Source organism: Nocardia cyriacigeorgica GUH-2 (assembly GCF_000284035.1).
In the GTDB taxonomy this organism is placed as follows: domain Bacteria; phylum Actinomycetota; class Actinomycetes; order Mycobacteriales; family Mycobacteriaceae; genus Nocardia; species Nocardia cyriacigeorgica_B.
Map to the genome: position 1 here is coordinate 969798 of NC_016887.1, position 57671 is coordinate 1027468.

General features: G+C 65.8%; 49 protein-coding genes (2 of these 49 cut by a window edge). 29 read left to right on the forward strand and 20 right to left on the reverse strand.

The window, feature by feature from the left end:
* The 3 genes from mycP (NOCYR_RS04330) to NOCYR_RS04340 all read left to right on the forward strand — a co-directional run.
* A protein-coding gene (mycP, locus tag NOCYR_RS04330) for a type VII secretion-associated serine protease mycosin (protein ID WP_081505550.1) crosses the window boundary here: on the forward strand, positions 1 to 721 show its end. It extends 731 nt beyond the left edge of the window; only the last 721 of its 1452 coding nucleotides appear in the window; the start codon falls outside the window, past its left edge; its stop codon occupies positions 719 to 721.
* Positions 722 to 730: 9 nt separating this feature from the next.
* On the forward strand, positions 731 to 4798 hold the full coding sequence (gene eccCa, locus NOCYR_RS04335; protein ID WP_014349140.1) for a type VII secretion protein EccCa: 4068 nt from the start codon (positions 731 to 733) through the stop codon (positions 4796 to 4798).
* A gap of 240 nt (positions 4799 to 5038) precedes the next feature.
* Positions 5039 to 5917 carry a hypothetical protein gene (locus tag NOCYR_RS04340; protein ID WP_048832787.1) on the forward strand — a complete coding sequence of 293 codons (879 nt, stop codon included), beginning with the start codon at positions 5039 to 5041 and terminating at the stop codon, positions 5915 to 5917.
* 29 nt (positions 5918 to 5946) lie between these two features.
* Here the strand turns inward: NOCYR_RS04340 and NOCYR_RS04345 are convergent, their stop codons facing one another.
* Both NOCYR_RS04345 and NOCYR_RS04350 read right to left on the reverse strand, forming a co-directional pair.
* Positions 5947 to 6519 carry a GNAT family N-acetyltransferase gene (locus NOCYR_RS04345; protein ID WP_014349142.1) on the reverse strand — a complete coding sequence of 191 codons (573 nt, stop codon included), beginning with the start codon at positions 6517 to 6519 and terminating at the stop codon, positions 5947 to 5949.
* Positions 6520 to 6521: 2 nt separating this feature from the next.
* Entirely contained in the window at positions 6522 to 7325 is an 804-nt protein-coding gene (locus NOCYR_RS04350; protein ID WP_048832789.1) for a GntR family transcriptional regulator, read from the reverse strand.
* Between the two features lie 171 nt (positions 7326 to 7496).
* Between NOCYR_RS04350 and NOCYR_RS30700 the strand changes: the two genes are divergently transcribed.
* On the forward strand, positions 7497 to 7997 hold the full coding sequence (locus NOCYR_RS30700; RefSeq protein ID WP_048832791.1) for a DUF4254 domain-containing protein: 501 nt from the start codon (positions 7497 to 7499) through the stop codon (positions 7995 to 7997).
* Between the two features lie 56 nt (positions 7998 to 8053).
* Here NOCYR_RS30700 and NOCYR_RS04360 read toward each other — a convergent pair whose 3' ends face one another.
* Positions 8054 to 9607 (reverse strand): AAA family ATPase, encoded by a 1554-nt coding sequence (locus NOCYR_RS04360; RefSeq protein ID WP_370011513.1) that lies wholly within the window; start codon positions 9605 to 9607, stop codon positions 8054 to 8056.
* A 2479-nt stretch (positions 9608 to 12086) separates the two neighbouring features.
* Here NOCYR_RS04360 and infA point away from each other — a divergent pair.
* From infA to NOCYR_RS29055, 13 genes are all read left to right on the forward strand, one after another.
* A complete protein-coding gene (gene infA, locus NOCYR_RS04365; RefSeq protein ID WP_003418601.1) occupies positions 12087 to 12308 on the forward strand; it encodes a translation initiation factor IF-1 in 222 nt (73 codons plus the stop codon).
* A gap of 272 nt (positions 12309 to 12580) precedes the next feature.
* Complete coding sequence (gene rpmJ / locus NOCYR_RS04370; RefSeq protein ID WP_003938068.1) at positions 12581 to 12694, forward strand: 50S ribosomal protein L36; 114 nt, start codon at positions 12581 to 12583, stop codon at positions 12692 to 12694.
* A 215-nt stretch (positions 12695 to 12909) separates the two neighbouring features.
* On the forward strand, positions 12910 to 13281 hold the full coding sequence (rpsM, locus tag NOCYR_RS04375; RefSeq protein ID WP_014349146.1) for a 30S ribosomal protein S13: 372 nt from the start codon (positions 12910 to 12912) through the stop codon (positions 13279 to 13281).
* Between the two features lie 9 nt (positions 13282 to 13290).
* Positions 13291 to 13704 (forward strand): 30S ribosomal protein S11, encoded by a 414-nt coding sequence (rpsK, locus tag NOCYR_RS04380; protein ID WP_014349147.1) that lies wholly within the window; start codon positions 13291 to 13293, stop codon positions 13702 to 13704.
* Between the two features lie 22 nt (positions 13705 to 13726).
* Positions 13727 to 14332: a 30S ribosomal protein S4 gene (rpsD, locus tag NOCYR_RS04385; RefSeq protein WP_014349148.1), complete on the forward strand. Its 606-nt coding sequence runs from the start codon at positions 13727 to 13729 to the stop codon at positions 14330 to 14332.
* A 103-nt stretch (positions 14333 to 14435) separates the two neighbouring features.
* Positions 14436 to 15494, forward strand: a complete 1059-nt coding sequence (locus NOCYR_RS04390; protein ID WP_014349149.1) for a DNA-directed RNA polymerase subunit alpha — start codon at positions 14436 to 14438, stop codon at positions 15492 to 15494.
* A 46-nt stretch (positions 15495 to 15540) separates the two neighbouring features.
* Positions 15541 to 16065: a 50S ribosomal protein L17 gene (gene rplQ, locus NOCYR_RS04395; protein ID WP_014349150.1), complete on the forward strand. Its 525-nt coding sequence runs from the start codon at positions 15541 to 15543 to the stop codon at positions 16063 to 16065.
* A gap of 107 nt (positions 16066 to 16172) precedes the next feature.
* Positions 16173 to 17030, forward strand: a complete 858-nt coding sequence (gene truA, locus NOCYR_RS04400; RefSeq protein ID WP_014349151.1) for a tRNA pseudouridine(38-40) synthase TruA — start codon at positions 16173 to 16175, stop codon at positions 17028 to 17030.
* Between the two features lie 78 nt (positions 17031 to 17108).
* The gene (locus NOCYR_RS04405) at positions 17109 to 17939 is read left to right on the forward strand and encodes an LLM class F420-dependent oxidoreductase (RefSeq protein WP_048832796.1); all 831 of its coding nucleotides are present in this window, start codon (positions 17109 to 17111) and stop codon (positions 17937 to 17939) included.
* 159 nt (positions 17940 to 18098) lie between these two features.
* A complete protein-coding gene (locus tag NOCYR_RS04410) occupies positions 18099 to 18905 on the forward strand; it encodes a hypothetical protein (RefSeq protein ID WP_148280524.1) in 807 nt (268 codons plus the stop codon).
* A gap of 8 nt (positions 18906 to 18913) precedes the next feature.
* Positions 18914 to 20137 carry a hypothetical protein gene (locus tag NOCYR_RS04415; protein WP_048832800.1) on the forward strand — a complete coding sequence of 408 codons (1224 nt, stop codon included), beginning with the start codon at positions 18914 to 18916 and terminating at the stop codon, positions 20135 to 20137.
* Between the two features lie 17 nt (positions 20138 to 20154).
* Positions 20155 to 20619: a hypothetical protein gene (locus tag NOCYR_RS04420; RefSeq protein WP_231856029.1), complete on the forward strand. Its 465-nt coding sequence runs from the start codon at positions 20155 to 20157 to the stop codon at positions 20617 to 20619.
* 80 nt (positions 20620 to 20699) lie between these two features.
* The gene (locus NOCYR_RS29055) at positions 20700 to 20843 is read left to right on the forward strand and encodes a hypothetical protein (protein ID WP_193364731.1); all 144 of its coding nucleotides are present in this window, start codon (positions 20700 to 20702) and stop codon (positions 20841 to 20843) included.
* Positions 20844 to 20870: 27 nt separating this feature from the next.
* Here NOCYR_RS29055 and NOCYR_RS04425 read toward each other — a convergent pair whose 3' ends face one another.
* A complete protein-coding gene (locus tag NOCYR_RS04425) occupies positions 20871 to 21314 on the reverse strand; it encodes an Hsp20/alpha crystallin family protein (protein ID WP_014349155.1) in 444 nt (147 codons plus the stop codon).
* 221 nt (positions 21315 to 21535) lie between these two features.
* Here NOCYR_RS04425 and NOCYR_RS04430 point away from each other — a divergent pair, with 221 nt between their 5' ends.
* The 4 genes from NOCYR_RS04430 to NOCYR_RS04445 all read left to right on the forward strand — a co-directional run bounded on the left by NOCYR_RS04430 (position 21536) and on the right by NOCYR_RS04445 (position 26506).
* A complete protein-coding gene (locus NOCYR_RS04430; RefSeq protein ID WP_048832802.1) occupies positions 21536 to 22900 on the forward strand; it encodes an MFS transporter in 1365 nt (454 codons plus the stop codon).
* Between the two features lie 43 nt (positions 22901 to 22943).
* Positions 22944 to 23603: a response regulator transcription factor gene (locus NOCYR_RS04435; protein ID WP_048833907.1), complete on the forward strand. Its 660-nt coding sequence runs from the start codon at positions 22944 to 22946 to the stop codon at positions 23601 to 23603.
* A 181-nt stretch (positions 23604 to 23784) separates the two neighbouring features.
* Complete coding sequence (locus tag NOCYR_RS04440; protein WP_014349158.1) at positions 23785 to 25401, forward strand: sensor histidine kinase; 1617 nt, start codon at positions 23785 to 23787, stop codon at positions 25399 to 25401.
* Between the two features lie 175 nt (positions 25402 to 25576).
* Complete coding sequence (locus NOCYR_RS04445) at positions 25577 to 26506, forward strand: TAXI family TRAP transporter solute-binding subunit (protein WP_014349159.1); 930 nt, start codon at positions 25577 to 25579, stop codon at positions 26504 to 26506.
* 5 nt (positions 26507 to 26511) lie between these two features.
* On the opposite strand, the gene NOCYR_RS04450 is transcribed toward NOCYR_RS04445, so the two are convergent.
* Positions 26512 to 26844: a metal-sensitive transcriptional regulator gene (locus NOCYR_RS04450; protein ID WP_014349160.1), complete on the reverse strand. Its 333-nt coding sequence runs from the start codon at positions 26842 to 26844 to the stop codon at positions 26512 to 26514.
* Positions 26845 to 26988: 144 nt separating this feature from the next.
* On the opposite strand from NOCYR_RS04450, the gene NOCYR_RS04455 reads away from it, so the two are divergent.
* A complete protein-coding gene (locus tag NOCYR_RS04455) occupies positions 26989 to 27798 on the forward strand; it encodes an S-methyl-5'-thioadenosine phosphorylase (RefSeq protein ID WP_014349161.1) in 810 nt (269 codons plus the stop codon).
* Between the two features lie 24 nt (positions 27799 to 27822).
* Entirely contained in the window at positions 27823 to 28386 is a 564-nt protein-coding gene (locus NOCYR_RS04460) for an NADPH-dependent FMN reductase (protein WP_014349162.1), read from the forward strand.
* Between the two features lie 4 nt (positions 28387 to 28390).
* On the opposite strand, the gene eccE is transcribed toward NOCYR_RS04460, so the two are convergent.
* Positions 28391 to 30034 carry a type VII secretion protein EccE gene (eccE, locus tag NOCYR_RS04465; RefSeq protein WP_014349163.1) on the reverse strand — a complete coding sequence of 548 codons (1644 nt, stop codon included), beginning with the start codon at positions 30032 to 30034 and terminating at the stop codon, positions 28391 to 28393.
* A gap of 112 nt (positions 30035 to 30146) precedes the next feature.
* On the opposite strand from eccE, the gene eccB reads away from it, so the two are divergent.
* Positions 30147 to 31619, forward strand: a complete 1473-nt coding sequence (gene eccB, locus NOCYR_RS04470; protein WP_081505552.1) for a type VII secretion protein EccB — start codon at positions 30147 to 30149, stop codon at positions 31617 to 31619.
* A gap of 313 nt (positions 31620 to 31932) precedes the next feature.
* Here eccB and mycP (NOCYR_RS04475) read toward each other — a convergent pair whose 3' ends face one another.
* Positions 31933 to 33234 (reverse strand): type VII secretion-associated serine protease mycosin, encoded by a 1302-nt coding sequence (mycP, locus tag NOCYR_RS04475; protein WP_014349165.1) that lies wholly within the window; start codon positions 33232 to 33234, stop codon positions 31933 to 31935.
* A 110-nt stretch (positions 33235 to 33344) separates the two neighbouring features.
* Entirely contained in the window at positions 33345 to 34811 is a 1467-nt protein-coding gene (gene eccD / locus NOCYR_RS04480) for a type VII secretion integral membrane protein EccD (protein WP_014349166.1), read from the reverse strand.
* Between the two features lie 173 nt (positions 34812 to 34984).
* Here eccD and eccCa (NOCYR_RS04485) point away from each other — a divergent pair, with 173 nt between their 5' ends.
* From eccCa (NOCYR_RS04485) to NOCYR_RS04500, 4 genes are all read left to right on the forward strand, one after another.
* Complete coding sequence (gene eccCa / locus NOCYR_RS04485; RefSeq protein WP_048832806.1) at positions 34985 to 39022, forward strand: type VII secretion protein EccCa; 4038 nt, start codon at positions 34985 to 34987, stop codon at positions 39020 to 39022.
* Positions 39019 to 40479: a type VII secretion-associated protein gene (locus NOCYR_RS04490; RefSeq protein ID WP_014349168.1), complete on the forward strand. Its 1461-nt coding sequence runs from the start codon at positions 39019 to 39021 to the stop codon at positions 40477 to 40479. The genes eccCa (NOCYR_RS04485) and NOCYR_RS04490 overlap by 4 nt, the downstream gene beginning before the upstream one ends.
* A 124-nt stretch (positions 40480 to 40603) precedes the next feature.
* Positions 40604 to 40948, forward strand: coding sequence for a WXG100 family type VII secretion target (locus tag NOCYR_RS29615; protein WP_014349169.1), 345 nt, complete (start codon positions 40604 to 40606; stop codon positions 40946 to 40948).
* Positions 40949 to 40980: 32 nt separating this feature from the next.
* A complete protein-coding gene (locus tag NOCYR_RS04500) occupies positions 40981 to 41268 on the forward strand; it encodes a WXG100 family type VII secretion target (protein ID WP_014349170.1) in 288 nt (95 codons plus the stop codon).
* Between the two features lie 114 nt (positions 41269 to 41382).
* Here NOCYR_RS04500 and NOCYR_RS29060 read toward each other — a convergent pair whose 3' ends face one another.
* From NOCYR_RS29060 to NOCYR_RS04555, 12 genes are all read right to left on the reverse strand, one after another.
* A complete protein-coding gene (locus tag NOCYR_RS29060; RefSeq protein WP_148280526.1) occupies positions 41383 to 42576 on the reverse strand; it encodes a DUF7373 family lipoprotein in 1194 nt (397 codons plus the stop codon).
* A gap of 31 nt (positions 42577 to 42607) precedes the next feature.
* Positions 42608 to 43729, reverse strand: a complete 1122-nt coding sequence (locus NOCYR_RS04510) for a DUF7373 family lipoprotein (protein ID WP_048832811.1) — start codon at positions 43727 to 43729, stop codon at positions 42608 to 42610.
* 126 nt (positions 43730 to 43855) lie between these two features.
* The gene (locus NOCYR_RS28140; RefSeq protein ID WP_231856087.1) at positions 43856 to 45112 is read right to left on the reverse strand and encodes a DUF7373 family lipoprotein; all 1257 of its coding nucleotides are present in this window, start codon (positions 45110 to 45112) and stop codon (positions 43856 to 43858) included.
* Positions 45113 to 45115: 3 nt separating this feature from the next.
* Positions 45116 to 46663: a serine/threonine-protein kinase gene (locus NOCYR_RS04515; RefSeq protein ID WP_014349174.1), complete on the reverse strand. Its 1548-nt coding sequence runs from the start codon at positions 46661 to 46663 to the stop codon at positions 45116 to 45118.
* Between the two features lie 76 nt (positions 46664 to 46739).
* Entirely contained in the window at positions 46740 to 47948 is a 1209-nt protein-coding gene (locus NOCYR_RS04520) for a DUF7373 family lipoprotein (protein WP_048832813.1), read from the reverse strand.
* Between the two features lie 5 nt (positions 47949 to 47953).
* Positions 47954 to 49204 (reverse strand): DUF7373 family lipoprotein, encoded by a 1251-nt coding sequence (locus NOCYR_RS04525; RefSeq protein WP_148280527.1) that lies wholly within the window; start codon positions 49202 to 49204, stop codon positions 47954 to 47956.
* Positions 49205 to 49212: 8 nt separating this feature from the next.
* Positions 49213 to 50433 carry a DUF7373 family lipoprotein gene (locus NOCYR_RS04530; RefSeq protein ID WP_014349177.1) on the reverse strand — a complete coding sequence of 407 codons (1221 nt, stop codon included), beginning with the start codon at positions 50431 to 50433 and terminating at the stop codon, positions 49213 to 49215.
* 113 nt (positions 50434 to 50546) lie between these two features.
* Positions 50547 to 51809 carry a DUF7373 family lipoprotein gene (locus NOCYR_RS04535; protein ID WP_419538296.1) on the reverse strand — a complete coding sequence of 421 codons (1263 nt, stop codon included), beginning with the start codon at positions 51807 to 51809 and terminating at the stop codon, positions 50547 to 50549.
* Complete coding sequence (locus NOCYR_RS04540; protein ID WP_014349179.1) at positions 51806 to 52897, reverse strand: DUF7373 family lipoprotein; 1092 nt, start codon at positions 52895 to 52897, stop codon at positions 51806 to 51808. Before NOCYR_RS04540 ends, NOCYR_RS04535 begins: the two co-directional genes overlap by 4 nt.
* A 164-nt stretch (positions 52898 to 53061) precedes the next feature.
* Positions 53062 to 54714 carry a serine/threonine-protein kinase gene (locus NOCYR_RS04545; RefSeq protein WP_014349180.1) on the reverse strand — a complete coding sequence of 551 codons (1653 nt, stop codon included), beginning with the start codon at positions 54712 to 54714 and terminating at the stop codon, positions 53062 to 53064.
* 108 nt (positions 54715 to 54822) lie between these two features.
* Entirely contained in the window at positions 54823 to 56019 is a 1197-nt protein-coding gene (locus tag NOCYR_RS04550; RefSeq protein WP_048832817.1) for a DUF7373 family lipoprotein, read from the reverse strand.
* A gap of 29 nt (positions 56020 to 56048) precedes the next feature.
* Complete coding sequence (locus NOCYR_RS04555) at positions 56049 to 57269, reverse strand: DUF7373 family lipoprotein (protein WP_014349182.1); 1221 nt, start codon at positions 57267 to 57269, stop codon at positions 56049 to 56051.
* 197 nt (positions 57270 to 57466) lie between these two features.
* Between NOCYR_RS04555 and NOCYR_RS04560 the strand changes: the two genes are divergently transcribed.
* Positions 57467 to 57671 carry the start of an FHA domain-containing protein gene (locus NOCYR_RS04560; protein ID WP_014349183.1) on the forward strand. 1115 nt of this gene lie beyond the right edge of the window, so the window shows 205 of its 1320 coding nt (coding positions 1–205); the start codon lies at positions 57467 to 57469; the stop codon falls past the right edge of the window.

Here is a 57671-nt window from a genome sequence, read left to right on the forward strand (position 1 = left end):
GAAATACGCCTACGACCGTAATGTGGTGGTGGTCGCCGCGGCCGGCAATCTCCAGACCGACGGCGCCTGCAAGGCCCAGAACACCGGATCGGGCTGGGCGGGTGTGCAGACGGTGGCGAGCCCGGCCTGGTTCGACCCGTACGTGCTCTCGGTCGCCTCCGTCGACCCCAACGGCGTGGTCTCCGAACTGTCGTTGAACGGTCCGTGGATCGGGGTCGCCGCCATCGGCCGCGAGATCGTCTCGCTGGACAGCAAACCCGGCGGCACCGGCCTGGTCGACGGCGTGCAGACCGCCGAGGGCATCAGCCCCATCGAGGGCACCAGCTTCGCCGCACCCTATGTCACAGGCCTGGCCGCGCTGGTGCGTTCCCGTTTCCCGGAACTGACCGCCGCGCAGGTGATCGAGCGCATCGAACGCACCGCCCAGGCGCCCGGCCCCGGCCGCGACGACCGCATCGGCCACGGCCTGATCGACCCGGTGGCCGCGCTGACCGCCGAACTCCCGGACCAGCCGATCAGCGCAGGGGCCGACATCCCGAGCCCGATGGCCGAGCCCTGGCGCCCACCCGGCCCGGACCCGCTGCCGCGCCGTATCGCCGCCATCGGCGCGATCACCTGCCTCGCCGTCCTCGGAATCGGTACCGCACTGTGGATCCCGTTCCGCCGCCGCGGCGACGACGCCGACATCTCCGACCTCGATCCCGAAGCAACAGAGGGGTAGCGGACAGCCATGGTTACCGAAGGTTTCGTGCGACGCCCGCGGATCGCGCCGCCGCGCGCACCCGGCGGCGAAGTCGCGCTGAACGCGCCGCCGGAGATTCCCCGGCCGCTGCCCGCACCGTTGCTGGTGAAGCTGATGCCGGTGGTGATGCTGGTCGCCGTCGTCGGCATGATCGCGATGATGGCGATGATGGGCCGCAACCTGTTCGCCAATCCGATGATGATGATGTTCCCGATGATGATGATCATGTCGATGGTCGGCATGATGATGGGAATGCGCGGCGGTGGCGGACCGAAGTCGGCGGCCGAGCTCAATGAGGAACGCAAGGATTACTTCCGTTACCTCGACCAGATGCGAAAAGACGTGCGCCGCACCGGAAGCAAGCAGCTGGAGGCGCTGACCTGGAGCCATCCCGAGCCGACGGATCTGCGCTCGGTGATCGGCACCCGCCGGATGTGGGAGCGCCGCCCGGCCGACCCGGATTTCGGGCATGTGCGCGTCGGCATCGGCAGCCACCGGCTGGCGACCAAGCTGGCCCGCCCGGAAACCGGCCCGCTCGAAGACCTCGAGCCGGTGTCGACGGTGGCGCTGCGCCGGTTCGTGCGCACCCACTCGGTGGTGCACCGGCTGCCGACGGCGGTCTCATTGCGCGCCTTCCCGGCAATCAATATCGGTGGCGTGCCCGCCGAGGCCCGGACCCTGGTGCGGGCCATGCTGATGGAGCTGGCCGCCTTCCACGGACCCGATCACGTCGCGATCGCCATCGTCTGCGCCGACCCGGACGGACCGAACTGGGAATGGGCGAAATGGCTTCCGCACCTGCAACATCCGACCCAGCGCGACGGCATGGGCTCGGCGCGGATGATGTATGGCTCGCTGGGTGAGCTGGAAACCGCGCTGTCGGCCGAGCTGATCGAACGCGGCCGGTTCATGCGCAACCCGCAACCCACCCAGGGCCGGCTGCACCTGGTAGTCGTGATCGACGACGGCTACGTCAACGGCAGCGAACGCCTGGTCAGCGAAAGCGGCCTGGACTCGGTGACCGTGCTCGACCTCACCGCGCCCGAGGACGGCCTCGCGGTGCGCCGTGGCCTGCAACTGGTGGTCGCCGACGGCGACGTCAGCGCGCGCAGCGCGGCAGGCACCGAGAAGTTCGCCACCGCCGACGACGTCAGCGTGGCCGAAGCCACCGCCTTCGGCCGCGCGCTGGCCCGCTACCGGATCGCCACCGCCGCGCAGATCGTCAGCCTCGGTGATGAGTCCAGGGCCGATCCCGGCCTGATGGCCCTGCTTAAGATTCCCGATGCCGCACAGATCGAGGCGTCGAAGGTGTGGCGGCCGCGCACCGCCCGCGAACGGCTGCGCGTGCCCATCGGCGTCACCCCGGACGGCACACCCGTCGAGATCGACATCAAGGAGTCGGCCGAGAACGGCATGGGTCCGCACGGACTGTGCATCGGCGCCACCGGTTCCGGTAAGTCCGAGTTCCTGCGCACCCTGGTGTTGTCGCTGGTCACCACGCATTCGCCGGACTACCTCAACCTGGTGCTGGTCGACTTCAAGGGTGGTGCGACCTTCCTCGGGCTCGACCCACTGCCGCATGTGGCCGCGGTCATCACCAACCTCGAGGAAGAACTCTCGATGGTGGACCGGATGAAGGACGCGCTGGCCGGTGAGATGAACCGCCGCCAGGAACTGCTGCGCGCGGCGGGCAATTTCGCCAACGTCACCGAGTACGAGAAGGCACGTGCGGCGGGCGCGCAGCTCGATCCGCTGCCCGCGCTGTTCGTCATCGTCGACGAGTTCTCCGAATTGCTCTCGCAGAAGCCGGATTTCGCGGACCTGTTCGTGATGATCGGCCGCCTGGGCCGGTCGCTGCACGTGCACCTGCTGCTGGCCTCGCAGCGGCTCGAGGAGAACAAGCTGCGCGGCCTCGATTCGCACTTGTCGTACCGGATCGGCCTGCGCACCTTCTCCGCCAACGAATCCCGCGCGGTGCTCGGCATCACCGATGCCTACCACCTGCCCGGCATCCCGGGTTCGGGCTACCTCAAGAGCGACGCCGACGACCCGCTGCGCTTCAACGCCACCTACGTGTCCGGCCCCTACGTCTCACCGTCGGGGACCCGCGAGTCCGGCGGCAGCGTCAGCCGGGGACAGTCACCCGCCGTGTTCACCGCGGGTCCGGTGGAGATCCAGGCCAGGATCGAGCCCGATCCGGAACCGGCCGCCCCGCTCGGCCTGCCGGAGCTGCCCCCGCCGCCCGGCGCCGAACTCGACGCCGAGGACAAGGAAGAGGGCCTGCCGGATTCGCTGCTCGAGGTCGTGGTGAAGCGGCTGACCGGGCACGGACGTCCCGCGCACGAGGTGTGGCTACCGCCGCTGGAGGAATCGCCGACGGTCGACATGCTGCTGCCCGACCCGGACTGGCGCTCGCCGGTCAACCGGCACGGCCAGCTGTGGATGCCGATCGGCATCATCGACAAGCCCTACGAGCAGCGCCGCGACGTGCTCACCATCAACCTGGCCGGCGGCCAGGGCAACGTCGCCGTGGTCGGTGGCCCGCAATCGGGTAAGTCGACCACCCTGCGCACCATCATCATGGCCGCGGCCGCCACCCACACCCCCGAACAGGTGCAGTTCTACTGCCTGGACTTCGGTGGCGGCAGCATGACCGGTCTGGTGGGCATCCCGCACGTCGGCTCGGTGGCCGGCCGACTCGACCGCGACCGGGTGCGCCGCACCATCGCCGAGCTGACCTCGCTGCTCACCCAGCGCGAGGAACGCTTCACCGAGCTCGGCATCGAGTCCATGGTGGAGTTCCGGCGCCGCAAATACGCCCAGCTGGAAGCCGCGGCCAACAGCAACCCGCCGGCCCCGGACGACCCGCTGGCCGCCGACCAGTTCGGCGACGTCTTCCTGGTCATCGACGGCTGGGCGGCCATGCGCGAGGAATTCGACACCCTGGAACCGGCTGTCAACGCCATCGCCCAGCAGGGCCTGTCCTACGGCATCCACCTCATCCTCGGCGCCTCCCGCTGGGGCGAGATCCGGCCGGTGATCAAGGACCAGATCGGCACCCGGCTGGAGCTGCGCCTCGGCGATCCGTCGGATTCGGAAATGGCCAGGCGCACCGCGGCATTGGTGCCGGTCGGTCGTCCCGGTCGCGGCCTGACCCCCGACGAACTGCACATGCTGATCGCGCTCCCGCGACTGGATTCCGATTCGGACCCGACCAGCCTCACCGACGGTGTCGCCGCGGCCAGGCAAGAGCTGACGCAGCTGTGGGGCACCCGGCGCGCACCCGAGGTGCGCATGCTGCCGTTGGAGATCTCCCGCGAGCAGGTGCTGGCCATCGCCCGCGCACACGGCGTCCGGCAGAGCGCGACCAAGGTCGTCGTCGGGCTCGGCGAGAACGAATTGGACCCGTTCGTCCTGGATTTCGACGCCGAACCGCACTTCATGGCCTTCGCCGACGTCGAATGCGGCAAGACCACCCTGCTGCGCAATATCGCCATGGGCGTGGTGGAGAACTCCGCACCCGGTGAGGCCAGGATCATCATGATCGACTACCGCCGCAGCCTGCTCGGCGTGGTCCCCGACGAACGCCTGGCCGGCTATTCGACTTCGTCGCAGACCAGCGGTCCGATGATCACCGAACTGGCCCGCTACCTGTCCAAACGGATCCCCGGCTCCGATATCACCCCGCAGCAGTTGCGCGACCGCAGCTGGTGGGAGGGCCCGGAGATCTACGTCCTCGTCGACGACTACGACATGATCACCGCCGGCGCCAATCCGCTGCTCCCGCTGCTGGAATACCTGCCACAGGCCCGCGATATCGGCCTGCACCTGGTGGTTACCCGCCGAATCGGCGGCGTCTCCCGCGCCCTCTACGACCACGTCCTCGGCGGCATGAAGAACCTGTCGGTCGACGCGCTGATCATGAGCGGCCCCCGCGACGAAGGCAAACTCATCGGCGACGTCCGCCCCACCAAACTCCCACCCGGCCGCGGCATGCTCGTCTCCCGCACCCGCGGACAGGAAATGATCCAAATCGCCCACCTGCCACCGCTGTAGAGGTACCCCGTTCGTCTCGATCGCAACCGCGAGCCGACTGGTAGCAAATATTTAGCAAATGATCTAGGTGTGTGCCGTATGTGCTTTCTTCTCTGATTTGCTTGCATCCTTCGGTATGAGTGATCCGATTTGAATTCAGCTGTATCACCAGCATGCCTGGACATTCAGGTGGGTAGTTCACCCTCGGGTATTGTGCAAACCCTCTCGAAAAGCGCCCGCTCGGCTAGTACGCTTCGCGGCGTGACAACCAACGACGCCCGCGCATGGCAAACTTTCGGCAGCCGGAACGCCGGAGAACCGGCAGACCTCAGCTGGCATGACGGTTTTCCGGAGTGGCTGGAGTATCCACTTCGAGATTGGCTGGGCGACAGGCTGATCAGGGATGAGATACGGCAACAGGTCGTTGCCAGGCTTCGATTTACCCCGAGAGAGAAGTACTGGTACAGCGATACGCGTGGAGTGCCGACGGCCGCCCTGCTGGACTGGATCGATGCAACCCTGCACGTCATTGCACACGACAAGCATTCCCACTACATCTACTCGGTTCCGTCCTGGATCCGCGGCATCGACGCGGTCCTTCGAGATGGGCGGTCGATATGGAAGGTCGGCAAGAATGGCGACGCGCTGGTGGCGCGCCATGACCTGACAGTCACGACGGCGACCCACCACGCATACCAGGCCGCTGAGGCTGCCGGCCGTACCGCCGCGGCTACCCACCTGAAAGCTGCTTGGGATGCCGCCCACAGGTTTCACCCGGATCCGTCGACGGCGTACCGAGAAGCGATTCTTGCCGTCGAGGCTGCAGCGATCCCGGTCGTCGTTCCCAATCAGGCGGGTGCCACTCTTGGGCATGTCCTCGGCCAGCTCGACAGGCAAGGAAACCTGTACCGGGTCGCCATAACTGACAAATCAGGGATCTCAGTGCCGGTGACCCCTGTTGTGTCAATGATTCGGATGCTGTGGGAGGGTCACACGGACCGCCACGAGGGAGTAACGCCGGCCGTGCCGATAACGGCCGAGGCCGCGAGGATGGCGTCGATGCTTGCCGTGACACTTGTCCAGTGGTTCGTCTCTGGGTCGGTCAGCCGCAGGGCCCCGGGGCGAGCGCAAACCGCGTAGCAACGCAAGGCCAGGTGTTCCGGCCGCTGTCAACCATGCACCGGCGTGAACACCGGCGCATGAGCGGCGCGCACCGCTGCCCAGGAATCGGTGCGTCGTTCGAACAGCGCTCGCGACGGCCCCTGGGCGGCCGGGCCGGCGATGCGGGCCAAGCGGAAGCCCGCGCGGCGGTAGTAGGCGTGCAGGTCGGTGTTGGTGGTCCAGGCGTCGAGGCGGACCCAGTCGCGGCCGTATTCGCGGGCCAGCTCGCCGGCGTGGGCCAGCAGGCGGCGGCCGACACCGCGGCCCGCGTAGCGCAGGTCGACGATCATGTAGTGCACGATGACGGCGTCGGAGAGTTCCTCGGGTTCCCAGAGTCCTTGATCGGCGCGATCGTTCACGGTGATGGTGCCCGCCGGGCGCCCGCACACCTCGGCGATCCAGGTCTCGCCCGCGTCCAGACAGTGACCCACCGATCGCGCGAAGATCTCGATCGGCAGGCCGCGCCCGGCCACGGTCCACTGATCCGAACCGCGCGCGCTCAACCACGCGGTGCGCTGTACCCGGAGCCGGCAGATGGTTCCGAGGTCGGCGAGGACCGCGGGCCGGATGACCACGGACATGGCTACGCGATGCCGGGCCGATAGGAGCTGCCGAGGGCATGGCGAATCACGGCCGTGCCCTCCTCATCACCTAGTTCGTAGGCGAGCCGATTGCGCGTGGCGATCGAGCGATGCCTGGTGGCGCGGGTGACGCGGTCGTGGTTCGCGCCGATCCGAAGATGATCGAGCAGAACGGTTCCGGTGGCGACTCCGAGCACAGTGGCCTCCTCGGCGGTTGCGGGCCGGGCGACGACGGTATCGCGATGGGCGGTCTCGGCGTGGCCACGGTCGGCCAGACGGCGAGTCGTCCCCTCGGGAATGTCGTGCGGTGAGTCGATGCCGGTGGCCTCGGCGAGATCACGCGGATAAAAGCTGACCTCCCAGGACCACGGTTCGTTATCCAAATACTGGACGACGGTGCGGGCAAGCACCCAGGAATCGGCCGGAACGCCCAGCCATTGCGCCACTTCCGTACCGGCAGGCTCCATTCGGGCGCTGAATTCTTTACTCGGTTCGCGGTCCGCGGCGCGCGCGATCTCCTCGAATATGTCATGTGCCGACCTGGGTCGATTCGGTCGGATATGATCTGTGACCACGGATTCGAGTACTTCCTGGTTTCGAACCAGCGTTCCCCGGGAAGTAGCTGTGTAGACAAGGTTCTCGGTGACCAGGACCTGAATTGCGTTGCGCGCGGTAGTGATCGAAACCTGCATCTGATCGGCCAGCTCGGCATGACTGGGCAGTCGGTCACCCGGCTTCCACCTGCCTGCGCGGATCTCCTCGCGGAGGAGGTCTGCGATCCGGTGATACGTCGGACCGTCCGCCATCTTGCTCCTCGGTTGGTCGTGCAGGTAACGAAGTGTACACTTTTCGGCCCACTACGGCCCGATTACGCTTGACAGGGGTTTTCCGAGGTTTATTGTAATGAACGTACTGATCCGGTGTTGTGCGGCGATGACGGCGAGGCAACCGTGGCAGGTTCGGATACAACAGTCGTAATGGCTCTTCCCGGCACTCAGCGAAGTGCCGATCCGGTGGCGCAGACCCCGATTTCCGGGCCGCTGCCGACATCGGATCTACTTGTCAGAGCGTGCCGAGGGCACCGTGTGGTCGGCGGTCAACTCCTCTGGTATGCCCGTGACCTGGCAATACTGCATGAGAGACGGCTGGTCGGCCGGGGCGGCTCGATCGATACCCGGCCCGCGACCGTCGTCGAAATCGAGCGCCGCCGAGGCGAATTGGTGATGGCGATCGACGACTGGGTGGTCCGCAACGTCCCCCAGCACCGGCTGGGTGCCACCCTGCACACCGAGACCATCGGTGCGGTGATCGACCGGCTGGCCGAGGCGTCGGTGCGAGCCCACCACGCGTTGATGACCCTCGACGCCCACGACGACCTGCTGCACAGCGCCTGGCATCACTTGGCCGAACTGGCCGACGCCTACGACGACCTGGTGCGCGATGTGCTGGCCGGACGGCGCCGACTGCCCGAATGGTGAGCCGAGGCGCCAACGTCTGAATAGGTCGCGGCCGGGTAACGGCCGCGACCTATTCGTCAACCCCGGTAACGACGGTGATCGGTGGCGAAATCGTCGGCCACGGTCGCCGCGAGTTCCACATATGCCCGCTTGGTCTGCTTGTGCAGCCGGTGCAGGTCGATCTCCGCGCCCTCGGACATGTGCTGGTCGAACGGAATGATGTGCACCGCCCGGCAGCGCGACAGGAAGTACTCGCGCAGCTGCTGGATGCCCACGTTCGGCGAACCCGCGCGCGGAGAGTTGATCACCACCACCGCATTTCGCACCAAATGATCGTGACCGTGCAGTGACAACCAGTCCAGCGTGGCCGCGGCACTGCGGGCGCCGTCGATCGCGGGGGAGGAGATCAGGACCAGCGAATGCGCCAGCTCCAGCACACCGGCCATGGCCGAATGCATCAGACCGGTGCCGCAGTCGGTGAGGATGATGTTGTAGAACCGCTGCAAGATCCGCGCCACGGCCCGGTACTCGTCCTCGTTGAACGCCTCCGACGCCGCCGGATCCCGTTCACTGGCAAGCACTTCCAGCCGACTGGTGGCCTGTGAAGTGTGCCTGCGCACATCCGAGTAGCGCTGGATCGAGGAATCCAGCAGCAGATCGCGCACCGTCGACCGGGTCTGCAACGGCACCCGTTGCGACAGCGTGCCGAAGTCGGGGTTGGCGTCCACGGCGATCACCCGGTCGCCCCGGATCGAGGCGAACGTGGAGCCGAGGCCCATGGTGGTCGTGGTCTTACCGACGCCACCCTTGAGCGAGAGCACCGCGATGCGGTAGTCGCCGCGCACCGGCTGCCGGATGCGCGCCACCAACTCCTGCAACCGGCGTTCCTCGGCCGACATGCCCGGATTGATGGCACCACCCGACACGTGGTGCACCGCCTTACGCCACCCGGAACCGGCCGGCTTCTTGGCCGCGCGGCCCCGGATCGGCACATTGTCCAGCGATGGCGACGGCAGTGGCGGTTGACCCTGACCGCCGCCCTGCCACTGCGGCGGCGGGGCCGAATGCTGCGGCGGCACGGGCTGCTGTGCCGGATGCTGCGGCTGAATCGGCGGCTGCACGGGATGCTGTGGCGCCGAGGGGTATTGCGGCGGCACGGAGTGCGACGGCGCGGAGTGCTGATTCGGCGCCATTGGTGCCTGCGCGTAACCCTGCGGACCGGGCATCTGATCCGCAGGCGCCTGCATGGGCGCGGGATGGCGTGGTCCCGGTGTGTCCGGGCCCGGTGCGATCGGAGCCTGTGATTGCGGAGCAGGCCGTCCTTGCTGGTCGAGGGTCGAGGGGCCGCCCTGCCACGAGTGTCCGGCACCGCGAACCTCACCGACCGGTGCCTGCCCCATCGCCGCCGCGCCCGCATTGTGTCGCTGCGCCGGGCCAGGTGCGGGTTCGTCCGCCGGTGCAGAGAACGAACGCGGCGGTTGGGCGGTCGAGGCCGCATGCGGGGCCGCCTCGGCTGCGGATTGCCCTGAGTGCCAGGGCTGTTCCGGCGCCCGCTGTGCACCTTGCTCATTCGGCTGGGACGGCAGCGGGTGCTCGAATCCGGACGAATGGGTAGCCGGCGGGGCGTGCAAACTCTGCGATGCACCCCGACTCGCCTCGGGGCCGTCCGCCGCGACAAACGGTTGGCCCGCCTCGGCCGCGGCTTGGTGCGGCATCTCCGCGGCAGCGCCCGCCACCGCGGACCTCACCTGGTCGGCCGGCGAAGCCGTGCTCTCGGAAGGCAAGCGATGCCGACCGCGCGTGAGCGATGCGTCCGCAGCGACCGAGGGAGCCTCCGAGCCCGGCATCCGGGGCTGATCTCCGAGCTGCTCGCGATTACCCGCCTGTGAGTCGATCGGCGCGGCTTCAGAACCGCGCGCTGCGAATTCGAGCCCGCGCGCCGCAGCCTCGCCAGACGATTCCGGCCCGACCGCGCGATCCGGCGCAGCGGTTCCCGAGCCCGTCGTCACGCCCGGCGCGGCCTGCCGATCGGTGGCGACCGCTGCGGAATCGCTCGCCGTCACGTTCGGAGCGGCGGAATCACCGACTATCGGCGCCGACGTCGGATCGCTCGTCACGAGATTCGGTCCGGCGACGGCGCTGGACGACGCCGGCCCAACCGCGGGGTCCGCTGCAGCGGCTGCGGAATCCGTCGCGACGTCGCCCGAAGAACCCTGGCGATCGGTCGCCGCCGCGGAATCGCTCGCAACCGGTGTCGGCGCCGAGACACTCGCGGCCGAATCCGTTGTGCCTACAGCTGTTTCGCTTCGATTCGGCGGCGGCGGCAGGTCCGGCAGTCGCGGAAGCGGACGCTGTGCGGTGGGCTGGGCCGGCGTGTTCGCCGAATCCGCCGGCTCGAGCCAGGACGGCGGAGCGTCGGCAGGCGCTGCCGAACTCGCGGGTGCGGTCGATCCGGACGAGCTGGACACCGGGCTCGCCGCCACGTCGGTCTGCGCAGGCATTGCGCCACCGGTGATCTGGTTGTCCTCGGCAGCGGGGCCGGTCTCGGCGTCGGGGCCACGGTCGGGCGCCTGTGCGGTCGAACGGGGCCCCTCCAACCACGAGGGCGGCTCCGCCGAGGCCGGCGGGCCAGGCTGTTCCGCGACGGCACGGTGGTCGGCCGCCGAAGCCTGGCCGCCACCGTCGCTGGCCGGCCCTGGGGCGTGCGACTGCGGGTCTGCGACTGGGTACTGCGCGCCGGAAGTGTGTGACTGCGGTGTGGCCGGTGCGATCGGATTCACCGGCGACGACACGTGTGCCTGCGGCTGCGGCGGCGCCACTGGAATCTGTGGAGCCGACATATGAGCCTGTGGCTGAGGCTGGTGCGGTGCGACCGGTTGCTGCTGCGGCGGGACCGGCGCCACCGGGATCTGGGGCGCCGACGTATGAGCCTGTGGCTGGGGATGTTGCGGTGCCGGCGGCTGGTGCGGCGCGGCGGGCGGCTGCTGCGGCGCCACCGGGATCTGCGGCGAGGAGGCGTGTGGCTGCGCGGGTGCGACGGGCGCGGCAGCGTTCAACCGGCTCGCCTGGCTCTGCGGCGGAACCGGAGCGTGGGGCGCGACCGGAGCCTGCGGCGGCACCTGGGCGTGCGGCGGCGGCGCCTGCTGGTCGACGGGCTGCGGCGGACGTGGTCCGAGCGGCTGGAACTCGGCAGGTGGTTCACTCGGAGTACGGGTCGGCAGATGCGTGGCCGGCCGCTCCCCGGTCTGTGCCGGGCCTTGCTGCCACGAGGTGTCCGGTCCGGGCCGGTACTGCTGCGGCGCCGGACCGGATTGATAGGGATCGGCCGGACGGGAATCGGGGGATCGGTCCGACGGCCGACGGTCCGCGGGCCCCGGCCGCTGATCGGGAGGCGGCACACTCTGCCATCCGCTGTCCAGGTCCTGCTGCTGCGCTGGGTTCGACCACTGATCTGCGGGGCGCGGCGCGTGGCCGTCGTCGGCGTGGTCCTCGACCTGGTGGTCGTCGTTCTTGTCGCGGCGCCAGGGCTTGCGGCGCTTTTCCTTGCGCGGTCCGGGGGAATCGGAACGGTCGCCCTCGGGAGTGGGCCGCTTGAACCGGCGCTTGGGTGCGGGGGTGTCCTCGATCAGTTCGTCGTGCGGAAGGTTCTGAACCGGTGGCGCTTCGTACTCGATCTGCTGCCCGACCTGGGTGACCTCACTGTCGGAGAGCCACGGCGGCAGCATGGGGAGGCCGTCATTGCTGCGGCTCACGCATCCCCCTCTGATGTGCTGGACCTCGGACAGCGGTCAGTTTACGCGACAGCCGGGTTCCTTCGCGGGGCAGGCAGTGCCGGATTCGCCTGCCCCGGAGGCTCTGCGTGGTGACGCTCCGCTGCCGCCTCCGAGCCTTGACCGGGGCAGGCAGTGCGCCGATGGGAAGGCTCGCGACCCCGCGTCCGGGCGTGTTTTGCCCGATCGGGCGCCTGCCGGTAAGCTTGAGCGGCGGTGCACCTATGCGCCGACTGTTCGCATGCGACCGGTCCGGGCTTCTCCGGCCCACACCGACCGGTTTCATCCGGGCAGGACCACCAATCAGACCAGGTTGAGCATAACCGGGATCGCGGAGGATATGGCGAAGAAAGACGGGGCCATCGAGGTCGAGGGTCGAGTTGTCGAGCCGTTGCCCAATGCGATGTTCCGGATCGAGCTCGAGAACGGGCACAAGGTTCTCGCGCACATCAGCGGCAAGATGCGGCAGCACTACATCCGCATCCTGCCGGAGGACCGCGTGGTCGTCGAGCTCTCGCCCTACGACCTGTCCCGCGGCCGTATCGTCTACCGCTACAAGTAGATCGAATCGGCGAGGTCTGCTCGCGGAGTGCGCTCGCCGGGAGTCGATCGACTTGGCGTTTTGTGGGGGTGCAACCCCCACAGCCCGCCCGGCGGGCGTCGCCCCCGGACCCCGGCGGCGATGCGCTACCGATCTGTGCTGACAACTGAAGCTTCCCCGGTCTGCAGCCGGGGGATTCCGGTCGAGAGGCCGGGAGCAAGACTTCCCCAGCCGACGGGCTGGGGAAAAACTGTGTTCACAGCACGTGTGAACCACAACAAGATTGGACGGACGTGAAGGTTCAGCCGAGCGTCAAGAAGATCTGCGAGAAGTGCAAGGTGATCCGCCGTAACGGCCGGGTCATGGTGATCTGCGAGAACCTGCGCCACAAGCAGCGTCAGGGCTGACACCAGCCAAGCACCGAACGCGGTTCGGATTGGCACACCAATTGAATGGGCGAGCGCCACTCGCCCGAGAAGAACTCCCAGCTCCAGCCGTGCACTGCGGAATTCGGGTTCACCCCCGAGGTGCATGAGCCAACCCCCGGTACGGAGGCCGGGGCCCCGCCACGACGAGGGGACGGACAGGGAGCAGACCTCCGCAACGATTAAGGAAATGCCACATGGCACGTCTCATGGGCGTCGATCTCCCGCGCGAAAAGCGCATGGAGATCGCACTGACCTACATTTTCGGTATCGGCCGTACCCGCGCCAAGGAAATCCTGGCGGCGACCTCGGTCAGCCCGGATCTGCGGTCGAAGGATCTGACCGACGACGATCTGACCAAGCTGCGCGACTACATCGAAGCCTCGGAGTTCAAGGTCGAAGGTGACCTGCGCCGTGAGGTGCAGGCCGACATTCGTCGCAAGATCGAAATCGGCTGCTACCAGGGCCTGCGTCATCGTCGCCACCTGCCGGTGCGCGGCCAGCGCACCAAGACCAATGCGCGTACGCGCAAGGGTCCGAAGAAGACCGTCGCCGGCAAGAAGAAGTAGGGATAACCGATGCCTCCGAAGTCACGGGCCTCCGGCCCCAAGAAGACCCAGAAGTCGCGTCGCCGGGAAAAGAAGAACGTCCCGCACGGCCACGCGCACATCAAGTCCACGTTCAACAACACGATCGTGTCGATCACCGACCCGTCCGGCAACGTCATCTCCTGGGCGTCCTCCGGCCACGTCGGTTTCAAGGGCTCGCGCAAGTCGACCCCGTTCGCCGCGCAGCTGGCCGCCGAGAACGCTGCCCGCAAGGCGCAGGAGAACGGCGTCAAGAAGGTCGACGTCTTCGTCAAGGGCCCCGGTTCGGGCCGCGAGACCGCGATCCGTTCGCTGCAGGCCGCGGGCCTGGAAGTGGGCACGATCTCCGATGTCACCCCGCAGCCGCACAACGGCTGCCGTCCGCCCAAGCGGCGTCGCGTCTAACGGGAAAGGAAGGTAGACCACAATGGCCCGTTACACCGGACCCGCAACGCGCAAGAGCCGTCGCCTCCGCGTCGACCTGGTCGGCGGCGACCAGGCGTTCGAACGTCGCCCCTACCCGCCCGGCCAGCACGGCCGCGCGCGGATCAAGGAGAGCGAATACCTGCTCCAGCTGCAGGAGAAGCAGAAGGCTCGCTTCTCCTACGGCGTGATGGAGAAGCAGTTCCGCCGGTACTACGAAGAGGCCAACCGCCTCAAGGGCAAGACCGGTGACAACCTGCTTCGCCTGCTCGAGACCCGTCTGGACAACGTCGTGTACCGCGCCGGTCTGGCCCGTACCCGCCGCCAGGCCCGCCAGCTCGTCAGCCACGGCCACTTCCTGGTGAATAACCGGAAGGTCAACGTTCCGTCCTTCCGCGTCACCCAGTACGACATCATCGATGTCAAGGAGAAGTCGCTGGGCACGCTGCCGTTCCAGGTGGCGCGCGAGACCATCGGTGACCGTCCGGTCCCCGGCTGGCTCCAGGTCATCCCTGGCCGCCTGCGCATCCTGGTCCACCAGGAGCCCGAGCGCGCCCAGATCGATGTGCCGCTGCAGGAACAGCTGATCGTCGAGTACTACTCGAAGTAACAGCTGATCCGCTGCTGGTGCGTGATCGTCCGCCCTGGGCGATCACGCACAACCCTTAGACGAGGCGTCAAATAGCGGGCGCCCACAAAGGAGGATGATCCACATGCTGATTTCCCAGCGTCCGACCCTGACCGAAGAGGTCGTGGCGGAGAACCGCTCGAAGTTCACCATCGAACCCCTCGAGCCGGGCTTCGGTTACACCCTCGGCAACTCGCTGCGCCGTACCCTGCTGTCCTCGATTCCGGGGGCCGCGGTGACGAGCATCCGCATCGACGGCGTCCTGCACGAGTTCACCACCGTCCCCGGTGTGAAGGAAGATGTCACCGACATCATCCTGAACCTCAAGGGCCTGGTCGTGTCCTCGGAGGAGGATGAGCCGGTCACCATGTACCTGCGTAAGCAGGGCCCGGGGACCGTCACCGCCGATGACATCGTCCCGCCGTCCGGCGTCGTGGTGCACAACCCGGACATGCACATCGCCACCCTGAACGACAAGGGCAAGCTCGAGATCGAGCTGGTCGTCGAGCGCGGTCGCGGTTACGTCCCGGCGGTGCAGAACAAGGCCTCGGGTGCGGAAATCGGCCGGATCCCGGTGGACTCGATCTACTCCCCGGTGCTCAAGGTGACCTACAAGGTCGAGGCCACCCGTGTCGAGCAGCGCACCGACTTCGACCGGCTCATCCTGGACGTGGAGACCAAGAACTCCATCAGCGCCCGGGACGCGCTCGCCTCGGCGGGCAAGACCCTGGTCGAGCTCTTCGGCCTGGCCCGTGAGCTGAACGTCGAAGCCGAAGGCATCGAGATCGGCCCCTCGCCGGCCGAGGCGGATCACATCGCCTCGTTCGGTCTGCCGATCGAGGATCTGGACCTGACGGTCCGGTCCTACAACTGCCTCAAGCGCGAGGGTGTGCACACCGTCGGCGAGCTGGTCGCACGCACCGAATCGGATCTGCTGGACATCCGTAACTTCGGCCAGAAGTCCATCGACGAGGTCAAGGTCAAGCTGCACGCGCTCGGCCTCTCGCTCAAGGACAGCCCGGCTTCGTTCGACCCCTCCAGCGTGGTGGGTTACGACGCGGCCACCGGCACCTGGTCCGACAGCGGCAACTTCAGCGACAACGACGGCGGCGAGCAGGACTACGCCGAAACCGAACAGCTCTAGGCCGCTGGGGTAGGCGCCCCGGGGTCTTACTCAAGGAGAACCAACAATGCCCAAGCCCAAGAAGGGTGCCCGCTTCGGCGGGTCGGCGTCGCACCAGAAGGCGATCTTCGCCAATCTGGCCACGGCGCTCTTCGAGCACGGTCGGATCACGACCACCGAGGCCAAGGCCAAGGCGCTGCGCCCGTACGCCGAGAAGCTTGTCACCAAGGCGAAGGGCGGCACGCTGGCCGACCGTCGCGAGGTGCTCAAGGTGATCCGCAACAAGGACGTCGTGCACTCGCTCTTCGCCGAGATCGGCCCCTCGTTCGAGGGTCGCGAGGGTGGCTACACCCGCATCATCAAGGCGATGCCCCGCAAGGGTGACAACGCTCCGATGGCGATCATCGAGCTGGTCCGCGGCGAGACCGTGACCCGGGAAGCCGATCGCGCCCGTCGCGTGGCCGCGTCCAAGAAGGCCGAGGCGCCCGCCGCCGAAGCCACCGAGGCGCCCGCCGCCGAGGCTGCCGAGGAGAAGGCCGAGGCTGCCGAGGCCGAGGCGACCGCGGACGAGAAGGCCGACGACAAGGCGTGAGTCGTGGTCCCGGTGCTCCGGGATGCGCGTGACGCGTTGAATTCGCCGAACGAGCCCGTCTACCCGATCCGGGTGGGCGGGCTCGTTCACTTTCCGAGGAGGCCGCGGTGAGCGGGCAGGACGCGAACGAGATCGAGGCGCCGGTGACCACCCGGTACCGGCTCGACATCAGTTACGACGGGACCGATTTCATCGGCTGGGCCCGTCAGCCCGGGCTGCGCACCGTGCAGGGGGTGCTGGAGGAATCGCTGGGCAAGGTACTGCGCGAGACCGTCCAGCTGACGGTGGCCGGGCGCACCGACGCGGGTGTGCACGCCGAAGGTCAAGTCGCGCATCTCGATACCGCCGCCCAGATCGAACCGGCCAAACTCGTGCACCGGATGGCCCGGTTCCTACCGAAGGACGTGCGGCTCAAGGATATTCGGATCGCTCCCGCGGACTTCGATGCTCGCTTCTCGGCCATCCGCCGCCATTACGCCTACCGGCTGACCATGGCCCCCTACGGTGCCGAACCGTTGCAGGCGCGCGGTGTGGTGCCGTGCCGCCCGGAACTCGATGTGCACGCCATGCGGGCGGCGTCGCGAAACCTGCTCGGGCTGCACGATTTCGCCGCTTTCTGCCGCCGTCGTGAAGGTGCGACGACGGTGCGCGAACTCCAGCGCTTCGACTGGGTCCGGGAGGGCGATCTGCTGACCGCATACGTCAGCGCGGACGCGTTCTGCTGGTCGATGGTGCGCAGTCTGGTCGGTGCGGTGCTGGCGGTGGGGGAGGGGCGGCGCACGCCCGAGTGGACGGCCGCGTTGCTCGACGAGCGCAGCCGTTCCAGTGCGGTGACGGTGGCGCCGGCGCACGGGCTGAGCCTGATCGCCGTCGACTATCCGGCCGATGCCGATCTCGCGGCCCGCAATGCGCAGACCAGGGAATTGCGGACGGTTCCCGCCGAGGGCGGCTGCTGCGGTGGTTGACGCCCGGCCCCGCTGCTGAATTTCGCTGGTGATCGCGTCGCGGAAATAATCTCGCCCGCACCGCAGTTCGCTCCGGGTATGACAATCGACGGGCTCGGCAGGTTCGGTGTATGGCGCGGCTACAAGGGAGTCACGCCCGAAGAGGCGAAGGAACTGGAGGGTCTCGGCTACAGCACCCTCTGGCTCGGCGGATCGCCGCCGGCGGACCTTCCCGGGGTCGAGGAGCTGCTCGACGCGACCGAGACGCTGACCGTCGCCACCAGCATCATCAATATCTGGACCGCTCCGGCCGCGGAGGTCGCCGAATCATTCCACCGGCTCGAGGACCGCTTCCCGAACCGTTTCCTGCTCGGCCTCGGCGTGGGTCACCCCGAGTTCAACGACCCCTATCGCAAACCCTTCGACGCGCTGGTCGAATACCTCGACGAGCTGGACAATGCCGGTGTGCCGCGTAGCCGCCGGGCCTTGGCCGCGCTGGGGCCGAAGGTGTTGCAGCTGGCGGCCGAACGCACCGCGGGCGCGCTGCCGTATCTGGTCCCGCCGGCCCACACGGCCTTCGCGCGGGACACCCTCGGGCCCGCCGGGCTCGCGGTCGAGCACAAGTTCGTGCTCGACGAGGACGCAGACCGCGCGCGTGCGACCGCCCGGCCGGTCGTGCAGATGTATCTCGGACTGGGCAATTACGTGCGCAACCTGCGCAAATTCGGATTCACCGAAGCCGACGTCACCGCGCCCGGCAGCGATGAACTCATCGATGCGCTGGCCGTGCACGGCTCGGTGGCCGTGGTGGCCGAGCGGCTGCGCGCCCACCTGGACGCGGGCGCCGACCATCTCGCGGTCCAGCCGCTCGGCCCCGATTACCTGGCCGATCTGCGGGCCCTGGCGCCGGTGCTGATGGCGCCGGCCTGAGATCGGGCAGATGGCCGGATAATCCCCGCGGCATAGTCCGTCCCGCGTCGTGGTCCGGGCCACTCTGATTGACGCTCATATCGGGAAGGGCTTACGGTGGCTCACTATGAGTTTCGATATGCGGGGGGCGAACTCCATTGTGCGCTGGACAGTAGCCCAATGACGGATGGCCAGCTGCGGCAGCGCTATCGCAGGCTCAATCCGCTAGTCCGCATCTCGATTTGGCTCGTCGCGTTCGGTTTGGTGGCGGGGGTTGTGGTCTGGGTCGGTAATCCAAACCTCGGATCGGACGCAGCGGAGGGGCCAGCTAGCGAATGGACGGCACCCTCGGAGAGTGTTCCCACGACCACCGTCGCCCCGCCGCCGCCGGGTTTTCCGAGGATGGAGTTCCCTCCACCGATGCCGGAGGTTCCCGAGGGGGTGCCGCAGCCAGTGCCTACGCGGTTCGGTCTTACCTACACTGTTCCCTCCAGCGAGCACTGGCGGTCCAGTAACACGATGGTCGTGGGATGGACCGATGACGCGGGTGATGTCGCCACCTATGGGGCAGTTAGCGAGTACCGGTATGGCTACTGCACGGAGGATGACGGCTCGGCGATGGCGACAGTTGGAGTGACCGGGCGCAATGCTGTCGACCTCGACACAGCCGCCCGCCAGGAGGTATCGAAAGCCGAGCGCATTTTCGGCGATGAGGAAACCAGCCGAAAGCCGAAAGTCGAGATCAGGGGACCGTTTTCGCTCGAAGTGTCCGGGCGGCCGGCAGTGCGGTATACGGCTGTGCTCACAGATATCCCGGGCAGCTCGGCGTGTGGCCCCGACCAGGCGATCTTCGATGTAGTTGCGACGCCAGGCTACGCCACAGCCGAAGTTGTCCTCCTCGTGGTGCAGCACCATACGGGTATGAGCGACGCGCTGTCGGAAAGCGATGCCGATGCCATCGTGACGTCGCTACGCAAATCAGACTAAGGGGAAAATTGAGTCCTGAGAAGTTTCGGGCGGATCCCAGTCAGATCGCTGGACTGGGCAGGCTGATCGATGATCTAGGCACTGACTGTGCGAACATTTCTACCTTCGTCGGCGACAACTGTACGCCGAATGGTGACCTGTTTACCGGTGAGATTATCAATGACCTGCTGGCGCCTTTCAACGGCCTCGCTGGTGTGTTCAAAGGCAGAATGGCCGATATCGGGACTTATAACAAGAGCACCGCGATCGAGCTCAACAAGGCCGCATGGATGTTTCACGACCAGGATATGAAGAACTATGCGGCGCTCAATGCTCATACCAGCGACGTAGCTAGCGCCACGCCGGGAGTTTACGGTTCGGATACGGAACGGCCGGGCCAGACTGACGCATACGGCGCCGTGACGGCCTACCCAAAACCAGAATCCATCAACCTCAACGTGCCTACTGTCAACCAGGAAGACCTCGCCGGGTTGATCGGGGAGGTTGCGCCATGGCTGAGGGACGTCAACGAGTCCATCAAGAGTGTGACCCGTATGGCGCAGAAAGAGGTAGATCCTCTGGTCTTGGTGCTGAAACCGATCGAGGGGAACTGGAACGAAGTTCGCCGCATCGGTGAGTCGTACAAAGTCGCGGGTAACGCAATGGAAGCGACCGGCAAGAACCTGGAAAATGGTGTCAAACTGGTCGGTCCCCATTGGGATGGTAAGGCGGCCATCTCATTCGAAGAGAATTGGGCGCGGCGGCAGATCGCGGCCATGAAATGGGAAGGCCCGGTCGGTCGGGTCCTTGCTGATATAGCAGGCAAGCTGGCCGACGAGATTCGCGCGGGAATCAAAACGGCGCTGCTCAAACTCAAAGATATGCTCGAGGACTACATTGAAGTCAAGAGCGTAAAGGGCATTTTCAAACAGGTGATGAAAAGGGTGCCCGGCCTCGGGGTGATAGTCGAAGTGTTAGATCTTGGGCAGAAGATCTATACTATCGTCTCGACCGTCAAGGACATCGTGGACAAGATCGAGGAGACGAAGAATCGGCTGAAGGAGTTCCTGAGCTTCTTGTCCGGGCCGACCAGAGTCGTGGCAGAAAAGCTCGAGGAGAAGGTCCAGCCCGCGCTGCGTACTGCCGCAGTAGCAAATGATCTGAAGGAGATAGCGAAAGTCGGCAGCACGCTGGAACGGCCGCGGGAAAGCTACGAGACCGGTACGGGCAGACAACCTTGGGAGGACGGATGAAACCCCAATGGGGGAGTATGCGTGAGCCCGACCTGGACCCTGAGATCGAGGCGGCAGCCCGTCGTGTGCTCGACAGCGTTGACGACCTGCGCACTGTCCGCATGCGGGTGGAGAACTTGGACGTAGCCGCGGTTCTCAACGAACCCACCCTCGTCACCGAGGGATTGATGTTCGAGTTCGCCTCACTTCCTACCGCCTCCCCGGCCCTCCGCGACTTCGCCCTTCGCGTCCGTGCCGGCGAGTGCAGGTGGCCCGAGATCGAATCGCTGGTCAGTCCGCCTCCGCCGGAAGTTGTCGACTTGAAGTCTTCAGCCAGGTTCATCTGGCCTTGGGGTCTCCCGGAGAACCTGCCACCACCTGTTGTGCCACCATCTATTCCGCCGCCGCCGACTTCGCGACCAGCCGAAACCGGTGTGGTCGGACCTAGCGACTGGCCGGACGACTTCGACGACTACCCAGACGATAGGTCCTGGCTGGTCTGAATCCGGTAGCTGACATCTCTTGTTTCACCGGAGCCTGCGTCACTTCGCCGGGCAGCGATGAACTCATCGATGCGCTGGCGGTGCACGGCTCGGTGGCCGTGGTGGCCGAGCGGCTGCGCGCCCACCTGGACGCGGGCGCCGACCATCTCGCGGTCCAGCCGCTCGGCCCCGACTACCTGGCCGATCTGCGGGCGCTGGCGCCGGTGCTGATGGCGCCGGCCTGAGATCGCCTCAGGTAATCCGGTTCGGGGTCAGCTCGACCCGGCCTCGATCGTCCGCTGGCCCGAGCCGCCGCCGGTGATCTGGATCCGGCGCGGCTTGGCGCGTTCAGCGATCGGCAGGGTGACCGAGAGGACCCCGTTGTTGTAGGTGGCGCTGATGTTGTCGGTATCGACGTTATCGCCGAGGGACAGCTGCCGCATATAGGTGCCCGAGAAGCGTTCGGAGGCGATCCACTGGACGCCTTCTTCGCTCGGGGCGGTGCGCTGGGCGCGCAGGGTGAGCGTTCCGTTGTCCACGCTCACATCGACCGAACCGGGATCGACACCGGGCAGGTCGGCATTGAGCACATAGTGGTCGCCTGCCTTGAACAGATCCATCGGCATGAATCGCGGAGCGCGGCTGGTGCCGGTCGACTCACCGAGCAGCTGACGGGCAACAGCATCGATGTCATGGAACGGATCGAACCTCAGCACAGCAATCACCTCCGTTTTCGTTCCCGACGGCGACCGCCACGGCGACGGGCGCCGGAAGCTGTGCACCACCAAAATTAGCACTCTCCCGCCGAGAGTGCTAGATCTGCCGCGATCGTCCTAAGGGAGAGTTAGGAACCGCCCGCGCGGCTTCCCTGCGGCTTGTGACTGCCGACACAGTGGACTCCGACGGCGCAGAGCCGCGCCGATAGAGGAGGGTCCAGGTGACAACGACACAGGCCGGTGGTGAACGGCGAGTAGTGGCGAACGTGCTGCGCGGATCGATCGGCAACCTCGTCGAGTGGTACGACTGGTACGTCTACGCCGCGTTCAGCGTCTACTTCGCGAAGGCGTTCTTCCCCGACGGCGATCCCACCGCGCAGCTGCTCTCGACCGCCGCGGTGTTCGCGGTCGGGTTCATCATGCGCCCGATCGGTGGCTGGGCGCTGGGCCGCTACGCCGACCGCTTCGGCCGTCGCTCCGCGCTGACCCTCTCGGTCACGGTGATGGCCGCGGGTTCGCTGATGATCGCGTTGACTCCCGGCTACCAGACCATCGGCATCGCGGCCCCGGTGATGTTGCTGCTGGCGCGGCTGTTGCAGGGCCTGTCGGTCGGCGGTGAGTACGCCACCAGCGCGACCTACCTGTCGGAGGTGGCCTCGGCGGGCCGTCGCGGGTTCTACTCCAGCTTCCAGTACGTGACGCTGGTGGCGGGTCAGCTCACCGCGCTCGGCGTGCAGATCGTGTTGCAGCAGGTGCTGTCGTCGGAGCAGATGCACAGCTGGGGCTGGCGGATTCCGTTCCTGATCGGCGCGGGTGGCGCCATCGTGGTGATGCTGTTGCGGCGCGGGATGGACGAATCGGCGTCGTTCAAGGCCGTCGCCGAACCGGCCGCGGGCGAGTCCGGCAGCGGATCGCGCGGTTCGCTGCGGGTGCTGCTGCAGTACCCGCGGGAATGCCTGCTGGTGGTCGGGCTGACCATGGGCGGCACGGTGGCGTTCTACACCTACACCACGTACATGCAGAAGTTCATGATCAACACCTCCGGCATCTCCAAAGACACCGTGGCCTGGATCAACTTCGTCGCGCTGCTGTTCTTCGTGGTGCTCCAGCCGCTGGCCGGTGGCCTGTCCGACCGGATCGGCCGGCGCAAGCTGCTGATCTTCTTCGGCGTGTCCGGCACCCTGCTGACGGTGCCGATCATGTCGGTGCTCGCGCACACCACCAACGCGTTCGCGGCCTTCGGTCTGATGCTGACCGCGCTGGTGATCATCACCGGATACACCTCGATCAACGCGATCGTGAAGGCGGAGCTGTTCCCGACCAAGATCCGCGCGCTCGGAGTCGGCCTGCCGTACGCGCTGACCGTCGCGATCTTCGGCGGTACCGCGGAGATGATCGCGCTCGCGCTGAAGAAGGCCGATCTGGAGGCGCTGTACTTCTTCTACGTCGCAGGCTGCATCGCCATCTCGCTGATCACCTACTACTTCATGCGGGAGACCTCGACCGAATCCACCATCGACGCCGAAGCCGCCGTCGATGCCGGAGCGGCCGAGCCGGATCGGGAGATGGCCGCCGTACGTGGCTGACCGAACCGACCACGCGCCGATCCTGCTGTGGGAGGATCGGCGCGTGCGGCTGGCGGTGGTCGAAGACGACGACGGCGTAGGCGATGCCCTGGTAGAGGCGCTCACGGCGCGCGGCTACCGGGCCGAGCGCATGCGCCGCGGCGCCGATCTGCTCATCGCCCACCGCGATTTCGATGCCGTTCTGCTCGATCTCGGTCTGCCCGACGCCGACGGTCTCCAGGTGCTGCGGCAGTTGCGTGAGGTGAGCGCGGTGCCGGTGCTGATCCTGACCGCGCGCAGCGACGAGCGGTCGATCGTGCGCGGGTTGCGCGGCGGTGCCGACGACTATGTCGTCAAACCGCCCCGGATCGCCGAGCTGATGGCGCGCCTGGAGACGGTGATGCGCCGCGCCGCCGCGGTGGCGCAGCAGGCGCGGACCGAGGTGGTGACCGGCGACGTCCGGGTGGATCTGCGGGCCCGGGTCGTGGAGGTCGCCGGCACCCCGATCCCGCTCACCCAGAAGGAATTCGAGCTGGTCGAAGTGCTGGTGGAACGGCCCGGGTCGGCGGTGAGCCGACAGCAGTTGATGGATCGGATCTGGGGCGACGCCTTCGTCGCGGTCTCGCGGTCACTCGATGTGCATATGACCGGTTTGCGGGCGAAGCTGAACCGGCCGGGGCTGATCACCACCATTCGCGGGTACGGGTACCGGTGGGGCGAGTAAGGGCGGCCGTCCGTTTCGAGGGCGTGCCGGAGCCGTCTCGGTCGGGCCGACTGGGTTTCCGGTCTGGCGGTCCGCGGATCGACTCCGCAGGTGATCGGCGTGGTGGTGCGGTGATGGCGTCCGCTGAACTGCTGCGCGAATTGGGGTACAGCGGTGGTCCGCCACCGATCGGGAGGTCGGTATGCGCCGCCGCCTGCTGATCGTCCTCACCGCCTTCGCGGCCATCGCGGTGCTGGCCTTCGCGGTGCCGCTGTCGTTGACCGCCGCGACCAGCCGCACCCAGCAGCTGGTGCTGGGCCGCTCCGGTGACGCGGACCGTTTCGCCACCCTGGCCGATGCCGCCGGTTCCGCGGGCGGAGTGCAGGCGCTGGCCGATGAGGTCGGGCGCTACCACGAGCTGTACGGGGAAAACGTGCTGGTGGTGGACGCGCGCGGGGCGCCGGTCGTCAATGCCGGGGTCGATGTGCGGGATCCGCGGATCATGGCGGCGGTGGCGGCCGCGCGCCGCAATCAGCGTCCGCAGCAGGTGGATCGGCTGACGCCGTGGAGCGATCCGGTCATGCTCATCGCGCGCCCGGTCGGGTCGGGCGTGCAGGTCAACGGTGCCGTGGTGATCGAGGCGTCCACCGACGAGGCGCGCGCCGCGATCGCGCGGGTGTGGGCGGTGATCGCGGTCGGCGCGGTCGGTGCGATGGTGGTGTTCGTGCTGCTGGCACTGGTAGTGAGCCGCTGGGTGCTGCGACCGCTGGCGGCAATGTCGGACGCGGTCGCCGAACTCACCGCGACCTTGCCGAGACCGCGGCCCGACCCGGCGCCCGAGCCCGCGGATCGAGCCGGGCACAGCCGGAGCGCTCAGGACGGGAAGGCCGCACCGGCTGGGTCCGCCGTCGAACAGCGGAGCGAGCCGCAGCAAGCGCCCGCCGAACCGGGCGCGGCACCGATCACCAGGCGATACGGCGGCCCGCCCGAGGTGCGCGCGCTGGCCGAATCGGTCGATGCCATGGCCGCCGCGGTCGCCGATTCCGCGGACGCGCAACGTCAACTGGTCGCCGACACCGCCCACGCCATGCGTAACCCCCTGGCAGCGCTGACGATTCGCCTCGACTCGCTGGAGGCGGCGATCCCCGAGAGCGCCTCGGCAACCTTTCGCGGCGCGAGCGCCGAAGTCGACCGCCTGACCGCCCTGCTGGACGCGCTGCTCGAGCTGGCCGTGGCCGAAGCGCCGGCGGCGTTCGGAACGGCCGCGTCGCACGAGGAGCGCTGCGACGCCGCCGAGGTGGTGGCCGACCGAATCGACTCGTGGACAGCGGCGTTCGCCGACGCCGGCATGACGTTGACGGCCGGCAGCCGGGTCGTTGATGCGCATGGTGGTGAGGCCGGGCCGACCGACGCGGTGCGAGGGGGACGGCTCGCAGGGGAGGATCGTGACACAGGCGGACACGATGACGCACGTGGCGCAGCGATCAGTGCGGCGGCGCTGGCGCAGATACTCGATGTGGCACTGAGCAATTCGTGTCGCTACGCGGGTCCCGGCGCGCACACCGTCGTCGACGTGCTGACCGAGCCGGGCTGGGTGATCGTGCGGGTTCGCGATGACGGCGCGGGGGTGGATCCGGCCGAAATCGACAAGCTCACCGCGCGGTTCTTCCGCGGTTCGGGGGCGGTGGCCGGCGGCACGGGTCTCGGCCTGTCGATCGCCCACGCCCTGGCCAAGGCGAGGGGCGGCACCCTGACGGTGGAACCGGTCCTGCCGCACGGTCTCGGCGTCGTCATCCGGCTTCCGGCGGTGCGCCGATGAACGCACTGCAACCCCGAGCTCAGGTACCGGCTGCGTTCGCGCCGAGGGCAATCGGCCCAGCCGTGCGAGGTGACTTCCGGCCGCGGGTGGTGTTCTGGTTCGAGCCGCGCGCCGGCCGGCAGATGACGGTGTCCCGACTCGAACTGGACAACCTCCGCACAATGGCGGCGGTCCGATGAACCGACCACTGATCTCGATCTCCAGGCGCCGCGCGCTGGCATTGGCCGCACTCGCGTCCATGAGCCTCGCGGCCTGCGGCTCCAGCGACCGCACGGCGGTCCGTCTGGCTTCCGGCGAGGACGGCGGCTTCTACTTCGCCTTCGCGCGCCTGCTGGCCGCCGCAGCATCCGCCAACTCCGACGTCATCCGCATCGAACCGGTGGAAACCGCTGGCTCACAACAGAACCTGCGCTTGCTCGCCGACAGGCAGGTCGAAACGGCGCTGGCCCTGGCGGATTCGGCGGGCGACAACGGTGGGCGGGTGCTGGCGCTGGGCCGGGTGTACGAGAACTATCTCCAGCTGGCGGTGCGCACGGACAGCCCGATTCGTGAGGTCGCCGATCTCCGGGGACGGCGGGTCAATCTGGGCGCCGAGGGGTCGGGCGCGGCGGTGACCGGACCGAGGCTGCTGGCGAGCGCCGGGCTGGACCCTGCGGTCGACGTCATCGTGGAGCATCGCCCGCTCCGCGAGGCCGCCCATGCGTTGACCGACGGCGACATCGATGCATTGCTGTGGGCCGGCGGGGTGCCGACCGGCGCGCTCACCGTGCCGGACCCGATGCGGCTGCTGGACCTGGGTGCACTGGCAGAACCCATGCGCGACCGATACGGCCCCGTCTACGACCGCGTCGCCATTCCCGCCGACGCCTACCCCGGCAGTCCGGCCGTGCACACCATCGGCGTCGCCAACCTGCTGCTCGCGTCGGCCGCCCTGCCCGACGAGGCCGCCGCCGCCATCGTCGAACTGCTGGTCTGGCATGCCGATGAGCTGGTGCCCGCCGAGGCCGCGGGCACCCAATTCCTGGACGGACGGTTCCTCATCGGCACCGGCACCGTCCCGCTACATCCGGGCGCCGCGCAGGTGTACCGGCGCTGGCACGGCTGAAGCGGTCAGGAACGCACCATCCGCGCGATGGCGTCGGTGGCCTCCTTGATCTTGGCGTCGGCTTCCGGGCCGCCCGCCACCGCAGCGTCGACCACGCAGTGGCTGATGTGGTCTTCGAGCAGGCCCATGGCCACCGCTTGCAGCGCCTTGGTCATGGCGGAGACCTGGGTGAGGATGTCGATGCAGTACTTTTCTTCCTCGACCATGCGTTGCAGCCCGCGGGCCTGGCCCTCGATGCGGCGCAGCCGCTTCAGGTAGTCGTCCTTGGCGGTGATGTAGCCGTGGCCGGAATGGTCGTGCGCGGTGTGGTCGTTGTTCTGCGACGGGCTGGGTGTCACCGACTGCCTCCTCGTTGCCTGCCGGGTCGGCGGCCTGGTCTCAATACCCCCCTAGGGTACACCGCCTGCGGGGAATTGTCAGGTGAGGGCCGAATCGCCCACCTCCCGGCGGCCGGACCCGGTGCGGGCGGCACAATCGTCGCCATGAGCTCGCATGCCCGGCCCGCGATCGCCGTCATCGGCGGCAGCGGCTTCTACGACTTCTTCGATGACGAGGCGGTGGCCGTCGAGGTCGACACGCCCTATGGCGCGCCGAGTGCGCCGGTCGCGATCGGGGAGGTCGAGGGGCGGCCGGTCGCGTTCCTGCCGCGCCATGGCAAGCGGCACGAATACTCCCCGCACACCCTGCCCTACCAGGCCAATATGTGGGCGCTGCGGTCGCTGGGCGTGCGCCGGATCTTCGCGCCCTGCGCGGTCGGCAGCCTGCGCGCCGACTGGGGGCCGGGCACGATCGCCGTCCCGGACCAGCTGGTCGACCGCACCTCCGGGCGGCCGCAGACCTTCTTCGACGCCGGTGGCGTGCACGTCTCCTTCGCCGACCCGTACTGCGACGAACTGCGCACCGCTGCCATCGCCTCGGCCTCCGAGGCACTGCCGATGCGCGATTCGGGCACCATGGTCGTGGTGCAGGGCCCCCGGTTCTCCACTCGTGCGGAGAGCCGCTGGTTCGCCGCGCAGGGCTGGGAACTGGTGAACATGACCGGCCACCCCGAAGCCGTCCTGGCCCGCGAACTGGAAATGTGTTACGCCGCAGTCGCTCTGGTGACCGACCTGGACGCCGGACTGGAAGAAGGCGACGGCGTGCACGTCAGCGAGGTCTTCGCCGAGTTCGAAAAGAACATCACCCCGTTCAAGGCACTGATCCGGCGCGCGATCGCGGCCGTCGACGGCGCCGACACCTGCGCCCGCTGCCGGGTGCACGCCGGGGTCTCGCTGCCGTTCGAGCTGCCCTGACCGCCGTGGGTATAGGCTCGCGCCGTGGACACCACTGCGCTCCGGCTCGAGGTCATCGTCGCCAGTACGCGACCGGAGCGGTTCGCGCCGGTGGTCGCCGACTGGTTCCTGCGCACGGCGGGGGAGCATCCGGAATTCGACACCGGCGTCATCGATCTGATGGACACCCCGCTGCCGGTCGATCTCACCGAAACCCCTGAGGTTCAGCAGTTCCGGGCCAGGCTCGCCGCCGCCGACGCGTTCGTGGCGATCACCTCGGAGTACAACCACGGCTATCCGGCGTCGCTGAAAACCGCCCTCGACAGCGCCAAGCACGAATGGCGGGCCAAGCCGATCGGGTTCGTTGCCTACGGCGGACTCTCGGGTGGGTTGCGCGCGGTGGAGCAGCTGCGTCAGGTGGTGGCCGAGATCCATATGGTGTCGGTGCGCGAGACCGTCAGCTTCCATCAGGCCAAGAAGCGCTTCGACGCCGCGGGGCAAACGCAGGACGGTGCCGCGATCGACGCGGCCGAACGCATGCTGGGCCAATTGGCCTGGTGGGGACGGACTCTGCGGCAGGCGCGGGCCGTCGACCCTTATCCGGGGTGAGCGCTTACTGGTGCGCCATGGCGCGGCGCCCGCGCGGCTGGCCGATGTAGGTGGCCTCGCGCGGAATCGACACCAGCGTCAGATCGACCTGCGCGGTACCGGTGCGCAACACCACGTGGTTGCCGATGGCGCCGGGCTGCTGAATCGACAGATCCGGCTTGGTGGCAGGCCAGCCCATCGGATCGCCGGTCACATAGATCGTGGTGACACCGGCGTGCGGGGCCGGCGCGAGCACACCGTCGACCACGGTGGCGGTGAAACCGGCATCGGACTGATGGGTTTCCACCGCGATGGTCAGCCGCTCCGGATTGCCGATCGTGGTGACCAGGTTCTCCCAGGCATGCGCGCGATCGGTGCGGATCAGGATGCGCTCACCGACCGCCAGCGCACGGAACACCAGCTGCTGCGCCAGGTACAGCTCACCGGCCACGTACACCGTCGAGATACCGGCACCGATGATGCGGACCGCGACACCGTTGCCCTCGTCATCGGAGCCGATCAGCTGACCGCAACCCGACGACGGCAGATGCAGCGCACCGATCACGTCGATCGGGTACTCCGACATCGGGACCGTGTCGTCCACATCCGGGATGGCGATCGGCAGATGGGCGAGCAGGCCGTCGCGGTGCCTGCCGTTCATCGACACCATGCCCTCGTGCTTGGTACGTTCGGGCAGCTCACGCGCCGTCAACCGCCAGGCCGCACCGATATTCACCGATTCGGCGCTGCTACCGGGACGCAACCGCACCGCCACCGTGGTGCCGCGCGAGGGCGCCACCCACAGCTGGGCCAGCAGATCGGAACCGAGCTTCTTCGGGTCCACCGCACCACCGATATTGACGCTGTTGCCCAGCTCGGCGTAGCGCCAGCGCTGGGTCAGGGTGCGCGGATCGTAACCGGCGGTGATCTGCAGAACGGCCTTGCGGATTTCCGGGGCGGTGAGGATACGGGCGTTGCAGTCGGCGTCTTCGAGCGCGCGCATGATCCGCTGGGTCGCGATGGTGACCGCACGCGAGGCGCCTTCATTGCCGCCGCCGCGCCGTTCGGCCGCGCCGGGGCAGGCCACCGCGTCGAAGCTGATGGCCAGCCACACCGTGCGGTGGGCGGTGGCAGGCAGCGGGCCGAGCAGCGATTCGTAGATCTTGCCCGCCGGCGTGCCCGCGCGGCTGCGGTGGCCGTGGCTGATGATGTCGATACCGCTGAGCAGGATGTCGTGCTGGGTCAGACACTGCGCCAGCTCCGGCAGCGGCAGCAGGTGCGAGGCGTGCACGGTGGTGCGGGCGATGCGGGTCAGCCCGCCCTTGGGCGCGAGCACCTCGACGACGGTGACCACGCGGCTGCCGTCCCAGTACAGACCGAGCGAACGACCGTCGGGGCCGCGGAAGTCGACGGTGTCACCGATCTCGTACTCACGCTGGGCGAGATAGCCGACGCCGGTGCCGATCCAATCCAGCAGCACCCGCCGGCCCACTGGGATCAACGGGATCAACCCGGCCACCACACCGATACCGACCGCGGGCCACACCCCGAGCCCCGCCAGCAGTGCGATCGCACCCGCGACCAGCCCGGCGAATTGCGCGATCATCAGGTTGCGCAGCGAGATGCGACCCAGCAGCGGGCGCGGCCCCGCGCCGGCAGGTTCGGCCATCGTCGTCCCCCAAGTACCCGTATCGGCCGCCTTCGGTGTGGCCGAGCTGAACAAGAGTCCCCGGGAACTGTACTGTGTTCCGCGGACGCGAGCACTGTTCGGGGGAGGAATCATGCCTTCAAAACCCACTACGCGCTGGCAGGTGAGCGGTTACCGCTTCCTGGTGCGCCGGATGGAGCATGCCTTGGTGCGCCGGGACGTGCGAATGCTGCACGATCCCATGCGCTCCCAGTCGCGCGCCTACGCCGCCGGGCTCATTCTCGGCATCGTGGTGCTGGCCGGCTGCGGTGTGCTGGCCCTGCTACGCCCGCAGGACAAAATCGGCGACAACAAGATTCTGATCGGCAAGGAATCGGGGGCGGTGTACGTCGTCCTCAACGACGTCGTGCATCCCGCGCTGAACATCGCCTCGGCCCGGCTGGCCGCCGGAGATGCGCCGAAGGCCGTTATCGTCAAGGAATCCGAACTCGGCAAGAAGGCCCGCGGGCCGCTGATCGGCATCCCCGGTGCGCCCGGCGTGCTGAACTTCGACAAGGACGGCAAGGGCCGCGCCTGGTCGGTGTGCGATTCCATGAAGATGGACGGCGGCCGCGACCTCACCACCTCGGTGCTGGCCGGCGATCCGGAACTGGGCGAGAAGGCCTCGGTCATGGGGTCGGACAAGGCGCTGCTGGTACAGGGCGACGACGCCACCTACCTGGTGTACGACCGCAAACGCGCCCGCGTCGACATGACCGATCGCGCCGTCACCGACGCACTGAACATCACGGGGCTCACCCCGCGCCCGATCAGCGAGGGCCTGCTGAACGCGATTCCCGAAGTGCTGGAGATCAAGCCGCCGCAGATCGTCGATCCGGGCGGGATTCCGGACAAGCCGATCGGTGAATTCCGGAACGGGACCGTTGTCCACGTTTCGACCGCGGGTGAGGTGGAGAACTACGTCGTGCTTCGTGACGGCCTCCAGCCGATTTCGCCGCTGACCGCCGATATCATCCGCAATGCGAACCCACAGCCGTCAGGCGATACGACGATCAGCGAAGCATTGCGCACCCGGGCCGATCGCTCCGCAGCGCTCGAGGTCGGTGATTACCCGCAAATCGCGCCCTCGATCATCGAACCCAAGGACCAGCCCGTGAGCTGCCTGTCCTGGAAGCCGATCACCACCGCCACCGAGGATTCCGGCAACCGCGCCGAACTGTCGGTGATCACCGGCGTCACCCTGCCGATGTCGGAGAAGGCCAAACTGGTCCCGCTGGCCCAGGCCGACGGCTCCGGCCCCAACGCCGACTCCGCCTACATCCCACCGGGTTCGGGCGCCTACGTCCAGACCACCGGCATCGAACCCGACAGCCGCCGCAAGGACTCCCTGTTCTACGTCGCCGACACCGGCGTCCGCTACGGCATCAAGAACGCCGAAGCCGTCAAGGCCCTCGGCCTCCCGGACAACCCGGAACCGGCCCCCTGGCCCATCGTCGGATTGCTCGCCAACGGCCCGAGTTTGGGCCGCGAGGAGGCGATGGTCGCCCACGACGGTGTAGCACCGGACCCTTCACCGGCGCAGCAGCCGGTCGCGGCGGGCAAGTGAGAGTCGGGGCGCGCCGCTCGAGCTGCGGTGCGCCCCAACTACTTCTGAATTCGCTCCTGGCGAGGCGGCACACAAGCAAGATTCCTGAGCAGGGCACGCTTGTTACAGGTTCTTGCCCTGTGCGCTCAGCGGCGGATTCGCGCAGCGTGAAGACCCGATAAGGCCGGGGCATCGGACGCCCAGCCCGAGGAGGTCACCGCGCCTCAGCACCCTCAGCCGACCACTCGAACAAACTGTGACAAGTAAGGCCCGCCGAATGGCGGGCCTTACTTGTTTCGTTTTCCGTTGTCTGCCTGGTGTTACCCGGTTGCCGTCAGTCTTCGCGAACTCCGAACCGGCGACGGATCGGGAACGAGGCGAGATAGCCGAGAATCAGTCCACCACCGATGATTCCGGTGCCGATCAACGCAACATTGCGTGCCAGATTGTCCGGCGGTGGTGGAGGAGCGGGGACGGGGAGCTGAACGCTCTTGGCCGGACTCGGCTGCTTGGCCTGCAGGGGCGCGTCACGAACCTCATTGGTGAGCGCTGCGACGGGATCCACTGCGCCGTAACCGATATAGGGGTTCCATCCTTCGGCGGGCGCGTGAGCCGTTGCCTGGAGGCGTTTGATGACTTCCTGCGCGCTCAGGTGTGGGAAGCGTGAACGGACCAGCGCGACGACACCTGAAACATACGGTGCGGCAAAGCTGGTGCCCTGGAGGGTGGTCATCTTGTCCGGCTCGCCCTTCGCGACGATCGTTCCGTCGCTCAGCGGGTCCAGCGACACGATTCCCTCGCCGGGAGCCGCGATATCGACCCAGGGCCCCGGCACGGTGAAGTCCGACGGTTGCCCATCGGGTCCGATCGAGCCGACCGTGAGGACGTAATCGTCGTAGCGTGCCGGGGTGACGTTGGTGGTCAGATTTTCCCAGAGATCAGCGGTCGGGTCGAGCGGGTCGACGTCCGGATTACCCCCGCCGCACCGCGACGTCTGGTCCTTGTTGCCGGCGGCGGCTACGACCACGACGTTCTTCTCGACCGTCGCGTAGCGCAGTGCCGCTCCGAGCGCCGAGTCCGCCGGATTGTGTGACCCCGATACGCAGAGGACGAGCGAAATATTGATCACCGATACGCCGCGATCGGCCGCGCGGCGCACGGCCGAGGCGAGGGCGTCGATATTGCCGTATCCGTCCGGCGGATCCTCCGGCCGCTGTTCGGTCGAACGACCCTTCTTCTGAAACTTCGCACTGGTCTGCCGAATCGACAGGATCCGCGCATCAGGTGCGACGCCGGAAAAGCCTTGCCCGTCTACCTTGCTCGCGGAGATGATGCCGGCGACCACCGTGCCGTGGGCGTCGCAGTCCTGCAGACCATCACCGCCCGCTGCGACATAGTCGCCGCCGGGCATCAGCCCGGGCAGCCGTGGATGCGGCGTGACGCCGGTGTCGATGACGGCGATCGTCTGGCCCGCTCCAGTGGAGAATTGCCACGCGTGCGGGAGATCGAGCGCCCGCTGCGGTTCCGGGATGGTCGGCCCGTCGCCACCTCGCTGCGTGCTCGCACACGGCGTATTCGACTTCTGCTCGGTCGGTTCCGGCGGCACCGCGGGATCACCGGGCGGCAACTTCCCCATATCGATCGGCGGCGGCCGATCCGCGTACGCAACGCCTTGGCCGAAGCTCAATCCGAACGACGCGCTGAAACCCAGCGTCAGAGCTGCGGCCGTGGCGCGAAGGCGCCCGTTCACAGCCCGCGAACGAGGGAGTAGAGCGAGGCCACCCAGAAGACCAGGGGCAACACGGCCGCGACGAACGCGTACTCGAGCAGTTCGACGGCGCGTCGCATCGGCGGGGTCGCCGACTGGTTCGGGATGATGATGCCGAGGATCAGCGCGGCGATCAGCATCGCCATCGCGGCACCGAACACCGCCAGCGGCAGTTCCGCGACGAAGCTCATGCCGATCAGCATGATCAGCACGATCGCCGCACCGCCCGCGATCAGCACGACGGCCTGTTCGGCGCCGGCGTAGGTGCGGCTGCGGAACATCAGCACTACCGCGCAGACCAGCGCCAGCGCGATGCCCTGCCAGTAGTAGCCCTCGCCGGTGGGGTCGGTGGCGGCGAGCGCGCCGACCGCGGTGACCAGGGTCGTCGCCGACACCAGGCCGCTCAGGTACATGCGAGCGCGTTCGGACTTGGCCCGCAGCGCCTCCATGGTCGGCAGTGCGCGGTGATCGTCGGGGTCGTCTTCGGTGGGGTCGATCGGGGTACCCGGCGACGGCACCGGCGGCAGCGGCAGTTTCGACAGCAGCATCGAAACTCGCGGCGCCAGCGACAATCCGGCCAGGCCGAGGGCGGCGGCGACCGCGCCGATCGCGCGCACCGGCTGATCGGTCAGCAACCCGACCAGCGCCGCCGGGACGGCATAGACCGCGAGCGCGCTCGCACCGATGAACAACCCGAGTCCGACGCCGGTGACGCGCCAGGCCAGGATGGCCGTCGCGCCGAGCAAAACTGAGCCGAGCAGGAAGTTTGCCCAGCCGTAGTGGTCGGGAACGATGAGCATGCCCGAGGTGAAAGCGGTCGGCAGCGCACAACCGCCGAGCACGAGCGCGGTGGCGGTGTCGCCATACATCCGGCTCAGCACCATGCCGGCGACCACCAGCAGGATGGTCACACCGAGGGCGATGGAGCCGGTGATCCAGCCCGCCATGGCGTCGGGGGCCGCCAGCAGGCCCACGCATCCGGCGAGCATGGTGATCGCCGCCAGGACCGAGCCGGTGATGCGCGCGGTTTTCGGCGTCCAACCCTTGAAATGGTCGGCGTCGGCGATCGCGACGTTGTACATGATGTCGTCGAACAGCGGGGTCGGCGCGGTGTGGGCCGCGCTTTCCAGCATCAGCAGTTCGCCGTCGCGGACGCCGTGCTCGCCGAGGCTCAGCGAATTGGAGAACGGCGGGTGACCGATGCGGGCGAGTACCCATTCGGCCGGCTCGAAGCGTTCACCCTCATTGTCGAAATCGTTGGTGCGGCTGTGCTGGGCGACCATGTCGACCACGCTCGGAATCACCAGAGCGACCGGTACATCCACCGGGATGGCCATATCGACCTGGGTATGTTTGGCCAGAATGGTGACCCTGGTCAGGTCCGGTGCGCGGACGATGCCGCGTGAGGATTCCTCCTCGATGTGGTCAAGTCGCGCGTGCGTCAAGGCTCCCCCAACTCGGTCGCTACCTCGTGTTTTCCGCACCCCGCGGGCCCGAGCGGAGCTTGCGAACCCATGGGTCCGGGCAGCAGAATGCTGGTCGAACTGTACGACATGTCGGCGGTTGCCTCTACACTGAGGCCCGAACACCGCAGGCCAAGAGGGGGAATTCTCGTCTTATGAGCACAGTCCGGTTTCAGCGGCGCGCACGCCGGGAGATGCCGCGGACGCCCGGTGGCGAGGTCACCCTGCAGCCGCCTCCCGAGATCCCTCGGGTGACACCGGGCAATCTGCTGATGAAGCTGATGCCGGTCGTGATGGTCATCGGCATGGTCGGGATGATGGCCCTGATGTTCACTCAGGGTGGCGGCATGATGTCGAACCCGATGACCATGATGTTCCCGGTCATGATGCTGTTCTCCATGGTCGGCATGTTCGCGGGCCAGGGTGGCGGCAAGGGCCAGAAGGCCGCGGAGGCCAACGAGGATCGCAAGGACTACCTGCGTTACCTCGATCAAGTTCGTAAAGACGTCGACGAGACGGCCACCCAGCAGCGCGCCGCCGTCGAATGGAGCCACCCCGAGCCAGGCCTGATCTGGATGCTGGCCGGCACCAGCCGGATGTGGGAGCGCCGCGCCGGCGACAAGGATTTCTGCCACGCACGCATCGGCATCGGCGGCCAGCGCCTGGCCACCCGGCTGATCGCGCCGGAAACCGGCCCGGTCGAAGAGCTGGAACCAATCGCCGCGGTGTCGCTGCGCCGTTTCGTGCGCGCGCATTCCACAGTGCCGGATCTGCCCACCGCCATCGCGGTCAAGGGCTTCGCCACCATCGCACTCGACGGTGATCGCGGCCAGGCCCGCGATATGACCCGCGCGATGTTGTTGCAGCTGGCCATGTTCCACGGCCCCGACCAGGTGCTGATCGCGGTAGTCTGCGGCCCGGACACCGCCGCCGAGTGGGACTGGACCAAGTGGCTGCCGCATTCGCAGCATCCCGACGCCCAGGACGGCATCGGCACCCAGCGCATGTTCTACAGCTCGATCCGTGAGGCCGCCGCCGGCTTGCAGCCGCTGCTGGCCAACCGGGTCCGTTACTCGCGTAACCAGCCGGCCAACCCCAACCTGGTGCACATCGTCATCGTCGTCGACGGTGGTCTGCTCGAGTCGGAGGAAGATCAGCTCCGCGAATCCGGCTACGAGGGCGTCACCATCATCGACCTGTGCGGATACGCTCCGCGCCTTGCCGTTTCGCGCGGTATCAAGATGATCGTCGAGAACGACGAATGCGTCGGCCGCGGTGCCACCGGCAACCAGGAACGCTTCGCGATGATCGACCGGATCAGCCCCGAGCAGGCCCAGCAGGTGGCCCGCAGGCTGGCGCCGTTCCGGGCCGCGACCCAGCGCAGCAGCGACGTCGAGGTCGAGGACACCGAGGTCATCTCCAGCTGGGCCCAGCTGATGAACCTCGGCGATATCGGCACGTTCAACCCCGAACACGCCTGGCGTCCCCGCTACGGCCGCGAGCGCCTGCGCGTCCCGTTCGGTGTCGGCGCCGACGGCCTGCCGGTCATCCTCGACATCAAGGAAGCCGCCGAAAGCGGTATGGGCCCGCACGGTCTGTGCATCGGTGCGACCGGTTCGGGTAAGTCGGAGTTCCTGCGCACCTTGGTGCTCAGCCTGCTGGCCACCCATTCGCCCGACCAGCTGAACCTCGTTCTGGTCGACTTCAAGGGTGGTGCGACCTTCCTCGGTTTCGACGACGTCCCGCACGTCGCCGCCGTCATCACCAACCTCGAGGACGAAGCCGACCTCGTCGACCGTATGCGTGACGCCCTCGCCGGTGAGATGAACCGCCGCCAGGAAGTGCTGCGCCAGGCCGGCAACTTCGCCAACGTCTCCGAATACGAGAAGGCCCGCGCCGCAGGCGCCGACCTGGACCCGCTGCCCGCCCTGTTCGTCGTGCTCGACGAGTTCTCCGAACTGCTCACCCAGCACCCCGACTTCGCCGAGCTGTTCGTCATGATCGGCCGCCTGGGCCGTTCGCTGCACGTGCACCTGCTGCTGGCCTCGCAGCGCCTGGAGGAGGGCAAGCTCAAGGGTCTGGAAAGCCACCTCTCCTACCGCATCGGTCTGAAGACCTTCTCCGCCAACGAATCCCGTCAGGTGCTCGGCGTTCCCGACGCCTACAACCTGCCCAACAGCCCCGGTGGCGGTTACCTCAAATCCGACTCCGGCGAGATCGTGCGCTTCCAGGCCTCCTACGTCTCCGGCCCCTACGTCGGTGGCGGTTCCCAGCGCGATATGACCATCGCCACCCAGGCCGGTGAAATCGACGTGCGCGCAAGGCCGTTCGAAGCCGGCCACGTCGATTTCCGCAGCGCCGACCGCATCCCGCTGCCGCCCGAGCCCAGCGACGATCCAGAACCGCAGGCCGGCGAAGACGGCGAACAGCTGTCCAACATCGGCATGCTCGTCCAGCGCATCCGCGGCCACGGCCGCCCCGCCCACGAGATCTGGCTCCCGCCACTCGACGAGGCCCCCACCCTCGACCAGCTCGTCCCGCGTTCGATCCTCACCGGCGAATACGCCGCCGTGGCAACCCTGCGCGCCCCCATCGGCATCGTCGACCGCCCCTACGACCAGCGCCGCGACCCCTTGGTCGTCGACCTGTCCGGCTCCCGAGGCAACGTCGCCGTCGTCGGCGGCCCCCAATCCGGCAAGTCGACCATGCTGCGCACCCTGATCATGTCGATGTCGCTGACCCACACCGCCGAACAAGTGCAGTTCTATTGCCTCGACTTCGGTGGCGGCACCCTCGCCAGCCTGGAAGGGATGCCGCATGTGGGGTCGGTGGCGGGCCGTCTGGACCAGGACAAGGTCCGCCGAACAATCGCCGAGATGACGACGATCGTTCGCCAGCGTGAATTGCGTTTCCGCCAGCTCGGTATCGAATCGATGGCAGAGTTCCGGCGCCTACGCGCAATGGATCCAGCGAGTAGCCCAGCTGCGGCAGGTGCGCATGAGGACCTCTTCGGGGATGCTTTCCTGGTAATCGACGGTTTCGGGTCGATCCGACAGGATTTCGACGCTTTGGAACAACCGATCATGAACCTTGCTGTTCAGGGTCTGTCGTACGGCGTCCACGTAGTTATCGCTCTGTCGCGCTGGATGGAAGCGCGCCCGGCGCTCAAGGACCAGATCGGTACTCGGCTCGAGCTCCGGCTCGGTGATCCCGCGGACTCCGATTTCGGGCGAAAGGTCGCAGCGCTGGTTCCGCAGGGGCGTCCTGGCCGCGGCATGACCCCGGAAAGCCTTCACATGCTGACGGCGCTACCCCGGGTAGACGGTAGCTCCGACCCGCAGGATCTTAGTACAGGGGTCGCAAACGCTGTCCAGCAGCTCGCGGCGATGACTCCGGGGCGTCACGCACCCAGGGTTCGTATGCTTCCGGAGCAGTTGGACCGTGGCGATCTTCTGGCCGCGATCGAAGGTTGGGGCGGTTTCACCCAAGGGCGGAAGAACGCCAGCATCCCCATCGGTATCAATGAGTCCGAGCTTGCGCCTGTATTCCTCAACTTCGATGAGCAGCCACATTTCCTCATCTTCGGCGACACCGAATCCGGCAAGACCACGCTGCTCAGGGGGATCTGCCAAGGTATCATCGAATCGAATCACCAGAAGGACGCTGCGATCATCATGGTCGATTTCCGGCGTACCATGCTCGGTGCCTTCGATCCGGACCGCATGGCCGCGTACGCAAGCAACGCGCAGGGACTCGCGGCCAATATCAAGGATCTGTGTGCACTGCTCAACTCGCGCATGCCGGGACCGAACATCACCCCGCAGCAGCTCAGAGACAGGTCGTGGTGGACGGGCCCCGATATCTATCTGATCGTCGACGATTATGACCTGGTTATAACGTCGACTGGCAATCCGATCGCCCCGGTAGTCGAATTCCTCCCGCACGCCAAGGATGTCGGTTTCCATCTGGTGATCGCTCGGCGCTCGGGTGGTGCATCGCGTGCTATGTACGAGGCTGTGATCGCGCGATTGCGGGACCTCGCGACACCCGGTCTTATCATGAGCGGAAGCCCTCAGGAGGGTGGCTTGCTCGGAAACGTTCGACCGAGCGAAATGCCTCCCGGCCGAGGCACACTTGTCTCCAGGTCTGGCATCGAGCTCATCCAGACCTCCTGGATGCAGCCCATCTCATGACCGCCGTCGAGCTGATTCTTACCGAAACGCGCCTGTGGGCGCGGAGCTCGAACACTCACGCGGACATGCCGCCGTCTGTCGTGCCGGGCAGTGATGGGAAGAGCCTCGTTGTTGGTGAGCCTTTGGCGCCGCAGTCGATGGCATGCTCGGTTGTGCAGCTGCTGACTGCCGATCGAATCGCATTCCTGCCGAGCCTGCCCTCACCAGTGGACGCCATGACCGCGGTGTTCGGCAGATCGCTTGCCGAGATGCGTGTTCCAGCACCCTGCGAACGCCTTACCATCGTTGCGCCCACCGAGTGGGGAACCAGGCGCCGTTCCGACATCGAAACCGCGGGTTTGCGGGTCGCCTCCGAGGTCGAAATCCATACCACAGCACTACAAGCGGTAGCCGCAGACACCAGGAATCGAGATCGCCGCACGGTGGTTATCGAGTTCGGGCCGTTGTCTACAACCGCGACATCCATCATTTACGGCCATCAAGGGCCGGTGATCGAGGCATGTGAGCATGAGCCGAACTTGGCTGCCGCCGAGATCTCCCCGGACAACCCAGGTTTGGTCGAGTTCCGCGCACTGGTCGAACGGTTGCTGGCTGGCCGGCCGGCCGACAGCGTGCTGGTCGTCGGCGGGCCCGATCCGGCGTTTCTCGACCTGATCGGATCGGCCATCGCCGAGGTAGTCGGCGGCGACACTGAACTTCGCACAGTTGCCAGCGCAGATCTAGCTCGCATGAACAGCAGCGAGGCCACGCCTTACGCTGCGGCAGCACTTCCGCAACTTCCGCAGACCGAGTGGCTACAGCCGCTGCGTGAGCGAGCAGCAGCCACTCGCGCACCGCGTTCGCGCGCACCGGTCTACATTGGTGCAGCTGCGGTTGCCGCAATATTGGTCGCAGGTGTGGGCGTCGCTGCCGTACTGAACCAACCGGATGATTCGGGTAGCGCGACATCGGTCGCAAAATCGTCAACGGTTGAGCCGTCGCCGCCACTCGATACGCTGACAACTGCTGCGAAGGCGACCACGACCAACGCCGCACCTGCCCAACTGACAATTGGCAACATTCGGTTCGAGGCCCCTGTCGGCTGGCGAGTCACCGAGGCGGCAGGCGGAACCCGGGTGTACCTGGTCCCTGAGGACGGGACGAAAGCGCGAATCACGCTCACTCAGAAGCAGGTAGTCCCGGGCGTCGGATACGAAAAGGTCGCAGCCGACCTAGAGGCTCAGATCAAGCAACGTCCCGCAGGCACCGTGGGCCCACTTCGACGGGACGTGGTCTTCGGAGGCAGATCTGGCCTGGCCTACACCGAACATCCTGACGACGGCTCACAGGTCGACTGGCATGTTATCGTCGAACACAGCACCCAGGTCGGTATCGGGTGCCAATATCAGACAGGGGGGCAAGACACGACAACACAACTCTGTGCGGATGTCGCAACCACGCTGGAAGTCATCCCATGAATCCGGCAAGATTTTCCATGAGATCAATGGAACCGATTGGGCGCTTCTTTCGTCTAATCGTCATGTAGGAGTAGTTCGGCCTTGCTGCGCAAGGCTTCAACCCAGCTCACTAGCAGGAGGAACAGTGGTCGTTAAGTCCGACCTCGCGGCGATGCAGGCCGCAGTCAATCACATCAACTCGGTGAAAGGTCAACTCGACGCCGAGATCAACAACGTCGAGACTCTTTGCCAGGGAATCAGAACCGCTTGGGAAGGCCAGGCGAAGGGTTCGTTCGACAAGGTGATGGCTGATTTCCAGAACGCCAACAACAAGATGAACCAGGCGTTGGACGAGTTTGCCACCCAGATCAAGGAAACTCAGGTCGGATACACCGAGCAAGAGCAGCGTGCCCAGGACGCGATCATGAATACTGGCGCGTCTTCGGGCCTTGGCGACGGTCTTGGCTTGAACAGCAGCCTGAAGATCTAGATCTGAACCGAGCAACGAGATAGGGAGAACTCATGGACGTTATCAATTACGACAAAGGTCAGATGATTCAGCTTTCTGCTGATCTGAAGACCTCAGTGGCTCGTCTCGACGAGACCAATCAAGAGCTTAAGAACTACGTAGCGGGCCTGCTGGGGTCGTGGGAGTCCGGCGCTTCCGGTGCGTACGCCGACGCCCAGAACAAGTGGAATACCGCACACCAGGAGCTCCGCGATACGTTGCTTCGAATCGCGAAGGTCGTTGAAGACGGTGCGATCGACATGAGTGGCACGGACGCCGCTGCCGCTTCCAAGTGGGTGTAAGCAGGTACCTGGGCTGCGGTGCCCCAGCACATAGAGCTGGGGCACCGCAGTTTTGCGTGGTGGGCGTCGAGCGCAGCGTCTTGCCCGGCCAGTAGCCCGGTTGTCGCGGCTAATCTAGTTCGCGAGGAGGAGGTATTGGGCAGCCGCCTTTTGGTGTAATGCCTGGACTTGTTCGGCTTCCACGACAGCCACGTGTCGCCCAACGGTGTAGTAGCACGTTGGTGCCATCAAGAAAGTAGTAACAAACGGATCGTCTTCGTTCTTCACGAAGCACTTGGCGCCGGGCATCCCGGGAGGGCTCGGCGCCGGCTTGTACTGCCAGTCCACCTGTGCAATGAGAGCTGCGACCAGCCTGGCTGCGCCACTGTCATCCTTCGCGCGATAGACCCACGAATCGCCACGCGAAATCAGGTCGACGCCAGCGTCTTCAAACGCCTGCCGGTCAAGATCGAATCGTCTGCTCAGGTGTATACCTGATCTGACGGGGTAGACGCCGTAAACGTCTTCCTCAGCCAGCGACTCTTGATCGGGTTGCTCGACAGGAAGAGTGCGTGCTAGGAGGCCGTCTATATCGGCGGGAAGCCTCGGGATGTCCTCCACCGGTGTCGGCTGATAGCCCGTCAGCATCTCGAGTTGCTTGTCGAGCACTTTCTTGGTCATTTCAACCGCAGGCGCGGGATCGTGCGTCGGATCGATTCCAGGAGCGCAGGAGATGTAAATTAGGTAGTTGTCGCGCCTGTACCAGGTATTCACTGAACCGAACGGCGTCGCATAGCTGCGCGCATCTGAATACAAGGGAATATCGATCGACTTGGATTCAGAATTCTTTTCCACGTAGGCATCGGGAAGGATGCGGAAGGCATGGGTCGCTTGGGCAGCGGTCTGGAAACGCAGTAGCCGAAGGTTGACACTTGCGCCCAGACTACGTTCTTCTCGTCGCTGCCCACCAGTTCCCCATCCGACCACTAGGCCCGGCACAGCCTCATTGAAATTCTCAATCGTGCTAATCCCTTCCCGGTGGGTCGGAGGCTGTTGCTGCGTATACCGGCGCCCCTGAACATTCGTCTGGTTGAAGACGAGGCGCCGATCGATATCCATGATGAGCGGTACATGCTCGGCAAGGCGCGCCGCTTCACGGTTCACGCCGGCGAATGAAGACCCCAGGCTGGAGGCACTTTGAGGTTTTGTAGGGTAATTTCCTGCATCGAGCCGAGAAATATCGACTTCAGCGGAGGGATTTTTGACACTGGTGTCGGCGCAACCGCTGATAAGGGAGACCGAAATGCCCAATGTCAGTACGGCAGTCATGATACGCGAGGAAACGACCTTCATCCTTGAATCACTCCACCTTGGCAAGAATTGCGTACTGAGCTGCTGTTCGCTGGTACAGGAGGGGGTCGATCCGTCCTCCGGCTGCTCCCCATGAGATGAGTCTGGCAACATAGCGGCCGCGGACGATTACGCACTCGGTCCTGGTATCGAAGACTGGATCATACTGGTCACGACTGACGCAGCGCGCGTCGGAAATGCCAGGGGGGCCAGGAATCTCATGGTCCAGTTCACCCAGCTCGGCGAGCGTGGACTGGAGGTGGAATGCAGCTTCGAGGTCCCTTGTTCGATAGAGGGTGCCCTCGACGTGGGCAACCAGATCGACGCCCGTTTCTGTCAGTACATTCTCCAGGCGGACTGCGTCGACGTTAAAATGCCGTGCACCAGCCGCATCGAAGACCCCGCCTTTGAAGGCGGCGTTCTGGCTCGAGAGGTCAGTCGCGGACGTCTTCGGCGACTTGACCGCAAGCCTTAGAATCCCCTCGGGGTTGGTGGGGAGATCCAGTATGTCCTCTGGTGCCGTCGGCTTCAAGGCCACAACCTTCGGTACCTGTTGGTCGAGCATCGAAGCCAGCGTTTGCGCGATTGCCTGGTGATCGGGCTCGGGCCATGTTAGTGAGCTTACGATCACATATGGGCCCGAACTCTGAAAAAGATAACCCTTCGAATCTCGTGCCGATCCTTTGGCGTCGGCATGGCCGGGGATCGTCAGAGGCCTCCGTTCGGGAGCGGTGTCGTCCAGGATGCGTTCGAAGCCGTCTGCGGCTGCTTGTGCCGCAGAGTCGGACGGGAACCTGAGGATTGCGATCGACATCCCCTTGTGTGCCCGCAGGCTGCCATTGGAACGCCGGGTCGACACGCCGGCGAACATGTGATGTTGCTGTGCAATCGGCTCGAACGCTGTGGGCAGAACGTCATCGTCGAACGTCGACGGACTGACGTCCAACAACCGAGTGCTCTCGAGTATCGACATGTCCTCGTCAACCTCGAACGGCGACACCAAGTAGCTGAGCATTCGGCGCGACTCGATCCTGTAGACGTCGGCGCTGGTTCTGCGCGTTGTGAAGACATAATCGTGTGCCTCCGGCGGGAAGATGCCGAAATCTAGTTTCTCGAGTTCAACGGTCGACATTCTTGGAAGTGCTTTACCTTGGACCGAGTCACCGCAACTTGCCAACACCGAACTGAGAGCAAAGATTGCGGACCATACTATGGCGGCACGTCGCGCATTCTCAGCGGACTTCTTCATACAGATCCTCTATTCGCTGACCAGTAGGGCATATTGCGCTGCCGCTTTTTGGTGCAAGTCCTGAATGTGCGGCGATGACACTTGGGCGACATACTGGCCGGCCTGGACCACGCAGTGACTGCCCGCAGGTTCTCCGGCGTCGGTCAGGTAGGTGTAGCACTCGACATTTCCGCCGATTTGCGGTGGATCAGTTACTCTGCCGGGTCCCGACTCTTCGACAGATGGTTTCCATTTGTTCCATAGTTCCCTGGCTTGGTCCTCGGTGCCTGCCCGGAAGACGAGGCTGTCGCCGACCCCGATGGCTTGTATTTGAGCGCTGTCGAGGAATTCGAGCGTGTGTAGTGTCAAGGTGTGGAACGCGCCTCGGCCGCGGTATGCGCCACTCGGCGTGACGAGGGAGGAAAATCCGGCGGCGCCACGAGGAAGGGTTCGCGCGAGAATTCTATCGGGGTCGAGAGGAACCGTGGTCCGCGACTCGGGTGGTGTGGGATCGAATTGTTCGAGCAACGGGATCTGGGCGTCGAGCGCACGTTCGGTCTGTGTAACCAGCGGAGTCAGGTCCGGTTCTGCGATTCCGTCGACGTATTTGAGGAAGATGACGTATCGACCATGGCTCGTCCAGCTACCGATGGAGGAAATACCTGGGCGCCAATGCGCCTTGGTATTCGGGTACCTCGGAATGGCGACCGACTCGTTCTCAATGTTGTACGTGAAGTCGTCGTATTCAAGTGCTGGGCCGACGCGAGATGCAGTTTCCGCATCCGAGAACATCATGACTGCTACATGCAGCGTACGTCGCGGTTCACTGACATCGCCTGCGGTCGTCCATGAATTCATCCAGCCTGCAACAAGATTATCGGTGAGGTCGTCGAATGTGTCATTGATTACGAGATCTGAAAGAGCCTTGCTATTTTCCACTACATTGCTCTTCATTCCCCGAGCGGGGTCGTGTTGCACGTAGGCCGGATCTATCTCGAAGGGCAGTAAAACGAAATCTGCTAGGCGCTGTGACTCACGGATGAACGCTTGCTTTTCGTTTCTGGCATTCCCGAGCTCGATTGGCTCGGCCTGGTAGTTGCCCACATCGAGATGTGCGAGGTCCGCTTTGTCGTGGATCGGCTCGCTCCCCGCGCACGCTCCGAGTGCAACGGCGAGTGTTACCGACATCGTGAGAGCGCCGATCGCATACGTTACTGCGGATGTAGTGCCTCGGCCCGTGCTTGGCTTGGCCTTCTTCTCAGGATTGCTTCGAACGGAGTCGAACATCACTCACTTCAGCACCTTAGATATTGTCGGGACTGTGGTTTCTATTAGTCGTTCCTGTGACTGGTCGGTCCACACCCGGAATGCCTGAATTGCCGCAGGATCATCAATGACCACGATCGTCGCGTTGGATGCCAGCAGCCCAGGCGGTAGTCCGCGCAAACCGCCACCGCCTGCAAGAGTGTCTGTGCGGAATGCCAGGACGACATCAACTTTGCCGTCGACTTGGAATGACGAAACGGCCAGATCTCGCGGTGACTTCTCATCGCCGACTGGCTGGTAGTCCTTGCTGTACCGAAACCCGATGTCTTGCAGGAACCTTGCTTGGTCCGAGCCATCGAGCACGACCGATATCGATGAGTCGGCGATGTTGAATGCCGCAACCGTTTTGTCTGCGAACTCAGGATGGTCGGTCCGGACCTGTGCCAGCCCGGGGCCTGCGTCCGCGCCAGGGTTTCCGATGGCGAAATAGGTGCCGGCAGCAATAGCAATGAGCGCGACCACTGCGACAGCCGATGCCACAAGTTTCCCGGTGATTCTGCGTTCGCGTCGTCCTCGAGAATTCGGAACCGTCGCGGCGATGCGCTGGCCTGTCGGATCAGTGGGTGGCGGCGCCGGCTGGGCGTACTGAACCTGGGTCTGTGGAGCAGTCGGGGCGTAGTGGCTGGGGTCTGACACGTATGCCGAAGGTGGCGCTTGAAACTGAGGCTGCCCGAGCAGGGCGGCTTCGGCGGCCTGGACGAACTCGCGGCAACTTCCGTAGCGGTCTTCGGGGGACTTGGCCATCGCTTTGGCGATGACCGCATCCAGTGCCGGCGGCAGACCCGGCCGCGCCGCGCTCACGTTGGGCGGCGGCTCGTGCAGGTGGCCCATCATGACGACGGCCGGCATCGTCGACGGGTACGGATTCTGGCCGGTCAGGAGCTTGTAGAACGAGCAAGCCAGACTGTAGATGTCTGCCCGATAGTCCAGCTGTCCGCCGACCAACTGCTCGGGCGGTGCATACGCGACCGTCGCCATGAAGTTGCCGGTTGCTGTCAGATCCTGCCCGTCGTCAGCCGACTTCGCCACGCCGAAGTCGGTGAGGAAGACGCGTTCTTCATCATCGCCCTCGACCCGCGAGAGCAAGAAGTTCGCCGGTTTTACGTCGCGATGCAGTAGGCCCTTGCGGTGCGCGTAGTCGAGCCCCTTGCCGACCTCGGAAACAATCCGGAGTGCCCGCTGCGGCGTCATGACGGCCGGGCCCTTGGCCACTTCTTCGGACGCGTCTGTGCCATCGACGTACTGCATCGCGATCCACAGCTGCCCGTCCTCTTCTCCGCGGCTGTAGACGGCGACGAGGTTCGGGTGATCCAGACCTGCGGCTAGATTCGCTTCGCGTTCGAAGCGTGCCCGAAACTCGGGATCAGTCGACAGGTCGGAGCTGAGGACCTTCAGGGCATCCCGTTTCGGCAGGATCGGGTTCTGGGCGAGATAGACCGTGCCCATACCACCGCTACCGAGGACCTGGAGTATTCGGTAGCCGCCCACGACGGCACCTGGCCGCAACGGCATTCGTACCTCCTGTGTCTGATGCCCCTCGAGGCAGAAACGTACTAGCGGTTGCTGATCACTGTCGATCCCGTCGCGATCAGCGTTCCTCTGTCAACAACAGGTATTGCGCCGCTGCCTTTTGGTGCAGGTCCTGAATCTGTGCTGCATCGACAACCGCGACATATCGATCATTGGTGAACAGACATTGGAACTGTGGGATCGACGTGAAGCGGCTCGACCGTCGATCGCTCTTCTTGAAGCACTTGGCCTCGGGCAGGCCGGCAGGTGCATCGGTTGCCTCGTATCGAGGGTCGAGTTGCTCGACCAGGGCGGCGACGAGCCGGTCGGCCGCTGCCGAGTCGGCGCTCCGGTAGACGCGTGCGCCGGCGTCTGCCATCAGATCGACACCGGCATCGTCGAATGCGCGTTTCAGTACGTCCGCGCGGCCACGCAGGTGAAGGGCCGCATGGGGCGGGTACACCCCCTCGGTGGCACCATTCTCATTCAGATCTTCGACTGGCAACGTACGCCCGAGCAGACCATCGGTGTCGACCGGGAGGTCAGCGATCTCCGCGGTGGGGGTTCGGTTGTAGCCAGCGAGCATCTCGATGTTCTTGTCCAAAGCGGTTTTGGTCATGCCGATCGCATAATCGACGTCCGGTGGCACTTCCAAGCCTGGCGTGACGAAGGTGTAGATCATCAGATCTTCGTGGGCCATCCAGGTGGCCACCGAATCCTGTTCGGTCACGTAGCTGATTGCGGCATCGTGACCCGGAATACGGACATCTCGTTTGGCTGGACTGCTTTTGCGGTTGTCCTCGGACAGCACTTTCGCTGCGTGCTCGGCCTGATCAGGTTTCGAGAATCTGAGCACGGTCTGATCGATGTTTCGGCCGAGCGCGAACTCTTCGCGCTGTTGCGCATTCGAGGTCCACCCGACCACGAGCCCGGGGATGACAGTACCGAAGTTCTCGACCCATACACTGTCGCCTTGCTGAGGCGGCTGTTCCGGTGCGTAGACCTTTCCCGAGGATGACTGGTTGTAGACGTACTGTTTGTCCACCTCCATGGCCAGCGGCATGGATTCGGCGAGCCGAACCGCCTCACGGATCGACGTCGATTTGGCGAGCTTCCGGTCGTCGACGTTTCGAGGTTCAGTGGGATAGCTGCCGGGCTGGAGTGCAGTGGTGTCGACAGATTTGGTGCCCGCCTTATCGTTCGCGTCGCTACATGCGGAGATCGGTAGCAAGGCCAGCAATGCGGCGGAGGCGTAGATCAGACCCGTCCGCGCCATTCGATGATTCATCCCATTCACCTGACCTGCGCGAGGATCGACAGCTGGGCAGCGGTTCGCCTGTACAACACGGGATCCAGCCTGGTTCCCATGCCCCCACTTCGTAGTACGGCGACATACCGGTCGTACACCAAGACGCATTCGAACTCGCTGTTGAACACCGGGTGCGGCTCGTCGCGTTTGATGCACCGGGCGTCGGCGATGCCCGGCGGTGGCGGAATCTCCTCGTCGTCCTTGCCCAGCGCCGCGAGCGCGGTCTGTAACTTGAACGCGGCCTCCAGGTCTCGCGTTCTGAACAATGTGCCATCGACATGCGCGATGAGGTCTACGCCTGCGTCGGTGATCGCGCTGCCGAGTTCTTTGGCATCGGTCGCGAAGTGGGAGAAGCCGGCAGTCCCATACACGCCGACGTAATCCGAGCTCGTACTGAATGAGTCGGTCGCAAGCATCGATGGCTTCACCGGCAGCCGCAGGATGCCCTCGGGGTTCTGAGGAAGGTCCAGAATGTCGTTCGGTGGTGTTGGTTTGAGCGATTCCAGGGTCTTCAGCTGAAGGTCGAACAATTTGGCGAACCGTTCGGGCAGAGCGCTCGGCTGCCCCGCCGACGAGACGGCGGAGCTGACGATGACATACGGACCACCAACCGCGAAGGCCCAGCCCTTGGAATCGTCTCTTGCGGAGGCCACTACCTTGTCATGCCCCGGAATTGAGAGCTTCTTCCGCTCGGGAACCATCTGCCCCAAGGCGGCGTCGAACTCGTTCGCCGCTGATTGCGCCAGGGCGTCTGACCCGAACCGCATGATGGCAACCGACAGCGACTCCCGTTTCCGGAGGCTCAGGTTCGATCGTTGAGTCGAGACGCCGGTGAAGAAGAAGTTCCGCTTTGCGATCGGTTCGAAGGCGGCCGGAAGAATTCCCGTGACGGAGTCGCTGAAGATCGCGCCCCGTTGACCCAGCAACTTGGTGTGTTCCAGATGTTGCAAGACTGGATCGACCTGATACGGAGAGATCAGATAGTCGAGCATGCGTCGCGCCTCGATGTTGAAGACATCGGCAGGCATCAGGGCTGTTCTCGGCTCGTAATCGGACGGTTCCTTGATGAAGTCACCGTAATCGAGTTGGTCCAACTGGACTGGCGTCATCCCGGGTATCGGCTTGCCATCAATCGCGGAGCCGCAGCCCGTGACAGTCATCGCAAGGGTCAGGGCCGCAGCAGACGTGCAAAGGAGACTTCGTCCGGCCTTGTTTCCGAGCTTCTGTGTGAACATCGACTTACCTATTCGCTGACCAGCATCGCGTACTGAGCTGCGACTCGCTGGTGCAAGTCTTGAATCTGGGGGGACGCGACGTAGCTGACGTACCGGCCCGTCTGCAGGACACAGTAGGATCCGAGATCCGCACCTTCCTCGCTGGTGCGCGTGTAGCACTCGACCGACCCTTCGACACCCTTGGGTGCTTCTGCTGCTCGGCCGGGCCCATCCTCGTCCGCGGACGGTTTCCAGGTGTTCCAGAGTCGCTGGGCGCCCTCGACCTCGCGCGTGCGAAAAACGATGGATTCGCCGACCGCGATTGCCTCGACGCCGTTCTCTTGGATGAAATCCATAGTGGAGAAGGTCAACGCATGGAATGCGCCGCGGCCTTGGTACACGCCGCTGGGCGTCGGGCTTGTCGCGGTTTCCGGGTCGGTGGGCAGCGTCCTGCCCAGGAGTTTATCGGGGTCGAGTGCGATGCGGTCGAGATCGGCGGCGGGCGTCGGTTCGAACTTTTCGAGCAATGGGAGTTGATAGTCCAGCACCCGCTCCACCTGAGCTGTCAGGTTCGGCAGGTGCGGCGCGGATGTTTCATCCACATACTTCACGAAAACGACGAACTGATCGTGGCTGGTCCAGCTTCCGATCGACGAGATTCCGGGTCGCCAATGTGATTTGGTAGCCGGGTATTTCGGAAGCGCGACCGGCTCGTTCTGCGTGTTGTAGGTGAAGTCGTCATGCTCCAGGGTGGCGGCGACGTCTTCGGCCGTTCGCGCGTCCGGGAACATCATCACCGCGATGTGCAGATCACGCGCGGGCTCGTCACCGGATGCGGTAGTTGTCCATGAGTTGATCCACCCCGCAACGATGTCCTCGGCGACTTCGTCGAATGTATCGTTGATGACCAGATCCGCCATGGCGTCGTTATCGAGGACGACGTTGGAGGTGAACCCGCGGCCCGGGTCATGCTCGACGAAGGCAGGATCGATCTCGAACGGGAGTGCCACGTAGTCGGCGAGCCGCTGGGATTCGCGGATTCGGGCTTGCTTATCGTTCTTGGCGTTCCCGAGCTCAACCGGTTCGGCCTGATAGTTGCCGACGTCGAGGTTGGACAGGTCGGGTTTCGCGCCGGCTGCCTTGCCCTCGACCTCGCTGCCCCCGCATGCGCCGAGTGCTACGGCCAGTGCTCCTGACATTGCCACGGCGCCGATCGATCTGATCAGTGTGGATCGCGCAGCATGGATCATGCCCTCCCCCTTGGTGGTCGTAGGTCCGGTCGAATCCTACAAGGGCAGGCAAGTCCGGGCGCTGTGGGAGGGTGGACGGTCCATTGCTTGCTCGGTTTGGCCTGGATCGGTCGTCATCGGCCGTTCGCCAGAATGGAGTATTGCGCCGCGGCTCGTTGGTGCACGTCGATCAATTGGTCGCTGTTCACAATCCCTACGTAGTTGTGGTAGGCGACCACGCAGACAAATCTTTCGAATCTCGCGTGCCCGAACTTTTCCGCCGTTACCGCGCAGGCCGAATCCGGAATATTCGGGACCGGGTCGGCGGCTCGGACGGTGGCGAACGGAAACAGCTTGTCGGTGACAGCCTTCCGCGCGGAATCGTAGCTTTCGGTGCGGACGACGATGGATTCACCGGCGGTGCCGAACCGGGTGGCACTCATGGCGGTATAGCTGGTGCGGGCTGTCATCCGATCGGGTGCGACATGGAGCTGACCGCGCAACCCGACGTTCAAGGTTGTGTCGCCGAGGGACGGTTTGCCGGTGTTCGACGGGTCCATCGCACGGACCACCAGTCGATCCGTATCCCACGGTAGCGAGAGCACTTGGATATCGGTGATCGGCGGCAACTGATCCAGTAGCGGCAACTGGACGTCGTAAGCCCGCTCCGTCAGGCTCGACAGGGCGCCGAGATCGTTGGTCGGGGTCGAAACCTGGTAGACGACAACATAAGAGCCGTGCGCGATCGTCGATCTCAGGAACGGGGATTCGGGGTTCCAATGGCTGCGTGCGCCGGGGTACTTCGCCAGCGTGACCGGCTTGTTCTTTTCGACGAATTTCGCGAGATCGCGATCATGGATCTGGGTCGCCGCCCGCTCGGCCGCAGCGTCGTCGGGAAATTGCAGTATCAGGCTGGTGAGTGAGGTCGCGCCACGGTCGCGCTTGATGGGCCATCGCCCGGATGACTGATCGATGTAGACGGGCGCGCTGCTGCCCCCGGAGGTGAATGCGTAGAGGTAGTGGTTGCTCTGCGCGATCTCCCCGAGATCTGTGCCGATCTCCTCGAATTCTGTGTCTATCGGGTCGAACGATACGTCGCTTTCGAGGGTGTATTTCAACGCTGGGTCGATCTCGTCCGCGGTCGCGGTGTAGTCGGCCAGACGCATGCCCGCGACCTGCCTCATGTCGTAGAACGGCGCTCGGATCGGGTCGTCATGCGCGTCTACGGGCAGGGTCGGGTAGGTACCGGTGTCGAGGTTGCGGACATCGATCTCGGCCGGGACGGAGGTCCCGCTGACGATGTCGCCGCAGCCGAGGACGGTGGTGCCGAGAAGTCCGAGGACCACCGCGGTGGCGGCTCGCCGGAGCCTCGAGGAGCCGTTGAATGTGTTCATCATTCTGCATTCGCCAATAATGCGTATTGCGCCGAGATCCGCTGCTGGGCGTCTAGGAGCTGTGACGACCAGGTATGCGCCCCGTATTGGCCACGCGACACCGAGCAGTAGAAGCGGAACGCGAACATCTCCCGACCGATGTATTCGATGCAATGGGCTTGCGGGAGGTTCTTCGGAGGGGCGGCGCTCCGATATTTGCGCGATAGCTCCGTGAGGTGGGCGCTCACGTTCCGGGCACTCTCGGAATCTTTGGCACGGAACACGCGGGAACCATCGAACGCATATCTGTCGACGCCGTTCTCGTCGATCAACTGTTTCAGCTCGCCCATGGCGACCGCGAAGTGCACGGCCGCGATGCCGTTGAACACACCGGGGGATTGCTGGGTTCCCTCGCTGGTGGTGCCCGGCAGGGTGCGTCCGAGAATGCCATCCGGGTCGACGTCGACCTCCATCAGCCGATCGGGCGGCGTCGGCTCGAAGGCGGAAATGGCTGGGACGACCACGTCCAAGTTTTTCTCGACCAATCCCTGCAGTCCCGCGAGATCGTGACGTTCCACGAAGCTGAGTTTGTAGTCGTAGATCCAGGTGAAGATCACGACGGGCCCCACGGCGAGCCACGATCCGATCGACTGGCTACCTTCCGGCTGCCAGTGTGCGCGAGCGTTGGGGTAGTTCGGAATCTCGACCCGTCGGTTCCGGTCGGTGAATTCGAAGTCGACCCGCTCCAGTTCCGCCGCGGCACGCTCGGCCGATTGTTCCGACGGGAACAGCAACGCCGCATTCATGATGTCGATGCCGCCGTTGTCGGGTTCGCTGCCCGCTGTGGTCAGAAACCCACCGATGAAATCAGGTGCGGCCTCGTGAAAACGGTCGGTAGCCATCGTCTTTCCCAACGGCTCGGGATCGATGAAGGCGTTGACCCACATGCCGTCGTTATGGACGAAAATCGGATCGGTCGCGATCGGCGGCGGCAGGTGATTGCCGAGCCGCTGGGCTTCGACCAGCCGGGCGTGTTCGATGGTCACGGGCTTGTCGAGGATGCGCGGTTGGGTCGGAAAGCTTCCGGTGTCGAGTTGCGCGATATCGACCATCGGCTCGGGGGCCGCCGGTGCCGGCTGGGCGTCTTCTCGACCGCACCCAGCCGTCCCGACTATCGCCATCGTGGTCAGCAGGACGGACCACGCAGCCTTGGCGCTACGCGAACTTGCCAGGTGCATCACAGGATTCCCACTTCGGCCGAACGTCCTCGCAGCTGCTATTTCACCTGCGCACGCAGGATCGGAACGAGCTTTTGCAGCAGCAAGGGCTGGCTCGACGACGTCCAGTTCCGGAAGGCGTTGACGGTGGCGGGGTCGTCGACGACTATCACGGTCGCGGTCACGTCGGTGATGTAGGGGTTGAGGCCGGAAAGGCCGCCGCCGCCCGCTCCTTCATCACTGCGGATGGCGATGAGGTAGCCGGAGTTGATCTTCGAGAATGTGGTGTAGCGGTCGTCCTTGGTGACCGGACGGGGGGAGGGCTCGTTGCCCGAGTTGGTGAATGCGGGGTTGAAAGCGAAACCGAGGTCTTGGAGGAATTTCGCCTGGTCGCTCGGGGTGAGGTACATGGCGAGCTGGTTGTCGTAGGCCTTGCCGCCGCTGACGTCGACAACGGTAACGGACTTGCCCTCGAACGCCGGATTGTTCTGGCGCGCTTCCTCGATGGAGCCGGGGGCGGCTGCGGTTGTCGATGTTTCCGACGGGCCGGCCGGAGTATCGCCGCCGCTGAGTGCCCAGATCCCGATGCCGGCGGCGAGGACGACTACGACCACGGCGGCTGCCGCCGCGAGTACGCCGCGTCGTTTGCGGCCGGGAGCGGCGGGAGTGGAGGACGTGGGGAGTGACTGGTTGGGCGCTGACATATGTGCGCGCGGATCGGTCGGCGGACGGGTCTGTTCCGCTGTCGTGTTGACCGCGTACCGGGGCCAGCTGGGTTCCTGGGCGTGCGGGCCCGAGGTGTAGCCGATGGTGCCGGTGGGGTACTGGTGGCTGCCGGAGGTGTAGGCGGGGCCGGGGGCGTGGGGGATGGAGCCGGTGAGGACTTGGGTTGCGGCGTCGGTGAATTCGCGGCAGGTGTTGAAGCGTTCGGCCGGGTTCTTGGCCAGGGCGCGGGCGAAGACCTGGTCGATCGCGGGGGGCAGGTTGCGGTTGACGGCGGTTGCGCGCGGGGGTGGTTCGTGCAGGTGGCCCATCATCACCATGGCCGGTTGGGTGGCCGGGTACGGGTTCTGGCCGGTGAGCAGTTTGTAGAAGGCGCAGGCCAGGCTGTAGATGTCGGCGCGGTGGTCGAGGCGGCCGCCGGCGAGCTGCTCTGGTGGGGCGTAGGCGATGGTGGCGACGAAGCTGCCGGTCTGGGTGAGATCGGTGGTGTCTTCGGAGGATTTGGCGACGCCGAAGTCGGTGAGCAGGACGCGTTCTTCTTCGTCCTGCTCGGCCGACAGCAGGAAGTTCGCGGGTTTGACGTCGCGGTGCAGCAGGCCGCGGCGGTGCGCGTAGTCCAGCCCTTTACCGACCTCGGTGACGATGCGCAGGGCACGCTGCGGCGTCATCGAGCGCGGATCGCGCTCGAGTTCGGCGGCGGCGTCGGTGCCGTCGACGTACTGCATCGCGATCCACAGCTGGCCGTTTTCCTCGCCGCGGTTGTAGACCGACACGATGTTCGGGTGATCCAGCCCGGCGGCGAGGTTGGCCTCGCGTTCGAAGCGGGCCCGGAATTCGTTGTCGGCGCTGAGGTGTCCGCTGAGCACCTTCAGCGCGTCCATCCGGGGCAGGCTCGGATGCTTGGCCAGATAGACCGTGCCCATCCCACCCGCGCCGAGCACACGCTGGATGCGATATCCGCCCACGATGGTGCCGGGGCTCATCGCCATCTCGCGGTCTCCTGTCCTGGCTGGTCCGGCATCGGGGTGCCGGCTGGGTGGGGTGTCCTTCGGAGCATAGTGGGCGGCGTGGGTGCCGGCCCGTCGGTCGGTGGTGGGCTACTGGTACTGGCTGTTGGCGAGCAGGGCGTACTGCGCGGCGGCGCGCTGGCGGACATCGACCGGCTGGCCGCTCTGCACCTGGGCGACATAGCGGTCGTAGAGGACGATGCAGACGTATTTCTGGTCGGAGTCGTTGGGGTTGGCGTCCTCACTGCACCGGGCGCCCGGGACGTCTTTCGGCGCATCGATCTCGGTCCAGCGGCTCGCCGTCAGCCGAGTGCCGGCGAACTTCGCCGCCGCCTCGGCGTCCTTGGTGCGCCACAGGTAGGTCTCGTCGGCGAGGGCAATGCTGTCGACGCCGCTGTCCTGCATCGCCTGCTGCACCTCGGTCGGCTCGCCGACCCAGTGCAGCACGCCCCGTGGCTTATAGGTCCCGACGGCGCCGGCGTCCGGTGAGAAGAAGAATTCCTCGGAGGTCAGGGTGCGCCGGAGCATCCCGTCGGGATCGAACGGCAGCTCGAGCACCTCACGCTTGGACAGCGCGGGCAGTTGCTTCAGCAGCGGAACCTGGATGCCGTAGGTCTTCTCGGCCAGACTCGTCAGCGAGTCCAGGTCGGGGCTCGGCCAAGTGATCAGCATGGTGAGCACATAGCTGCCGACGGCCATGGTGGTGCCGAGCGAGGCAATGCCCGGGCGCCAATGGGAGTGAGCGTCGGGGTACTTCTTCAACGCGACCGCTTTGTTCTGGTCTGGCGCGACCGCGAAATCGGTCTGGTCCAGCTCGCGGGCCGCGGTCTTGGCCGTCGCCTCGTCCGGGAATTGCAGGACACCGATGGTGACCGCGGTTTCGCCGATCGACTTGTCTCGTTTGGCGCGGTCGGCAGAGGTGATGCCGATGCCGAACATGAACTTGTGCCGTTCCAGCACCGGACCGTTGACGTCGGCGAGCAGCTCGGTGGCGGCCTGGGCGTCTTCGAAGCCCTTGACACCGCGGTTGTACTTCAGCTTGGGGTCGATATCGATCCCGTTGATGACGCTGTCGGACAGCCGCATGATGGCCAGCTCGGTGCCGCCGATCAGGTTGTTCATGTACTCCCACCGCATATCGAGCGGGGTGACGGGGTAGCTGCCGATATCCAGGCCCCGGACATCGGGCTCGCCGGGAACCGCTGTCCCCGAGACGTCGGAGCAGCCGGTCAGTACGGTGGCCGCGGCCACGGCCAGCGCGGCACACCGGACGATGGATGTCCTCATGATGCTTCGAATTCGCATGTGCCGCAGTCCTACTCGGAGTTGGCCAGGATGGCGTACTGAGCCGATATCCGTTGCTGGGCGTCCAGCAGCTGTTCGGCGCCCATGAACGCGTAATAGCGGTCATAGGTGACGTGGCAGTAGAAACGGATCGCGCCCTGGGCGGGCCCCTTGTACTCGGTGCACGTGGCCTGTGGCAGGCCCTTCGGCGAGTCGGCGCTACGGAAGAACCGGTTGAGCTCGGAGGACTTCTCCATCAGCTCCCGCGCGGATTCGGCGTCGGCCGTCCGGTACAGCTCGCCGGCGTCGTACGCGACACGGTCGACACCCGCCTCTTCGAGCTCCTGCCTACGCTGGACCGGATCGGTCGGGAAGTGCAGCGAGCCGTGCAGGTCGTAGGTGCCGGGCACGTTCAGGAACGAATCGCCCTCCGGGCGGCGCAGCGAAATGGACCGCATACCGTCGGGGTCGATGGAGTTCTCCATCATCTTGTCCGGCGGCGTGGGCTCGAACTTCTCCAGGCTGGTGTTCGTGGCGGCGATGGCCTTTTCCGACAGCGCGGACAGTCCGGGCAGGTCGGATTCGCCGAGGACCTTGTTCATCCAGTTCGAGGCGATGGTGACGATGACGAACTCGTCGGTGGCCAGCCATGAGGCCAGCACCTGCATGCCGGGCTGATACCGCACATGAGCTTCGGGGTATTCGGCCAGCTTCGCCGGTTCGACGGGGTATTTGTCGTCTTCGTAGAAGCCGGCCCGCGACAGATTCGCCGCGGCCTCGGTGGCCGATTTCGCGTCGGAGAAGATCAGCACCGAGGTCGACAGCGTGTAGGCGAGGCTGTTGACCTTGTTCGACGACCCGGTCGCGGAGAACCCGGAGATGAACCCCTTCGCGTCGTTGGCGAAGTTGTCCTCTTTGATCCAGCGGTGGATCGGGCTGGGATGCGACTCGTCGGGGAGCAGGAACGGGCGCACCGTGCCCGGCGGCTGATACACCAGATTCGGGTCGATCTCCACCGGCAGCGGCATGACATTGCCGAGGCGCTGGGCCTCGACGAACCGCGGGACGTCCTTGTTCTTCGGTGCGCCGAGTTCTCGCGGAAGCGTCGCGTAACCGCCGACGTCGAGCTGGGCCAGATCCACAGCGGGTTCGGCGGCCTCGGAGTCGGATCCGCAGCCCACGGCGGCCAGGGCGCAGGTGAACAGGATGGCGACCCCCGCCCGGAAACGGTGCGATCTCGCGGTGAGCTGCACGCTCCCCCCTTTGCTCGAGTGTGTCAGCCGGATAGTACTGCACGGGTGCGACATGTGAACGTGTTCGCCGAAGGCCTTCGCGGCCGATCAGGGCCCGGTGACGAACCACGGGTAATCAGACCGGCAGTGTTCGCATTGCAATACCCTGGTCTGGTGGCGACGATCCAGCATTCCGATCCAGGGGAGGGCCGATACCGTTGAAGGATCGGCAGGTCGAGGTGGTCGCCGGGAATCACGCGGCGGCCCGGGTCGCGGGTGCGGTGGTGGTCGTGGCGCACCGGGATCGGGGTAAGCCGACTCAGGAATCGCCTGCGGTGCGGGCGCTGGAATCGCTGGCCGAGCTGGTGAGTGAGGCGGCCGAGCAGCAGCCGGCGGGGCCGGGTGCGCTGGTCGCGCGTAACG

Coding starts and splice junctions, on each gene's coding strand:
- eccE (WP_014349163.1), bottom strand. CDS start 30,034: ATGGCCGAACCTGCCGGCGCGGGGCCGCGCCCGCTGCTGGGTCGCATC.
- NOCYR_RS04510 (WP_048832811.1), bottom strand. CDS start 43,729: ATGTCGACCGTTGAACTCGAGAAACTAGATTTCGGCATCTTCCCGCCG.
- eccCa (WP_048832806.1), top strand. CDS start 34,985: ATGAGCACAGTCCGGTTTCAGCGGCGCGCACGCCGGGAGATGCCGCGG.
- rpsM (WP_014349146.1), top strand. CDS start 12,910: ATGGCACGTCTCATGGGCGTCGATCTCCCGCGCGAAAAGCGCATGGAG.
- mycP (WP_014349165.1), bottom strand. CDS start 33,234: ATGGGGAAGTTGCCGCCCGGTGATCCCGCGGTGCCGCCGGAACCGACC.
- NOCYR_RS04540 (WP_014349179.1), bottom strand. CDS start 52,897: ATGGTCGATATCGCGCAACTCGACACCGGAAGCTTTCCGACCCAACCG.
- NOCYR_RS04490 (WP_014349168.1), top strand. CDS start 39,019: ATGACCGCCGTCGAGCTGATTCTTACCGAAACGCGCCTGTGGGCGCGG.
- NOCYR_RS29060 (WP_148280526.1), bottom strand. CDS start 42,576: ATGACTGCCGTACTGACATTGGGCATTTCGGTCTCCCTTATCAGCGGT.
- NOCYR_RS30700 (WP_048832791.1), top strand. CDS start 7,497: ATGGCTCTTCCCGGCACTCAGCGAAGTGCCGATCCGGTGGCGCAGACC.
- NOCYR_RS04545 (WP_014349180.1), bottom strand. CDS start 54,714: ATGGCGATGAGCCCCGGCACCATCGTGGGCGGATATCGCATCCAGCGT.
- NOCYR_RS04440 (WP_014349158.1), top strand. CDS start 23,785: ATGCGCCGCCGCCTGCTGATCGTCCTCACCGCCTTCGCGGCCATCGCG.
- rpsK (WP_014349147.1), top strand. CDS start 13,291: ATGCCTCCGAAGTCACGGGCCTCCGGCCCCAAGAAGACCCAGAAGTCG.
- NOCYR_RS04345 (WP_014349142.1), bottom strand. CDS start 6,519: ATGTCCGTGGTCATCCGGCCCGCGGTCCTCGCCGACCTCGGAACCATC.
- NOCYR_RS04550 (WP_048832817.1), bottom strand. CDS start 56,019: ATGAGGACATCCATCGTCCGGTGTGCCGCGCTGGCCGTGGCCGCGGCC.
- rpsD (WP_014349148.1), top strand. CDS start 13,727: ATGGCCCGTTACACCGGACCCGCAACGCGCAAGAGCCGTCGCCTCCGC.
- infA (WP_003418601.1), top strand. CDS start 12,087: ATGGCGAAGAAAGACGGGGCCATCGAGGTCGAGGGTCGAGTTGTCGAG.
- rplQ (WP_014349150.1), top strand. CDS start 15,541: ATGCCCAAGCCCAAGAAGGGTGCCCGCTTCGGCGGGTCGGCGTCGCAC.
- NOCYR_RS04455 (WP_014349161.1), top strand. CDS start 26,989: ATGAGCTCGCATGCCCGGCCCGCGATCGCCGTCATCGGCGGCAGCGGC.
- NOCYR_RS04520 (WP_048832813.1), bottom strand. CDS start 47,948: ATGAATCATCGAATGGCGCGGACGGGTCTGATCTACGCCTCCGCCGCA.
- NOCYR_RS04350 (WP_048832789.1), bottom strand. CDS start 7,325: ATGGCGGACGGTCCGACGTATCACCGGATCGCAGACCTCCTCCGCGAG.
- NOCYR_RS04420 (WP_231856029.1), top strand. CDS start 20,155: ATGCGTGAGCCCGACCTGGACCCTGAGATCGAGGCGGCAGCCCGTCGT.
- eccB (WP_081505552.1), top strand. CDS start 30,147: ATGCCTTCAAAACCCACTACGCGCTGGCAGGTGAGCGGTTACCGCTTC.
- NOCYR_RS04500 (WP_014349170.1), top strand. CDS start 40,981: ATGGACGTTATCAATTACGACAAAGGTCAGATGATTCAGCTTTCTGCT.
- NOCYR_RS04530 (WP_014349177.1), bottom strand. CDS start 50,433: ATGATCCATGCTGCGCGATCCACACTGATCAGATCGATCGGCGCCGTG.
- NOCYR_RS04445 (WP_014349159.1), top strand. CDS start 25,577: ATGAACCGACCACTGATCTCGATCTCCAGGCGCCGCGCGCTGGCATTG.
- eccCa (WP_014349140.1), top strand. CDS start 731: ATGGTTACCGAAGGTTTCGTGCGACGCCCGCGGATCGCGCCGCCGCGC.
- NOCYR_RS04390 (WP_014349149.1), top strand. CDS start 14,436: ATGCTGATTTCCCAGCGTCCGACCCTGACCGAAGAGGTCGTGGCGGAG.
- NOCYR_RS04535 (WP_419538296.1), bottom strand. CDS start 51,809: ATGATGAACACATTCAACGGCTCCTCGAGGCTCCGGCGAGCCGCCACC.
- NOCYR_RS04525 (WP_148280527.1), bottom strand. CDS start 49,204: ATGTTCACACAGAAGCTCGGAAACAAGGCCGGACGAAGTCTCCTTTGC.
- NOCYR_RS28140 (WP_231856087.1), bottom strand. CDS start 45,112: ATGTTCGACTCCGTTCGAAGCAATCCTGAGAAGAAGGCCAAGCCAAGC.
- NOCYR_RS04405 (WP_048832796.1), top strand. CDS start 17,109: ATGACAATCGACGGGCTCGGCAGGTTCGGTGTATGGCGCGGCTACAAG.
- NOCYR_RS04515 (WP_014349174.1), bottom strand. CDS start 46,663: ATGCCGTTGCGGCCAGGTGCCGTCGTGGGCGGCTACCGAATACTCCAG.
- NOCYR_RS04410 (WP_148280524.1), top strand. CDS start 18,099: ATGACGGATGGCCAGCTGCGGCAGCGCTATCGCAGGCTCAATCCGCTA.